The sequence below is a fragment of the Micromonospora lacuserhaii genome (genome assembly GCF_036902735.1).
Taxonomy (GTDB): domain Bacteria; phylum Actinomycetota; class Actinomycetes; order Mycobacteriales; family Micromonosporaceae; genus Micromonospora.
Genome location: NZ_JBAKHO010000010.1, coordinates 56,094 through 110,431 on the forward strand (window position 1 = coordinate 56,094; position 54,338 = coordinate 110,431).

At 73.7% G+C, this 54,338-nt stretch carries 61 protein-coding genes (2 of these 61 cut by a window edge); 36 read left to right on the forward strand and 25 right to left on the reverse strand.

Translation table 11 applies throughout. The features are described from left to right. The 3 genes from V6U81_RS09670 to V6U81_RS09680 all read right to left on the reverse strand — a co-directional run. Nucleotides 1-10, reverse strand: partial view of an amylo-alpha-1,6-glucosidase gene (locus V6U81_RS09670; protein WP_334486918.1) — the 5' end (the start) only. The gene continues 2,045 nt to the left of window position 1, outside the view; the window shows 10 of its 2,055 coding nt (coding positions 1-10); its start codon is at nt 8-10; its stop codon lies off the left edge, out of view. After that, nucleotides 7-387, reverse strand: a complete 381-nt coding sequence (locus V6U81_RS09675; RefSeq protein WP_334486919.1) for an SCP2 sterol-binding domain-containing protein — start codon at nt 385-387, stop codon at nt 7-9. Before V6U81_RS09675 ends, V6U81_RS09670 begins: the two co-directional genes overlap by 4 nt. A gap of 96 nt (nt 388-483) precedes the next feature. Further along, complete coding sequence (locus tag V6U81_RS09680; protein ID WP_334486921.1) at nt 484-858, reverse strand: DsrE family protein; 375 nt, start codon at nt 856-858, stop codon at nt 484-486. Nucleotides 859-870: 12 nt separating this feature from the next. Here V6U81_RS09680 and mtfM point away from each other — a divergent pair, with 12 nt between their 5' ends. Then, complete coding sequence (gene mtfM, locus V6U81_RS09685) at nt 871-975, forward strand: small membrane protein MtfM (RefSeq protein ID WP_036376929.1); 105 nt, start codon at nt 871-873, stop codon at nt 973-975. 64 nt (nt 976-1,039) lie between these two features. Next, on the forward strand, nt 1,040-1,642 hold the full coding sequence (locus V6U81_RS09690; protein ID WP_334486923.1) for a heme-binding beta-barrel domain-containing protein: 603 nt from the start codon (nt 1,040-1,042) through the stop codon (nt 1,640-1,642). Nucleotides 1,643-1,654: 12 nt separating this feature from the next. On the opposite strand, the gene V6U81_RS09695 is transcribed toward V6U81_RS09690, so the two are convergent. Beyond that, nucleotides 1,655-2,503: an aminotransferase class IV gene (locus V6U81_RS09695; protein WP_334486925.1), complete on the reverse strand. Its 849-nt coding sequence runs from the start codon at nt 2,501-2,503 to the stop codon at nt 1,655-1,657. Nucleotides 2,504-2,596: 93 nt separating this feature from the next. Here V6U81_RS09695 and V6U81_RS09700 point away from each other — a divergent pair, with 93 nt between their 5' ends. The 4 genes from V6U81_RS09700 (at nt 2,597) to V6U81_RS09715 (ending at nt 6,017) form a co-directional block, all read left to right on the forward strand. Continuing rightward, entirely contained in the window at nt 2,597-3,001 is a 405-nt protein-coding gene (locus V6U81_RS09700; RefSeq protein ID WP_334487157.1) for a Fur family transcriptional regulator, read from the forward strand. Continuing rightward, entirely contained in the window at nt 2,998-4,110 is a 1,113-nt protein-coding gene (gene ygfZ, locus V6U81_RS09705; protein WP_334486927.1) for a CAF17-like 4Fe-4S cluster assembly/insertion protein YgfZ, read from the forward strand. Before V6U81_RS09700 ends, ygfZ begins: the two co-directional genes overlap by 4 nt. Nucleotides 4,111-4,134: 24 nt before the next feature. Further along, the gene (locus tag V6U81_RS09710; RefSeq protein ID WP_334486930.1) at nt 4,135-4,962 is read left to right on the forward strand and encodes a beta-keto acid cleavage family enzyme; all 828 of its coding nucleotides are present in this window, start codon (nt 4,135-4,137) and stop codon (nt 4,960-4,962) included. A gap of 95 nt (nt 4,963-5,057) precedes the next feature. Then, nucleotides 5,058-6,017 carry an asparaginase gene (locus V6U81_RS09715; protein ID WP_334486933.1) on the forward strand — a complete coding sequence of 320 codons (960 nt, stop codon included), beginning with the start codon at nt 5,058-5,060 and terminating at the stop codon, nt 6,015-6,017. A gap of 89 nt (nt 6,018-6,106) precedes the next feature. On the opposite strand, the gene V6U81_RS09720 is transcribed toward V6U81_RS09715, so the two are convergent. Beyond that, entirely contained in the window at nt 6,107-6,904 is a 798-nt protein-coding gene (locus V6U81_RS09720; RefSeq protein ID WP_334486936.1) for an alpha/beta fold hydrolase, read from the reverse strand. 107 nt (nt 6,905-7,011) lie between these two features. On the opposite strand from V6U81_RS09720, the gene V6U81_RS09725 reads away from it, so the two are divergent. The 5 genes from V6U81_RS09725 to V6U81_RS09745 all read left to right on the forward strand — a co-directional run bounded on the left by V6U81_RS09725 (nt 7,012) and on the right by V6U81_RS09745 (nt 10,303). Next, nucleotides 7,012-7,617, forward strand: a complete 606-nt coding sequence (locus V6U81_RS09725) for a helix-turn-helix domain-containing protein (RefSeq protein ID WP_334486939.1) — start codon at nt 7,012-7,014, stop codon at nt 7,615-7,617. After that, nucleotides 7,614-8,285: a hypothetical protein gene (locus V6U81_RS09730; RefSeq protein WP_334486942.1), complete on the forward strand. Its 672-nt coding sequence runs from the start codon at nt 7,614-7,616 to the stop codon at nt 8,283-8,285. Before V6U81_RS09725 ends, V6U81_RS09730 begins: the two co-directional genes overlap by 4 nt. Before the next feature lie 70 nt (nt 8,286-8,355). Continuing rightward, nucleotides 8,356-8,670: a DUF2516 family protein gene (locus tag V6U81_RS09735; protein ID WP_334486945.1), complete on the forward strand. Its 315-nt coding sequence runs from the start codon at nt 8,356-8,358 to the stop codon at nt 8,668-8,670. After that, entirely contained in the window at nt 8,667-9,554 is an 888-nt protein-coding gene (locus V6U81_RS09740) for an alpha/beta fold hydrolase (protein WP_334486947.1), read from the forward strand. The genes V6U81_RS09735 and V6U81_RS09740 overlap by 4 nt, the downstream gene beginning before the upstream one ends. Nucleotides 9,555-9,565: 11 nt before the next feature. After that, the gene (locus V6U81_RS09745; RefSeq protein WP_334486949.1) at nt 9,566-10,303 is read left to right on the forward strand and encodes an alanyl-tRNA editing protein; all 738 of its coding nucleotides are present in this window, start codon (nt 9,566-9,568) and stop codon (nt 10,301-10,303) included. On the opposite strand, the gene V6U81_RS09750 is transcribed toward V6U81_RS09745, so the two are convergent. Then, nucleotides 10,300-10,995: a nucleotidyltransferase domain-containing protein gene (locus tag V6U81_RS09750; RefSeq protein WP_334486952.1), complete on the reverse strand. Its 696-nt coding sequence runs from the start codon at nt 10,993-10,995 to the stop codon at nt 10,300-10,302. The two genes, V6U81_RS09745 and V6U81_RS09750, sit on opposite strands and share 4 nt — an antisense overlap. A gap of 77 nt (nt 10,996-11,072) precedes the next feature. Here V6U81_RS09750 and V6U81_RS09755 point away from each other — a divergent pair, with 77 nt between their 5' ends. Continuing rightward, a complete protein-coding gene (locus V6U81_RS09755; RefSeq protein WP_334486954.1) occupies nt 11,073-11,990 on the forward strand; it encodes an SDR family oxidoreductase in 918 nt (305 codons plus the stop codon). Here the strand turns inward: V6U81_RS09755 and V6U81_RS09760 are convergent. Further along, a complete protein-coding gene (locus V6U81_RS09760; RefSeq protein WP_334486957.1) occupies nt 11,981-12,967 on the reverse strand; it encodes a helix-turn-helix transcriptional regulator in 987 nt (328 codons plus the stop codon). The genes V6U81_RS09755 and V6U81_RS09760 overlap by 10 nt on opposite strands. A gap of 62 nt (nt 12,968-13,029) precedes the next feature. Between V6U81_RS09760 and V6U81_RS09765 the strand changes: the two genes are divergently transcribed. After that, nucleotides 13,030-13,824 carry an EI24 domain-containing protein gene (locus V6U81_RS09765; RefSeq protein ID WP_334486960.1) on the forward strand — a complete coding sequence of 265 codons (795 nt, stop codon included), beginning with the start codon at nt 13,030-13,032 and terminating at the stop codon, nt 13,822-13,824. Nucleotide 13,825: 1 nt separating this feature from the next. Further along, on the forward strand, nt 13,826-14,341 hold the full coding sequence (locus V6U81_RS09770; RefSeq protein WP_334486962.1) for an O-acetyl-ADP-ribose deacetylase: 516 nt from the start codon (nt 13,826-13,828) through the stop codon (nt 14,339-14,341). A 6-nt stretch (nt 14,342-14,347) separates the two neighbouring features. Here the strand turns inward: V6U81_RS09770 and V6U81_RS09775 are convergent, their stop codons facing one another. The 7 genes from V6U81_RS09775 to V6U81_RS09805 form a co-directional block, all read right to left on the reverse strand. Next, the gene (locus tag V6U81_RS09775) at nt 14,348-15,244 is read right to left on the reverse strand and encodes a GNAT family N-acetyltransferase (protein WP_334487160.1); all 897 of its coding nucleotides are present in this window, start codon (nt 15,242-15,244) and stop codon (nt 14,348-14,350) included. Between the two features lie 422 nt (nt 15,245-15,666). Further along, on the reverse strand, nt 15,667-16,674 hold the full coding sequence (locus V6U81_RS09780; RefSeq protein ID WP_334486964.1) for a LacI family DNA-binding transcriptional regulator: 1,008 nt from the start codon (nt 16,672-16,674) through the stop codon (nt 15,667-15,669). Between the two features lie 19 nt (nt 16,675-16,693). Next, a complete protein-coding gene (locus tag V6U81_RS09785) occupies nt 16,694-18,076 on the reverse strand; it encodes a GH1 family beta-glucosidase (protein WP_334486966.1) in 1,383 nt (460 codons plus the stop codon). Further along, complete coding sequence (locus V6U81_RS09790) at nt 18,073-18,906, reverse strand: carbohydrate ABC transporter permease (protein WP_334486968.1); 834 nt, start codon at nt 18,904-18,906, stop codon at nt 18,073-18,075. The genes V6U81_RS09785 and V6U81_RS09790 overlap by 4 nt, the downstream gene beginning before the upstream one ends. Next, nucleotides 18,906-19,892 (reverse strand): carbohydrate ABC transporter permease, encoded by a 987-nt coding sequence (locus tag V6U81_RS09795; protein WP_334486971.1) that lies wholly within the window; start codon nt 19,890-19,892, stop codon nt 18,906-18,908. Before V6U81_RS09795 ends, V6U81_RS09790 begins: the two co-directional genes overlap by 1 nt. A gap of 70 nt (nt 19,893-19,962) precedes the next feature. Then, nucleotides 19,963-21,270, reverse strand: a complete 1,308-nt coding sequence (locus V6U81_RS09800; RefSeq protein WP_334486973.1) for an ABC transporter substrate-binding protein — start codon at nt 21,268-21,270, stop codon at nt 19,963-19,965. 276 nt (nt 21,271-21,546) lie between these two features. Beyond that, nucleotides 21,547-22,305, reverse strand: a complete 759-nt coding sequence (locus tag V6U81_RS09805) for a maleylpyruvate isomerase family mycothiol-dependent enzyme (protein ID WP_334486975.1) — start codon at nt 22,303-22,305, stop codon at nt 21,547-21,549. Between the two features lie 71 nt (nt 22,306-22,376). Between V6U81_RS09805 and V6U81_RS09810 the strand changes: the two genes are divergently transcribed. After that, nucleotides 22,377-23,468 carry a UDP-N-acetylmuramate dehydrogenase gene (locus V6U81_RS09810; RefSeq protein ID WP_334486977.1) on the forward strand — a complete coding sequence of 364 codons (1,092 nt, stop codon included), beginning with the start codon at nt 22,377-22,379 and terminating at the stop codon, nt 23,466-23,468. A gap of 7 nt (nt 23,469-23,475) precedes the next feature. On the opposite strand, the gene V6U81_RS09815 is transcribed toward V6U81_RS09810, so the two are convergent. Beyond that, the gene (locus tag V6U81_RS09815) at nt 23,476-24,258 is read right to left on the reverse strand and encodes a class I SAM-dependent methyltransferase (protein ID WP_334487163.1); all 783 of its coding nucleotides are present in this window, start codon (nt 24,256-24,258) and stop codon (nt 23,476-23,478) included. A gap of 40 nt (nt 24,259-24,298) precedes the next feature. Beyond that, entirely contained in the window at nt 24,299-25,066 is a 768-nt protein-coding gene (locus V6U81_RS09820; RefSeq protein ID WP_334486980.1) for an SDR family oxidoreductase, read from the reverse strand. Between the two features lie 181 nt (nt 25,067-25,247). Between V6U81_RS09820 and mshA the strand changes: the two genes are divergently transcribed. The 3 genes from mshA to V6U81_RS29320 all read left to right on the forward strand — a co-directional run bounded on the left by mshA (nt 25,248) and on the right by V6U81_RS29320 (nt 28,364). Then, a complete protein-coding gene (mshA, locus tag V6U81_RS09825; protein ID WP_334486983.1) occupies nt 25,248-26,612 on the forward strand; it encodes a D-inositol-3-phosphate glycosyltransferase in 1,365 nt (454 codons plus the stop codon). A 57-nt stretch (nt 26,613-26,669) separates the two neighbouring features. Continuing rightward, on the forward strand, nt 26,670-27,185 hold the full coding sequence (locus tag V6U81_RS09830; protein ID WP_334486986.1) for a type III secretion system chaperone family protein: 516 nt from the start codon (nt 26,670-26,672) through the stop codon (nt 27,183-27,185). 75 nt (nt 27,186-27,260) lie between these two features. Beyond that, entirely contained in the window at nt 27,261-28,364 is a 1,104-nt protein-coding gene (locus V6U81_RS29320) for a ribosomal eL19 family protein (RefSeq protein WP_477463158.1), read from the forward strand. Nucleotides 28,365-28,784: 420 nt separating this feature from the next. Here the strand turns inward: V6U81_RS29320 and V6U81_RS09840 are convergent, their stop codons facing one another. Beyond that, nucleotides 28,785-30,029: an MFS transporter gene (locus V6U81_RS09840; protein WP_334487166.1), complete on the reverse strand. Its 1,245-nt coding sequence runs from the start codon at nt 30,027-30,029 to the stop codon at nt 28,785-28,787. 155 nt (nt 30,030-30,184) lie between these two features. Next, nucleotides 30,185-31,516, reverse strand: a complete 1,332-nt coding sequence (locus V6U81_RS09845) for an MDR family MFS transporter (RefSeq protein ID WP_334486988.1) — start codon at nt 31,514-31,516, stop codon at nt 30,185-30,187. Nucleotides 31,517-31,669: 153 nt separating this feature from the next. Here V6U81_RS09845 and V6U81_RS09850 point away from each other — a divergent pair, with 153 nt between their 5' ends. After that, entirely contained in the window at nt 31,670-32,437 is a 768-nt protein-coding gene (locus tag V6U81_RS09850) for a phosphoglyceromutase (protein ID WP_334486990.1), read from the forward strand. Between the two features lie 51 nt (nt 32,438-32,488). Here the strand turns inward: V6U81_RS09850 and phoU are convergent, their stop codons facing one another. Beyond that, nucleotides 32,489-33,142: a phosphate signaling complex protein PhoU gene (gene phoU / locus V6U81_RS09855; RefSeq protein ID WP_334486993.1), complete on the reverse strand. Its 654-nt coding sequence runs from the start codon at nt 33,140-33,142 to the stop codon at nt 32,489-32,491. 236 nt (nt 33,143-33,378) lie between these two features. On the opposite strand from phoU, the gene V6U81_RS09860 reads away from it, so the two are divergent. Continuing rightward, nucleotides 33,379-34,650 (forward strand): sensor histidine kinase, encoded by a 1,272-nt coding sequence (locus V6U81_RS09860; RefSeq protein ID WP_420884005.1) that lies wholly within the window; start codon nt 33,379-33,381, stop codon nt 34,648-34,650. Nucleotides 34,651-34,674: 24 nt separating this feature from the next. Next, nucleotides 34,675-35,358, forward strand: coding sequence for a response regulator transcription factor (locus tag V6U81_RS09865; protein WP_154941669.1), 684 nt, complete (start codon nt 34,675-34,677; stop codon nt 35,356-35,358). A gap of 4 nt (nt 35,359-35,362) precedes the next feature. On the opposite strand, the gene V6U81_RS09870 is transcribed toward V6U81_RS09865, so the two are convergent. Together V6U81_RS09870 and V6U81_RS09875 are read right to left on the reverse strand one after the other, a co-directional pair. Further along, nucleotides 35,363-36,037: a response regulator gene (locus tag V6U81_RS09870; RefSeq protein ID WP_334487002.1), complete on the reverse strand. Its 675-nt coding sequence runs from the start codon at nt 36,035-36,037 to the stop codon at nt 35,363-35,365. Beyond that, the gene (locus tag V6U81_RS09875) at nt 36,034-37,692 is read right to left on the reverse strand and encodes a sensor histidine kinase (protein WP_334487005.1); all 1,659 of its coding nucleotides are present in this window, start codon (nt 37,690-37,692) and stop codon (nt 36,034-36,036) included. The genes V6U81_RS09870 and V6U81_RS09875 overlap by 4 nt, the downstream gene beginning before the upstream one ends. 99 nt (nt 37,693-37,791) lie before the next feature. Between V6U81_RS09875 and V6U81_RS09880 the strand changes: the two genes are divergently transcribed. From V6U81_RS09880 to rraA, 6 genes are read left to right on the forward strand one after another with little or no spacing between them, the layout of a single operon-like run. Then, nucleotides 37,792-38,802, forward strand: coding sequence for a Bug family tripartite tricarboxylate transporter substrate binding protein (locus V6U81_RS09880; protein ID WP_334487007.1), 1,011 nt, complete (start codon nt 37,792-37,794; stop codon nt 38,800-38,802). Between the two features lie 5 nt (nt 38,803-38,807). Then, nucleotides 38,808-39,509, forward strand: a complete 702-nt coding sequence (locus V6U81_RS09885) for a tripartite tricarboxylate transporter TctB family protein (protein WP_334487009.1) — start codon at nt 38,808-38,810, stop codon at nt 39,507-39,509. After that, nucleotides 39,510-41,012 (forward strand): tripartite tricarboxylate transporter permease, encoded by a 1,503-nt coding sequence (locus V6U81_RS09890; RefSeq protein WP_334487011.1) that lies wholly within the window; start codon nt 39,510-39,512, stop codon nt 41,010-41,012. It begins immediately after the preceding gene. Next, nucleotides 41,009-41,401, forward strand: a complete 393-nt coding sequence (locus V6U81_RS09895; protein ID WP_334487014.1) for a universal stress protein — start codon at nt 41,009-41,011, stop codon at nt 41,399-41,401. Before V6U81_RS09890 ends, V6U81_RS09895 begins: the two co-directional genes overlap by 4 nt. Continuing rightward, nucleotides 41,402-42,586, forward strand: coding sequence for an MFS transporter (locus V6U81_RS09900; RefSeq protein WP_334487017.1), 1,185 nt, complete (start codon nt 41,402-41,404; stop codon nt 42,584-42,586). Nucleotides 42,587-42,599: 13 nt separating this feature from the next. Further along, nucleotides 42,600-43,085: a ribonuclease E activity regulator RraA gene (rraA, locus tag V6U81_RS09905; protein WP_334487020.1), complete on the forward strand. Its 486-nt coding sequence runs from the start codon at nt 42,600-42,602 to the stop codon at nt 43,083-43,085. Nucleotides 43,086-43,097: 12 nt separating this feature from the next. On the opposite strand, the gene V6U81_RS09910 is transcribed toward rraA, so the two are convergent. Continuing rightward, nucleotides 43,098-43,907 carry a DUF3109 family protein gene (locus tag V6U81_RS09910; RefSeq protein ID WP_334487023.1) on the reverse strand — a complete coding sequence of 270 codons (810 nt, stop codon included), beginning with the start codon at nt 43,905-43,907 and terminating at the stop codon, nt 43,098-43,100. A 73-nt stretch (nt 43,908-43,980) separates the two neighbouring features. On the opposite strand from V6U81_RS09910, the gene V6U81_RS09915 reads away from it, so the two are divergent. Next, nucleotides 43,981-44,925 carry a Ppx/GppA phosphatase family protein gene (locus tag V6U81_RS09915; RefSeq protein WP_334487025.1) on the forward strand — a complete coding sequence of 315 codons (945 nt, stop codon included), beginning with the start codon at nt 43,981-43,983 and terminating at the stop codon, nt 44,923-44,925. A gap of 76 nt (nt 44,926-45,001) precedes the next feature. Further along, the gene (locus tag V6U81_RS09920) at nt 45,002-45,808 is read left to right on the forward strand and encodes a sugar phosphate isomerase/epimerase family protein (RefSeq protein ID WP_334487028.1); all 807 of its coding nucleotides are present in this window, start codon (nt 45,002-45,004) and stop codon (nt 45,806-45,808) included. Between the two features lie 143 nt (nt 45,809-45,951). Here V6U81_RS09920 and V6U81_RS09925 read toward each other — a convergent pair whose 3' ends face one another. The 3 genes from V6U81_RS09925 to V6U81_RS09935 are packed head-to-tail and all read right to left on the reverse strand — an operon-like array spanning nt 45,952 to nt 47,984. Then, nucleotides 45,952-46,518 (reverse strand): CGNR zinc finger domain-containing protein, encoded by a 567-nt coding sequence (locus V6U81_RS09925; RefSeq protein WP_334487030.1) that lies wholly within the window; start codon nt 46,516-46,518, stop codon nt 45,952-45,954. 19 nt (nt 46,519-46,537) lie between these two features. After that, the gene (locus tag V6U81_RS09930; protein ID WP_334487033.1) at nt 46,538-47,704 is read right to left on the reverse strand and encodes a glutathionylspermidine synthase family protein; all 1,167 of its coding nucleotides are present in this window, start codon (nt 47,702-47,704) and stop codon (nt 46,538-46,540) included. A gap of 1 nt (nt 47,705) precedes the next feature. Further along, a complete protein-coding gene (locus tag V6U81_RS09935; RefSeq protein WP_334487036.1) occupies nt 47,706-47,984 on the reverse strand; it encodes a hypothetical protein in 279 nt (92 codons plus the stop codon). Nucleotides 47,985-48,114: 130 nt separating this feature from the next. On the opposite strand from V6U81_RS09935, the gene V6U81_RS09940 reads away from it, so the two are divergent. The 7 genes from V6U81_RS09940 to V6U81_RS09970 all read left to right on the forward strand — a co-directional run. Beyond that, nucleotides 48,115-49,035, forward strand: a complete 921-nt coding sequence (locus V6U81_RS09940; RefSeq protein ID WP_334487039.1) for a proline dehydrogenase family protein — start codon at nt 48,115-48,117, stop codon at nt 49,033-49,035. A 135-nt stretch (nt 49,036-49,170) separates the two neighbouring features. Next, nucleotides 49,171-49,962: an alpha/beta fold hydrolase gene (locus tag V6U81_RS09945; protein ID WP_334487041.1), complete on the forward strand. Its 792-nt coding sequence runs from the start codon at nt 49,171-49,173 to the stop codon at nt 49,960-49,962. After that, nucleotides 49,955-50,536 (forward strand): TetR/AcrR family transcriptional regulator, encoded by a 582-nt coding sequence (locus V6U81_RS09950; RefSeq protein ID WP_334487044.1) that lies wholly within the window; start codon nt 49,955-49,957, stop codon nt 50,534-50,536. Before V6U81_RS09945 ends, V6U81_RS09950 begins: the two co-directional genes overlap by 8 nt. After that, nucleotides 50,533-50,868 carry a DUF2568 domain-containing protein gene (locus V6U81_RS09955; protein ID WP_334487046.1) on the forward strand — a complete coding sequence of 112 codons (336 nt, stop codon included), beginning with the start codon at nt 50,533-50,535 and terminating at the stop codon, nt 50,866-50,868. Before V6U81_RS09950 ends, V6U81_RS09955 begins: the two co-directional genes overlap by 4 nt. Before the next feature lie 136 nt (nt 50,869-51,004). Next, on the forward strand, nt 51,005-52,291 hold the full coding sequence (locus V6U81_RS09960) for a hypothetical protein (RefSeq protein ID WP_334487048.1): 1,287 nt from the start codon (nt 51,005-51,007) through the stop codon (nt 52,289-52,291). A 19-nt stretch (nt 52,292-52,310) separates the two neighbouring features. Further along, on the forward strand, nt 52,311-53,705 hold the full coding sequence (locus V6U81_RS09965; RefSeq protein ID WP_334487051.1) for an efflux RND transporter periplasmic adaptor subunit: 1,395 nt from the start codon (nt 52,311-52,313) through the stop codon (nt 53,703-53,705). Then, nucleotides 53,702-54,338 carry the 5' portion of an ABC transporter ATP-binding protein gene (locus V6U81_RS09970; RefSeq protein WP_334487052.1) on the forward strand. The gene runs 215 nt beyond the window's last position, so the window shows 637 of its 852 coding nt (coding positions 1-637); the start codon lies at nt 53,702-53,704; its stop codon lies beyond the right edge, outside the window. Before V6U81_RS09965 ends, V6U81_RS09970 begins: the two co-directional genes overlap by 4 nt.

Here is a 54,338-nt window from a genome sequence, read left to right on the forward strand (position 1 = left end):
GTTGTTTCATCCCCGCCGTCCGACCTGCTCCCGGGCGACCTCCCGGGGGTCGCGGGCACCCGGCGGGTCGGGAAAGAAGCGGCGGAAGGCGAGGAAGAGCGCCACGTTGCCGCTGAAGGTGGTCTCGTTGCGCAGCACCGCCGAGATGCCCTGGGCGCGCCCGGTGACCAGCCGTTCGAAGAGGTGCGCGCTGCTGTTCCAGATGGCGTCCGCCGGGCCGCGGGCCCGGTTCACCACGATCTCGCCGGGGCTCAGCTGGACCAGCCAATGCTCGGTGCGGTTGCCGGAGGCGAGGTCGATCTGGATCGTCCCGCTGACTGGCCCGTGCAGCACCGCCGGGGCGCGCGCCGGCAGCGATGCGAAGAACTCCTCCGTCGCCTCGTTCACATCCGAATGGTAGGCAGCGGGCCGACAAGCCGGGTCAGTATCGGCACTCCGGACAGTTCGGACGGAGCATGCCGGCCGATCGGCCGACGGCGGCGGTCAGTAGACCAGCGCCTGGGCCCCCTCGGCGATCGCCTCCTCGACGAAGACCGCCGCCCCGGCGATCCGCACGCCGGGCAGCACGTCGTCCGGGCCGATCTCCCGGCGGGCGGCGCACTGGGTGCAGGCGGTGACCTGGCCGGTGGTGAGGATGACGTGCAGCAGCTCGGCCAGCGGCGCGGAGTGCGGCAGGTCGAACTCCTCGGCCCTGCCGGGCAGCGCGAACCAGGTCGACTCGCCGGTCAGCCAGAGCGACACCTCCACCCCGGCCGCGGCGGCGGTGGCGGCGACGGTGAAGGCCTGGGCGCACCGCTCCGGAGCGTCCGCTCCGGCGGTGGCCTTGACGACGAGAGTGCGGGCCATGGCACCCAGCATAGGATGACCATGATGGTTACCGAGATCGGGTTCGTCAGCCTGCTGGTCGCGGGCCTGGGCGCGCTCGCCGGTGGCCTGGTCTACCTTGCCGTACGCATGTCGAGAGGACGTTGGTGACCGCGAGGAGCGCGCCGGGTCTGCGAGCCCCGCGGTTGCGAACGAAGAAGAGTGGAGACAACCGGTGAGCGCGAACCCGTCGGACGAGAACCCGCTGCAGCCGCCGTGGCTGAACGCGCCGCCGGTCGAGGAGTACCCGTACGAGGAGAGCCACGACCTGCGGGTCGGCCCGAAGCTGCACCCGACGCTGGACGGGCTGCTGCCGTACATCGGGGTCTGGCGCGGCCGGGGCCGCGGCGGCTTCCCCACCATCGAGGACTTCGACTTCGCCCAGGAGATCCGGATCAGCCACGACGGCCGGCCTTTCCTGCACTACGAGTCCCGGGCCTGGATCCTCGACGCAGAGAGCCGGCCGGTCCGCCCGGCCGGGCGTGAGATCGGCTGGTGGCGGCCGGTGCTGGACGGCGAGCGGGCCACCGACGAGCTGGAAGCCCTGATGATGAGCCCGACCGGGATCATGGAGCTCTACATCGGCAAGCGCACCGGCACCCAGATCGAGTTCGCCACCGACGCGGTGGTGCGCACGGCCACGGCCAAGGAGGTCACCGCCGGCGCCCGGCTCTTCGGCATCGTCGAGGGCGCCCTGCTGTACGCCCAGGAGATGGCCGGCATGGGTCACCCGCTCAGCCCGCACCTCTCCGCCCGCCTGACCCGCGTCGCCGGCTGACCGCCCGGCGGCTCAGGGCAGCGGGAAGGCCAGCAGGGTCCGCAGCTTCGGGGTCAGCGGGGACGGTGGCACTGGGCTGCCGTCGAGGGTGCGGAGCTCGGTGAGGCCGCGCAGGGACGAGGTGAGCCAGACACCGTCGGCCCGGAGCAGCTCCGCCGGGGTGACCATCCGCTCGGTCGCGGTCAGGCCGATGTCCGGGGCGTGGGCGAGGAGCCAGGCGCAGGTGGTGCCGGGGAGGATCCCGGTGGTGGTGGCCGGCACCGTGCGGAGCGTGTCTCCGGCCAGCCAGACCACGTTCGCGCTCGGCCCCTCCAGCACGTAGCCGTCGGAGGAGACCCAGAGCACGTCGTCCACCCCGGCGCGGGCGGCCCAGCGCCGGGCGGCGGTGCTCGCCCCGTACGAGGTCGACTTGATCCCGGCGGGCAGCCAGCCCAGCGCCGGGCGGGCCGCCGCGGGCAGCCCGAGGGGGAGGGTCGCCACCGTCACCCCGTCCCGGCGGGCCCGCTTCGCCGCCGCCGGTACCTCGCCGAGGGTGGCGTAGATCGTCGGCAGGCCGCCGCCCTCCGGCCCCCGGGTGCAGACCAGCCGCAGCGCCCCCTCCACTTCGATGGGCCAGTCGGCTGCCACCGTGTCCAGGAGTTCCACCAGGGCCTCGTGCGGGGGGAGCGGCAGCTCGACGGCCGCCGCGCCGGCCCGCAGCCGGGCCAGGTGCTCCTCCCGCAGCCAGGGGCGCCCGTCGCGCAGGTGCATCGTCTCGAAGAGGCCGTCGCCGTGCAGCACGCCGAGGTCGTCGCCGCGCAGCACCGGCTCTCCGGGGGGTACGACGCCCCGGCCGAGCACGGCGATCCTCGATGCCACCATGACCGCCGAGCGTAGTGGCCTGCGTCGCCGCCGGCCGGACCGGCGGGGCGACCGAACTATGATCGGACGGTGTCCGAATCCTCCCTCGCGGAAATGCTCCGCTCCCGTGGGCTCCGGCTGACGGCGCAGCGGCAGTTGGTGCTGCAGGCTGTGCTGGACCTGGGGCACGCCACGCCGGAGCAGGTGCACTGCGCGGTCCGGGAGGTCGCCGCCGGGGTCAACATCACCACCATCTACCGGACGCTGGAACTGCTGGAACGGCTCGGACTGGTGACCCACACCCACCTGTCGCACGGGTCGCCGACCTACCACGCGGCCGGGGAGCACCAGCACGTCCACCTGGTCTGCCGGGAGTGCGGCGCGATCGACGAGATCGACCCGGAGCTGCTCCGACCGCTCGCCGACCAGTTGGTGGCCGAGCGTGGGTTCCGGGTCGACATCGGGCACGTGGCGCTCTTCGGCGTCTGCGGCAACTGCGAGGACGGGGAACCGAAATGATCGACATCGCGGGAGCGGTGGCCGTCGAGGCGATCGACGAGTCCAGCCGGGACCAGCCGGAGCCGGCCCACCGGGCGGCCGGGGTGCGCGGGGTGGCCGCGCACTACGGCGACCCGCTGCGCGAGCAGCGCACCCTGGAGACCGGGGTGGGGCTGGTCGACCGCTCGCACCGGGGCGTGATCGCGGTGCCCGGCGAGGAGCGGATCGGCTGGCTGCACACGCTGACCAGCCAGCACCTGGCCGCCCTCGCGCCGTGGCAGGGCACCGAGCTGTTGGTGCTCAGCCCGCACGGGCACATCGAGCAGCACGCGATGGTGGCCGAGGACGGCGAGACCACCTGGCTGGACACCGAGCCGGGGATGACCGGCGGGCTGCTGGCGTACCTGGAGAAGATGCGGTTCTTCAGCCGGGTCGACCCGCGGGACGCCACCGCCGACCACGCACTGCTCTCGCTGGTCGGGCCGGGGGCGGTCGACGCCGTCGGGACGCTCGGCGTGACCGGGCTCGCCGCTGCGCAGGCCGTGCCGGTGCCCGGCCCGAAGTTCCGCGCGGGCGAGCTGCCGCCGCGCCCCACCGCGCTCTACGACGTCAAGCCGTTGCCGGCCGGCGGCTGGGCCCGCCGGGGCCCGCTCGGGGTGGACCTGCTGGTGCCCCGGGACGCGATGACCCAGGTGGTGCAGGAGCTGCGGGGCGCCGGGGTGCCGGTGGCCGGGCTGTGGGCGTACGAGGCGGTCCGGGTGGCCGCCCGGCGCCCCCGGGTCGGGGTGGACACCGACCACCGGACCATCCCCGCCGAGGTGAACCTGATCGGGCCGGCGGTGCACCTGGACAAGGGCTGCTACCGGGGGCAGGAGACGGTGGCCCGGGTGCACAACATGGGCAAGCCGCCGCGTCGGCTCGTACTGCTGCACCTGGACGGGGTGACCACCGACCAGCCGCCGGTGGCCGGGACCCCGGTGACCCGGGACGGCCGGGCGGTCGGGTTCGTCGGCACCGCCGTGCTCCACCACGAGCTGGGCCAGGTGGCTCTCGCGGTGGTCAAGCGCAACGTCCCCGACGACGCCGCGCTGCTGGTGGGGGAGACGGCCGCCGCCATCGACCCGGAGTAAGGGTGCCGCGTTACGATCCCCGGCATGACGACAGGGACGTTGATCACGGTTGCCCCCACCGGCGCGGAGTCGGCCAAGGCGGAGGTGCCGGCGCTGCCGGTGACCCTCGACGAGTTGCTGCTGACCGCGAAGGAGTGCGAGGCGCTCGGCGCCGCCGTGATCCACGTCCACATCCGTGACGACGAGGCGAAGCCGACCCTGGACCAGGGCCGGCTCCGGGAGACCGTCACGGCGCTGCGGGAGAGCACCGACCTGATCGTGCAGCTCTCCTCCGGTGGCGCGGTGACCGATCCGGAGGCCGCCCGGCTGGCCGTGCTCGACGCCGCGCCCGACATGGCCTCCTGCACCATGGGCACGCTCAACTTCGGCGACGACGTGTTCCTCAACCGCTGGGAGTTCATCGTCGACCTGCACACCCGGATGCAGGAGCGCGGCATCGTGCCGGAGTACGAGATCTTCGACCTCGGCCACCTCACCGCCCTCCAGCGCCTGCTCGGCAAGTACGGCCTCCCGCACGGCGGGCACGTGCACGTCGACTTCGTGATGGGCGTGCCGGGCGGGATGCCGGGCACCACGGCCACCCTGGTCGCCGCCCACCAGATGCTGCGGGACCTGCCCGAGGGGACCACCTTCTCGGCCACCGGAATCGGCCGCAGCACCATCCCGGTGATGCTGGCCTCGCTCTCCGCCGGAGGGCACCTGCGGGTCGGCATGGAGGACACCGTGTCGTACGCCAAGGGCCGGCCGGTGGAGTCCAACATGCAGCTGGTGGCCCGCGCGGTCGGCTTCGCCCAGCTCGCCCAGCGCCCGCCGCTGACCACCGCCGAGGCCCGGCAGCTGCTCGGCCTGTAAGCGACGACCCCGCCCGGCACCCCTGTACGCCGACGGCCGACGCCGCTGGTCACCCGGGTGCCGGGCCCGTCGGGCCCGTCGGTACCGTCCACTTCGTGGGAAAGACGTACGAGGGCGGCGTGCCGCTCGCCGAGGTGGTCCGGTCCGGGTTCGTGGAGGGCGTCCACCGCGGCTCGGTGGTGGTGCTGGACGCCGGCGGCGCGCCGGTCGCCGGAGCGGGTGACGTGACGTCGCCGGTCTTCCCGCGCTCGGCGAGCAAGCCGATGCAGGCGGTCGGGATGCTCGACGCCGGCCTGCCGCTGACCGACGCGGCCGACGTGGCGCTGGTCTCGGCCAGCCACTCCGGGGAGGAGTTCCACCTGGCCCGGGTCGGCGCCCTGCTGCGCGGCGCCGGGCTGGACGAGAACGCCCTGCACTGCCCGCCCGACCTGCCGTTCGCCGACGCGGCCCGGGAGGCGGTGCTGCGCGCCGGCGGCGGGCCGACCCGGGTGCAGATGAACTGCTCCGGCAAGCACACCGGCATGCTGCTGACCTGCCTCGCGGCCGGCTGGCCGCTGGACGGGTACTGGCGGCCCGAGCACCCGCTCCAGCGGCGGCTGCGGGCCGCGATCGAGGAGTACACCGGTGAGGAGGCGGCGGCCGTCGGGGTGGACGGCTGCGGCGCCCCGGTGCTCGCGGTGTCGTTGACCGGGCTGGCCGGGGCGTACCTCCGGCTGGTCTCGGCGGAGCCGGGCACGGCCGGGCGGACGGTCGCGGACGCCATGCGGTCCCACCCGGAGCTGGTCGGCGGCACCCAGGCCGACGACACCCGGCTGATGCGCGGCGTCCCCGGCACACTCGCCAAGATCGGCGCCGAGGGCGTCATCGCCGCCGCCGTGCCCGGGGTGGGCGCGGTCGCTCTCAAGATCGACGACGGCGCGTCCCGGGCCCGGATGCCGGTGCTGGTCTCGGCGCTGCGCCGGCTGGGCGTCGAGGCCCCGGTGCTCACCGAGTACGCGGAGGTTCCGCTGCTCGGTGGCGGCCTGCCGGTGGGAGCCGTCCGCGCGGTCTGGTGAGCCACCGCCCGCGGGGGTGATGCCGGCAACCGCACGCCACGCCCCGTCGCGACCGGGCGGCACGGGGGTACGCCCGGGGTGGTCGTGGCTCAGGCCAGGAAGTCGCGCAGGGCGGCGTTGACCGGCTCGGGGCGTTCCAACGGCAGCAGGTGGGCGGCGTCCGGCACGTCCGGGAGGCGTACCGCACCGGGGACCTCGGCCGCGATCCGGTCGGCGAGCCGGCGGATGTCCGGGACGTCGGCGGCGCCGGCGGTGGCCAGCACCGGCAGCCGCAGCTCGGGCAGGCGGTCGATCGCCGGGGGGTCGAGTTCCGCCACCTCCACCGCGCTGAGCGCCTGCTCGGCGGCGAGCGCCCGCCGGTCCAGCTCCTCGGCGAAGGCGATCAGCTCCGGGTCGACGTCCGCCGGCTTCCGGGTCGGGCCGATCACCCAGAAGCGCACCTCGCCCGCCACGGCGGCGGCGAAGTCCTCCGGGTCCACCTCGCCGACCAGGTCCTCCCAGAGCCGCTCGGTCTCCTCGGACCACTCGTGACCGGAGACCGCGGTGCCGAGGAGGGCCAGCGCCGAGACCCGCTCGGGGTACGCCAGGGCGGTGTCGATCGCGACCGCCCCGCCGAACGAGCAGCCGACCAGGGCGGCCCGCTCGATGTCGAGCGCGTCCAGCAGGCCCACCACGTCGTAGTGGTGGGCGAACGGCTCGGGCGGCAGCGCGGAGTCGCCGTGCCCACGTAGGTCGAGGGCGATCACCCGGTGCCGTTCGGCGAGCGTCGGCAGCTGTCCGCGCCACATCCGGCGGTCGGCGATGCCGGCGTGCAGCAGCACGACCGGGCTGCCGGTCCCCAGGTCGTCGTACCCGAGGGCGGCGCCGTTGATGTCGATCTTCGTCACGCCGAGCAAGCTACGGACCGGACATCCGGCACGCAATGGTGTTACCTCGCTAACTCTTGCTAGCGTTTTGCTTGCTGGAGTTAGCGGCGGCCGCTACCGTTGGACTCATGGCCGCACCCAAGGATCTACCCGACGTCGGCGGATTCATCCGTGACCTCCGCCGGAACGCCAAGATCTCGCTGCGCCAGCTCGCCGAGCAGGCGGGGGTGAGCAATCCGTACCTCAGTCAGATCGAGCGCGGGCTGCGCAAGCCGAGCGCCGAGGTGCTCCAGCAGCTCGCCAGCGCGCTGCGGGTCTCCACCCCGGCGATGTACCTGCGCGCCGGGCTGCTCGACGACAAGGAGGGTCAGGGAGTGCTCGCGGCGATCGCCGTCGACCCCGACCTGACGATGGCGCAGCGGCAGTCGCTGAGCCAGATCTACGAGACCTTCCGCCGGGAGAACGTCCGACTCGCCGAGGCCACCGCCGCGGCCGAGCAGGCCGCCGACGGCACGCCCGCCGCCCCGGGGACGGAGGGCGCAACGCCGACCGAGCCGACCGGCGCCGCGGCCACCGTCACCCCGGCCGCCACCGGACCCACCACGCCGGAGGGCACCCCGACCGAGGCCGTCCTCGGGTCGGTCGCCGTCACCGAGGCCGGCCCGGCGCCCGCCCCCACCACCAGCACCCCCGCCAGCAAGGCCGCCGCCGCGGCCGAGGAGGAGAAGTCATGACCCAGCCGAAGACCAACCGCATCCCGGCCCCGCTCTACGCCGCCGCAGGCGCCGGCGAGCTGGCCTACCAGCAGCTCCGCAAGCTCCCCACCGTGGTGACCGAGCTGGGCAACCGGGTCGTCAACGACGGCACCAAGGTCGTCACCGACCTCGGTGGCAAGGCCGTCGTCACCGGCTTCGAGCTGCGCCAGAAGGCCACCGAGACGCTGCGTACCGCGAACCTGACCGCGACCGGCCTGCGCGAGAAGGCCGTCCCGGCCGACCTCGACCTGGACAAGCTCCGTGACGCCGCCACCCGCAACGCCGCCGTCGTGCTGGCCGGTGCGCAGGCCGCCCAGGAGCGGGCCCTCGCCGCGTACGGTGCGCTGATCGCCCGGGGCGAGCGCGTGGTCGGCGCCGGCGTGCTTGAGGCCGCCGACACGGTGAACGCCGACATCGAGGCCACCGACGCCACCGTGCCGGTCGCGGTGAAGACCGCCGAGGTGGCGACCCCCGAGGTGAAGACCGAGGTGCCGACCCCGGCCGACGTCGCCGAGGCCGTCGAGGCCAAGCCGGCCGCCGCGAAGACCACCCGCACCCGGGCCCCCAAGGCCGCCGCAGTGACCGCCGAGACCCCGTCGGCCAAGCTGCCGAAGACCACGAAGCGGACCCGCCCGGCCGCCGAGTGACCTTTCCAATCGACGACCCCGGAAGCGTCCTGGCGGACGATTCCGGGGTCGTCGGCATATGCTGGCCGGCATGGCCATCGCCGCGCCGATCTTCGCCTTCGCCGTCGTCGACCTGATCGACCGGATCCTGCTCGTCTTCGCGCTGATCCTCCTGGCCGTCGCCCTGGTGCACGCCATCACCCAGCGGTCCGACGCCTTCGCGGCGATCGGCACCCTGCCCAAGGGCGGCTGGATCGCCATCCTGGCGGTCTGCATGGTGCTGATCCTGCTCGGGTTCGGCGCGCTGAGCATCTTCGGGCTGATCGGCATCGCGGCCGGCCTGATCTACCTGCTCGACGTCCGGGTCGGCCTGCGTGACCTGCACGACGGCAAAGGGTTCTGGTGAGGGGTTTCCGCTGGCCCCCGCCGCCCGACGGCGGGCCCCGCACCTGGGGTCCTGGGCCCGGGGGGCCCCGGACGGGCCGGCCGGCGCTGCCGGAGCCGGAGACCGAGCTGGTCGCCACCCCCCACGGCGTACGGCTGGAACGGCTGGTCACCGGCATCGGTGACCCGGTCACCGTCTTCGCCCACGGGCTGGGCAACGGCATCGCCACCACCCGCCCGTTCGGCAGCGGCGTCACCGGCCGCAAGATCTTCTTCCAGTTCCGTGGGCACGGTCGCTCGGACGCGCCACCCGGCCCGTGGAGCTACCTCGACCTCGCCCGCGACCTGCGGGCCGTCGCCGACCTGGGCGGCGCCACCCGGGCGTTCGGGGCCAGTCTCGGCGCCGGGGCGCTCTGCCGGCTGCTCGTGGAGAGCCCGGACCGCTTCGACAAGCTGGTCTTCTTCCTGCCCGCGGTGCTCGACAGGCCGCGCGGCCCGGTCGCCCGGGAACGGCTGACCGACCTGCTCGACGCGGTGGGCGACGGGGACGCCTCCGCGGTGGCGGACGTGGTCTCGCTGGAGGTGCCCCCCGCGGTGCGCAACACCCCGGCCGGCTGGGCGTACCTGCGGCAGCGGCTCGACCAGCTGCTCCGCGACGGCCTTGCCCCCGGGCTGGCCGACCTGCCGGAGCAGGCGCCGCTGCGGGACGTCGCCGCCCTCGCCACGGTCACCGCCCCGGCGCTGGTGATCGGCTGCGCCGGCGACGACCTGCACCCGGCGCACGTCGCCGAGGAGCTGGCCGCCGCGCTGCCGCAGGCCACCCTGCACGTGTACGACCGCCCCGGCGTGCTCTGGTCGGAACGCGCCGACCTGCGGGAGCGGATCTCGAGCTTCCTCAACGGGTAACGTCGCCTGTCATGGGCGTCACACACCACGGCCGTACCCACCGTCTGGACCTCGCCGACCCCACCCTGCGGGAGTGGGAGTCCACGGTGCTGGCGGCCGATCCCGACCAGGGCATCGTGCTGGACCGGTCAGCCTTCTACCCGGGGGGCGGCGGTCAGCCGCCGGACCACGGGGTGCTGCTCTGGCAGGGCGTACAGACCCGGATCGTCGGCACCCGCAAGGGCGACGACCTCTATCTGATCCCCGCCGAGGGCGATCCGGTGCCGCCGCCGGGCACCACGGTCACCGGGGCGGTGGAGGACGACCGGCGGACCATGCTGATGCGCACCCACTCCGGGCTGCACGTGCTCTGCGGGGTGGTGTTCCGCGACTTCGGCGCGCTGGTCACCGGCGGCAACATGGAGCCCGGAGAGGCCCGGATGGACTTCAACCTCCCCGAGGTGCCACCGGACTTCAAGAGCCGGATCGAGGAGCTGGTCAACGCCGAGGTGGCCGCCGACCGGTCGGTCGCCGTCCGGGTGCTGCCCCGCGACGAGGCGCTCGCCCTGCCGGACATCATCCGTACCCAGTCGAACCTGATCCCGCCCGACGAGCAGGAGGTGCGGATCGTCGACATCGTCGGGCTGGACGTCCAGGCCGACGGCGGCACCCACGTCGCCTCCACCGCGCAGATCGGCAAGGTTCAGGTGGTCAAGGTGGAGAGCAAGGGCCGGGCGAACCGTCGGGTCCGTGTCCGGTTGGCCGACTAGCCGCGCGGTCCACCGGTAAGCGCCGGTGGCAGGTGGGCCGCCCGGACGTCGAGCAGCCAGCGCTCCACCGTGGCCTCGTCCGGCCGCTCCGGAAGTGGGGTGCGGATCCGGTCGAAGTCCCGCTCCGCCGCGGCGACCAGCGCCTCCGCCTCGTCCAGCGCGCCGTGGGCGACCCGCTCGCCGAAGGCCCGGAACCACTCCGGGTCGGCCAGCTGGATCTCCAGCACGCCGGTGGCGTAGAGCAGTCGCCCCTGGTGCAGCAGCCGGGCCAGGTGCCGGGCGTGCTTCGCCGAGCGCCGTCGGCCACCCACCGAGGAGTCCCGGGTGGTCAGTTTCCGGAACTGCTGGCTGGCGTACCCGAGGTAGGCGGCGCGGACCCGGGGCGCGCTGAGGAACGCCGACCGGATGGCGATCAACCGCTCGCCGAACTCCGTCCGGGTCTCGTAGCAGTCGTCCGGCAGCCACATCAGCTCGGTCGCGGTCGGGTTGCCGCTCAGCGCCAGGGTGGCGTACTTCCCGGCCTCGTGCAGGGTGACGTCCGGGTCGGTGGTGACCACCGACCCGCGCGGCGGGTGCAGGCCGTGGAAGGCGACCGTCGGCGCGGCGAAGACGCCGATCCGGTCCACGTCGGAGCCCGGCCCGGCGAGCCCGTACGCGACCGAGCCGACGATCCCGGAGAGCAGCAGGTGCATCCGGGGAGCATGACCCACCACACCCGATCCGCGAAACCGGACTTCGGCTGTCAGGTATCGCTGACAGGCTCGACGGCATGACGACGACACCGCTGAAGGGGAAGGTCGCGCTGGTCGCCGGGGCGACCCGGGGCGCCGGCCGGCAGATCGCCATCCAGCTCGGCGCGGCCGGCGCGACGGTCTACGCCACCGGCCGCAGCACCCGCGCCGGCCGCTCCGAGATGGACCGGCCGGAGACCATCGAGGAGACCGCCGAGCTGGTCACCGCCGCCGGCGGCACCGGCATCGGGGTACGGGTCGACCACCTCGTGCCCGAACAGGTCCGCGACCTGGTGGCCCGGATCGAGGCCGAACAGGGCCGGCTCGACGTGCTGGTCAACGACGTGTGGGGCGCCGACCCGCTGATCGCCTGGGAGAAGCCGGTCTGGGAGCAGCCCCTCGACGCCGGCTTCCGCACGCTGCGGCTGGCGGTGGACACCCACATCATCACCAGCCACTTCGCCCTGCCGCTGCTGATCCGCCGCCCCGGCGGGCTGGTGGTGGAGATCGGCGACGGCACGAAGGAATTCAACGACGCCAACTACCGGCTCTCGGTCTTCTACGACCTGGCCAAGGTCTCGGTGAACCGGCTCGCGTTCACCCAGGCCCACGAGCTGAAGCCGTACGAATGCACCGCCGTCGCGCTCACTCCCGGCTGGATCCGCTCCGAGGCGATGCTGGAGCACTTCGGGGTCACCGAGGCGAACTGGCGCGACGGGGCGGCGAAGGACAAGCACTTCGTGATGTCGGAGACGCCGGCCTTCGTCGGGCGCGCGGTGGCCGCTCTGGCCGCCGACCCGGACCGGGGCCGCTGGAACGGGAAGTCCGTGGACAGCGGCGGGCTGGCCCAGGTGTACGGCTTCACCGACCTGGACGGCACCCGGCCGCACTGGTCCCGCTACTACGACGAGGTCCTGCTGGCCGGGAAGCCCGCCGACTACACCGGCTACCGCTGACCGTCCGGCCCGGGGTAGAGGGCACCGAGCCGGGCGGCCGCGTCGGCCAGGCGGGTCCGCAGCTCGGGCGGGTCGAGCACCTCCACCTCGGGACCGAGCCGGAGCATCAGGTCGTACGCCACGGCGACCGACTCGACGGGCAGCCGGGTGGTCACCCACCCCTGCCCGTCGGGCTCGCCCGCGGCGGCCACCGCCTCGTCGTACGCGAAGGGGGCCTCGGCGGTGAAGCGCAGCGCGCGCAGGCCGGCGGCGCTGACCCGGACGGTGATCTCGTCGCCGAGCATGTCGCGCAGGAACGCCTCGGCCTGCTCCCGCCAGTAGCGGCCGAGGTCGAAGCCCTCGTCCCGGGTGAAGCCCGCCTCGCCCACCTCGACCCCGACCACCCGGTCCACCCGGTAGGTGCGCGTGGCGTCGCCGACCCGGCCGACCAGGTACCAGGTCCCGCTCTTGAGCACCAGCCCGTACGGCTCGACCCGCCGGACGACCTCCCGGTCGCGGCGCCGGTAGCGCAGCTCGACCACCCGGTCCCGCCAGACCGCCCGGGCCAGCTCGGCCAGCGAAGGCGGCGGGGCCGACTCCCGGAACCAGCCCGGGACGTCCAGGTGGAACCGCTGCCCGGCCCGGGCCGGCGCGTCCCGCAGGGTGGGTGGCAGTGCGGCGAGCACCTTCAGCTCGGCGGCGGCCACCGCGTCGGCCAGCCCCATGTCGCCGGCCGGGCCGGGCAGGCCGGAGAGGAAGAGCGCCTCCGCCTCGTCCCGGCTCAGCCCGGTCAGCCGGGTCCGGTAGCCGCCGAGCAGCCGGTAGCCTCCGGCCCGGCCCCGGTCCGCGTAGACCGGCACCCCGGCAGCGGAGAGCGCCAGCACGTCCCGGTAGACGGTCCGCTCGGAGACCTCCAGCTCGCGGGCCAGCTCGGCGGCGGTCATCGCCTCCCGGGACTGCAACAGCAGCACCAGGGAGATCAACCGGGACGCCCGCACCGCTCCATCCTGCCTCGCGGCTGCCCGGCCGGGGTGGCCGCCGGCCACTAGGCTCTGCGGTCGTGGACGCACCCCGCAGCATCGCCGCGCCGGTCACCGGCGCCGTCGGCCGTTTCTTCTCCGGTGTCGGCCTGCTCCTGCGTGGCCTGGGCCTGTACGTCCGCAGCCCCGGGCTGATGCTGCTCGGCGTGGTGCCCGCGCTGATCTCCGGCGCGCTCTTCGTCGGCGCGCTCGCCGCCCTGGTGTACTTCGTGGACGATCTGGCCGCGCTCGTCACCCCGTTCGCCGACGACTGGTCGACCACCGGTCGCAGCCTGGTCCGGGTGATCGCCGGGCTGGCCTTCCTCGGGCTGGGTGGCCTGCTCGGGGTCGTCACCTTCACCGCGGTCACCCTGGCCATCGGCGACCCGTTCTACGAGCGGATCTCCGAGCGGGTGGAGGAGCGGCTGGGCGGCACCCCGGGCGCGGTGGAGGTGCCGCTCTGGGCGTCGGTGCGCCGCAGTGTCGCCGACTCGCTGCGGCTGGTCGGCCTCTCGGTGCTGATCGGCGTTCCGCTCTTCGCCGCCGGGTTCATCCCGGTCGTCGGGCAGACCGTGGTGCCGGTGATCGGCGCGGCGGTCGGTGGCTGGCTGCTCACCGTGGAGCTGGTCGGCGCGCCGTTCTCCCGGCGTGGGCTGCGGCTGCCGGACCGGCGGGCCATGCTGAAGGCGGACCGGCCGACCGCGCTCGGCTTCGGCGTGGCGGTCTTCCTCTGCTTCCTGATCCCGCTCGGCGCGGTGCTGGTCATGCCGGCCGCCGTCGCCGGGGCCACCCTGCTGACCCGCCGGTCGCTCGGACAGCACACCGAGGAGCGCTGACATGGAGATCACCCTGGTCGAGGGGGACATCACCGCCCAACGGGTCGACGCGATCGTCAACGCGGCCAACTCGTCCCTGCTCGGCGGCGGGGGCGTGGACGGCGCGATCCACCGCCGGGGCGGACCGGCGATCCTGGCGGAGTGCCGGGCGCTGCGCGCCTCCCGGTACGGCCAGGGGCTGTCCCCCGGCCAGGCGGTCGCCACCACCGCCGGTGACCTGCCGGCCCGTTGGGTGGTGCACACCGTCGGGCCGGTCCATTCGGCCACCGAGGACCGCTCGGCGCTGCTGCGGGACTGCTACGCCAACAGTCTGGCGGTCGCCGACGGGCTGGGCGCGGTCACGGTGGCCTTCCCGCTGATCTCGGCCGGCGTCTACGGCTGGCCGGTCGAGGACGCGGTCCGCCAGGCGTTGACCGTGCTGCGGGCCGCCACGCCGGTCAACGTCGTCGAGGCCCGGCTGGTGCTGTTCGGCGCCGATACGTGCGCCACCGCGGTCCGGGTCGCCGAGTCGACCTGACGCCGCTCAGTCGAGGTCGCGCAGGCAGGTCCACTGGGATCCCACCGGCCGGTAGCCGAGCCGGTTGTTCACCGCCAGCATCGGGGCGTTGGCCGCGTCGTTCGAGGTGTACGCGACCCGTGCCCCGCCGCCGGCGGCCTTGTGCAGGGCGGCCTGCTTGACCAGCCGGGCCAGGCCGCGTCCCCGGTACTCGGGCACGGTGCCGGTGTAGTCGGACCACAACCGGTCCCCGTCCCGCTTGACCAGGCTGAACGAGGCCAGCTCGCCGTCGATCTCGGCGGCGGTGCTGGCATCCCGGTCCAGCCCCGGGTTCTCCCAGATCTCGTACCGCCAGATGTCGTAGCCGACCGCGTCCGACGGGACGTCCCGGGGCTCGCTGGCGGCCGACGCGACCTCGGCCCGGTGGATCCGGCGTGGGTCCAGCTCGGCCGCCGAAAGCAGCCGTACGCCCGGCGGCGGCTCGGGCATCGCCGGCGCCGGCCGCAGGTCGAGCGCCGAGTAGCGCAGCTCGCGGCTCGGCGTGAAGCCGTGCCGGCGGGCGAACGGCAGGGACTCGTCGCGCGCCCAGGTGAGCACCCGACGGGCGCGGATCGAGCGCAGGTGCGCCAGGGCGGCGGTGAGCAGTGCCGTCCCCGCGCCCCGCCCCCGGTGCTCCGGGTGGACGTGCAGGGTGGAGATCTCGCCGAAGTCCGGCTCGGAGGTCTGACTGTTCCGGTACGCCGACGCCCAGCCGACCACCTGCCCGTCCGCCTCGGCGACCCAGGCCGTCCAGTCCTCCCCGGGCGGCGGCTCGGCGATCATCCGCCGGGTCGACTCGATCCCGCGCACCAGATACGGGTGGACCAGCGCCCGCAGCGCCACCACCCCCGGCGCGTCCTCGGGCCGGGCGGTGCGGATCAGCACGCGTCCCGTCTCGGTGCGGTGGGATGTGCTGGCGTGGCGCAGGGGGTCAGGCATGCCGGAAGGGTAGGGCGGCCCTGGGATGGCGCGCCATGCAATTGCCGGCCGGACCCCGGTCGTCACTCTCTGCCGACACGGCATCCGCGTCACCGACGGTGACGCCCCGCCGCCCGCCCAACTGTCCCCTCGGAACCTTTGCTCTGCTGCCGCCACGGCAACACCGGTTAAGAGCAGGGCATTCTCTCGCTGCGGCGTTCGCCGGGGCCGGATGGGCAGTGACAGCATGTAACTGTTGCCTGCGGGGAAGCAGAGCAAAGGGGAGCGAGGTGGTGGCGGGGCGGCGTGTCGGTAGTCACCTTCGGTGAGCAACGATTCGGCCGGTCACGGCAGCACCGGGCGCTGCGCGGGAGGGCGGGGCAAGCCGGTCAGGCGGACTGCCGGACCACCAGTTCCGTCGGCAGCACCACGGCGCGGTCGACCGGCTCGCCGGCCGCCAGCGCCAGCAGCAGCCGGGTCATCTGCCGGCCGAGTTCGACTATCGGCTGCCGGACGGTGGTCAGCGGCGGCTCGGTGTAGGCCGCCGTCTCGATGTCGTCGAAGCCGATCACCGCCACGTCGTCCGGCACCCGGCGGCCCGCCTCGCGCAGGGTGCGCAGGGCGGCGTGCGCCATCAGGTCGGAGGCCGCGAAGACCGCGTCCAGGTCCGGGTGGGCGGCGAGGAGCTGCCGCATCGCGGTCGCCCCGGACTCCCGGGTGAAGTCCCCGTACGCGACCATCTCCGGCAGTCCCGCCGCGGCGACCGTGTCCCGGTAGCCGACGTACCGCTCGATGCCGGCGACCATGTCCTGTGGGCCGGCGATGGTGGCGATCCGTCGGCGACCGTTCCGGATCAGGTGCCGCACCGCCTCGGTGACCCCGCCGACGTGGTCCACGTCGACGTACGGCACGTCGGCGCCGTCGAGTGGTCGACCGCTGCACACCACCGGGATGCCGAGCCGGGCCAGCCGGCCGGGAAGCGGGTCCTCGCCGTGCAGCGAGGCGAAGAGCACCCCGTCCACGTGCCGGCCGGTGGTGTACCGCTCGACCCGGTCGTGCCCGGCCGGCGAGCCGGCCAGCATCAGCACGAGCTGCTTGTCCGCCGCCTCCAGCTCCTGGGCCGCGCCCCGGATGATGCCCGGGAAGACCTGGTCGTCGGAGAAGACCCGGGTGGCCGCCTCCGGCATCACCAGGGCGATCGAGTCGGTCCGCTGGGTGACCAGGCTCCGGGCGGCCAGGTTGGGGATGTACCCCAGCTCCTGGACCGCCCGGCGGACCGCCTCCTGGATCGGCTCGGCAACGGTGGTGGAGCCGTTCACCACCCGCGAGACGGTCGCCCGGGACACACCGGCCCGCCGGGCGACCGCCTCCAGGGTTGGTCGCTGTGCCGTCGTCATCCCCGTAACCACCATCTCGTCACAGCCCGTTCCGGGAGATCACCTCCTGGTACCACCGGGCACTGGACTTCGGTGTGCGCCGCTGGTTCAGGTAGTCGACGTGGACGATCCCGAACCGCTTCCGGTAGCCCTCGGCCCACTCGAAGTTGTCCAGCAACGACCATACGAGATAACCGCGCAGGTCGACCCCCCGGGCGATGGCTTCGTGCGCGGCGCGCAGGTGGCCGTCCAGGTAGGCGATCCGGTCGGTGTCCAGCACCTGGCCGGGCCCGTCCGCCTCCTCCGTGCCCGCCTTGTCCGGGAATGCCGCCCCGTTCTCGGTGATCAGCAGCGGCAGCCCCGGGTAGTCCCGGCCGATCCGCTCCAGCAGCCGGGTCAGTCCGGCCGCTTCGATCATCCAACCCATGTCGGTCAGCGGGCCGGTCGGCGGGAGGAACTCCACGGCGCCCTCGGTGCCCGGGTACGCCCCGCCGCCGCCCGCCCCGTCCGGGCGGCCCGCGACGTAGGTGGGGGAGTAGAAGTTGACCCCGAGCAGGTCCAGCGGCGCCGCGATGATCTTCTCGTCGCCGTCCCGGACGAACGTTGGCTCGACCAGCCGGGCGACGTGTTCCAGCACGTCGTCCGGGTAGCCGGCGCCGGTGAGCGGGTCCAGGAAGATCCGGTTGTGCAGGCCGTCGACCAGGCGTACCGCCGCGGCGTCCGCCGCGCTGGCCGGGTCGGCCGGCTGCACGTCCGCCGGGTTGAGGGTGATCCCGACGATCTCCGCGCCGGCCGCGCGTAGCGCCCGGGCCGCCAGGCCGTGCCCCAGCAGCAGGTGGTGTACGGCGCTGAACGCCGCCCCTGCGTCCTGCCGGCCGGGGGCGTGCACCCCGTTGCCGTAGCCGAGGTAGGCCGAGCACCACGGCTCGTTGAGCGTGGTCCAGGTGCGGATCCGGTCGCCGAGCCGGGCGTGCACCGCGACCGCGTAGTCGGCGAAGTGCTCGGCGGTCTCCCGGTTGGTCCAGCCGCCCCGGTCCTCCAGGGTCTGCGGCAGGTCCCAGTGGTAGAGCGTGACGATCGGGTCGATGCCCCGGTCGAGCAGCGCGTCGGTGAGCCGGTCGTAGAAGTCCAGGCCGCGCGGGTTGACCGGGCCGGTGCCGTCCGGCTGGATCCGCGGCCAGGCCACCGAGAACCGGTACGCCTGCAGTCCCAGCTCGGCCATCAGGGCCACGTCGTCGGCGTACCGGAAATAGTGGTCGCAGGCCACGTCGCCGGTGTGCCCCTGGAAGACCTTTCCGGGCGTACGGCTGAAGGTGTCCCAGATCGACGGGCCGCGACCGTCGTCGCGGACCGCGCCCTCGATCTGGTACGCGGCGGTGGCCGCGCCCCAGACGAAGTTCTCGGGGAATCGCAGTTCGCTCACGCCTTGACCGCACCTTCCATGATGCCGCCGATGATCTGGCGGCCGAATACGACGAAGACCAGCAACAGGGGAAGAGTGGCGATGGCCGTCCCGGTGAACACCTGGGACATGTCCTGGTAGTAGCCGTCCGACAGCGCCCGCAGGGAGAGCTGCACGGTGGGGTTCTCCGGGTCGTTGAGCACAGCGTACGGCCAGAGGAAGTCGTTCCAGGTGGTCATGAAGGTGAGCAGGCCGAGCACCGCGGCGGCCGGGCGCAGCGCGGGCAGCACCACGTTCCAGTAGATCCGGGCGGTGTTGCAGCCGTCCATCCGGGCCGCCTCGATCAGCTCGGTGCTGACCGCCTGGCCGGCGTACTGGCGCATCATGAACACCCCGAATCCGGTCACCAGCGCGGGGACGATCACCGCCGGCAGCCGGTCGTTCCAGTTCAGCTTGCTCATCAGCATGTAGAGCGGGATGACCCCGAGCTGGGTCGGCACCATCATCGTCGCGATGATCACCATGAGCAGCGCGTTGCGCCCCCGGAACCGCAGCTTGGCGAAGGCGAACCCGGCCAGGGTGGAGAAGAAGACCACCGACACGGTGACGGTGACCGCCACGATCGCCGAGTTGATCAGACCGGTGAGGAAGTACGCGTCGGTGTTGGCGAAGAGCCGGGCGATGTTGGCGCCGAGGTTCCCGCCGGGGGTGACCGGCGGGGGCACCTGCCCCATCGCGTCGCTGGACCGGCTGGCCACCACGAACATCCAGTAGATCGGGAAGATCGACAGGAAGGCGGTGAGGGTCAGGGCCAGGTAGGTGAGCCGTCCGGCGGACCAGATCCGGGTCATCAGTCCTCTTCCTTCCGGGTGCCGCCGCCGAGCCGGCGGAGGACCAGCACGTTGATCGCCGCGACCACCGCGATGAGCGCGAAGAGCAGCCAGGCGACGGCGGAGCCGTAGCCGAAGTTGTAGTTCGGCGCGAAGGCGTTCTCGAACATGTACATGGTCACCGTCTGTGACTCACGCAGCGGTCCGCCGCGGATCGCGTTGGTGCCGGAGTTGAAGAGCCGGGGCTCGGTGAAGAGTTGGAGCCCGCCGATGGTGGAGATGATGACCGCGAAGATGATCGTCGGCTTGAGCAGCGGCACGGTGATCGACCAGAACTGCCTCGATCGACCCGCACCGTCGATCGAGGCCGACTCGTACAGGTCCCGCGGGATGGCCTGCATGGCGGCCAGGAAGATCAGCGCGTTGTAGCCGGTCCACCGCCAGTCGACCATGGTGGAGATGGCCACCCAGGCGGCGAAGCGGTTCGACTTCCAGTCGATGGCGTCGATCCCGACGTGGTCGAGCAGCCAGTTGATCATCCCGAACTCGCGGCCGAAGAGCACCGCGAACACGATCGCCACGGCGGCGGTCGAGGTGACGTTCGGGACCAGCACCGCCATCCGCCAGGTGGTCCGCGCCCGCAACTGCCGGTTGAGCAGGTTGGCCAGCCAGAGGGCGGCGAGCAGCTGGGGGACGGTGGAGATGACGAAGATGCCGAGCGTGTTGACGACCGCGTGCCAGAAGTCGGGGTCGGTCATCAGCTGGGTGTAGTTCTGCGCGCCGATGAACGTGGGGCTGGTGCCGAGCAGGTCCCACTCGTGCAGCGAGACCCAGAACGTGTACGCCAGCGGGTACAGCCCGAAGACCGCGAAGAGCAAAAAGAACGGTGCGATGTAGAGGTAGGGCGAGTACTTCGTGTCGAACCGGGCGAGCCGGTTGGCCCGGGACGGGCGGGCGTGGCGCGGTGCCGGTGCGACCGGCGGCCGGGCGTCGAGCTGGACGGCCATGCCGTGAACTCCTTTTCCGCCGTGCGGGCGGAACCCCGTCCCCGGGGCCCGCCCGCACGTCTGGCTCGGACTACTTGGCGGCGGCCTTCTTGGCGTTGTTCACCGCGTCGGTCCAGCCCTGTTCGGGGCTGCGCTGCCCCAGCTCGACCGTGCGGACGGCGTTCTCCACCTCGGTGCGGACGGCCTGGTTCTTCGGGCCCATGTAGACCGGCTTCAGGTTCTTCGCGCCGGTGGCGAAGATCTTGCCGACGGGGGCGCCGGAGAAGTACGCGTTGGTGGAGCCGACGATCGCCGGGTCGTCCAGCGCCTGCGGGGAGGAGGGCAGCGGGCCCTTCTCCTGGAAGGCCCCGATCTGTCCCTTCGCGCTGGTCAGGAACTTGGTCAGCTCGATCGCCTCGGCCTGGTGCTTGCTCTGCTTCGGCACCGCCAGGTACGACCCGCCCCAGTTGCCGCCGTTGCCGGGCACCTGGGCGATGTCCCACTTGCCCTTGGCGGCCGGGCCGGCGTTGCCCTCGATGACGCCGGTCATCCAGGCCGGGCAGGCGATGGTGGCGAACTTGGCCTGCTTGAAGGCCGAGACCCACTCCTCGGACCAGGCCCCGTACTTGCCGGAGAGGCCGGAGTCGATGATGTCGACGGTGGTGTCGTACGCCTGCTTCACCGCCGGGTTGCTGTCGACCACCAGGTTGTTGCTGGTGTCGTAGTAGCTGTAGCCGGAGGTGTTGCCGGCGGTCTGGAGCAGGATGGTGTTGAAGGTGTTGGTGGCGGCGTCCAGGAACGACGCCCCGGTGTTCTTCGCCTTGAACTGCTCACCGACCTTCACGTAGTCCTGCCAGGTCGGCCAGAGCTTGGAGACGGCCTCCCGGTCGGTGGGCAGGCCGGCCTTGGCGAAGAGGTCCTTGCGGTAGCAGATCGCCATGCCGCCGACGTCGGTGCCGAGGCCGATGAGCTGCTTGCCGTCGGCGGTCATGCCGCCGTTCCACTTCCACTCCAGGAAGTTGCCCTTGAGGTCGGCGGCGCCGTGGTCGAGCAGGTTGACGAAGTTCTGCGGGTTGGCCTTGTACTCGACCAGCAGCCCCTCCTCGATGGCGACCACGTCGCCGGCGCCCTTCCCGGCGGCGAGCCACTGGGTGAGCTTCGGGGAGTACTCGTCGAGGTTGCCGCCGGTGCCCCGCTCGACGATCTTCACGCCGGGGTGGGCGGCCATGTACTCCTGGTAGAGCTTCTCGTAGCCGAACTGGCCGAACACGTCGACGGTCAGCGTGATCGGCCCGCCGTCGGCGGCCTCGTCGTCGCCGCCGCAGGCGGCAGTGGTGAGCAGCATGGTGGTGGCCACGAGGGCCATCGCCGCCAGGCGGCGGCGGGGAATAACACCCATCTGTCTCGGACCCCTCTCAGGTCGTCGGTGGTGGGGCGGGTGGGTCTGCGTGGGATGGATCTGCGTGGGAAGAAGCGGCTCCCCGAGCCATCGACCGTGATCCGGTCCGCTGGAACTGAGAGCGCTCTCACGACAGGGTGGTGGGTCGCTGAATTTCTGTCAAGAGAGCGCTCTCTCGGAATCGGGGACCGCGCGTTCCGCCTAGTCGAAGTGCGGACACGCAGAAGAGCGGCCGTCCCGTCAGGGACAGCCGCTCTTCCTCGGTCGCGGGCGGGATCAGCCGGTGCGCAGCCCCGCCAGCAGCGAGCGGTCGCCGGCCACGCCGAGACTGTCGAAACTCACCCGGCCCCAGAGCGCCAGCAGCAGGTCGCTGGCCGTGCCGGTGACCTGCGCCCGGGCATGGTGGTCGTCGTGGCCGAAGACGGTGGCGGTGTCCAGCAGCGCCACCCCCTCGCCCCGCAGCCGCAGGTACCAGTCCTGGGCGGCGTCCGCGGCGGTCAGCTGCACCACCCCGTGCCACTGGCCCGGGGTGCGCCGCCGGCCGGCCGGCAGCCAGGTGTCGAGCACCTCGCTCACCCCGTCCGCGGCCAGCTTGGCCTCGATCGGCTCACCGGCGGCGATGGCGAGCTGGGCGTCCCAGCGGTGCACCGCCGTCTCGTGCGCCATCCGGCGCGGCCAGAACCCCGCCTTCTTCGGCTGCGGCGCCCAGTTCCACGCCGGCGCCTCCGGGTCCAGGGCGTCGAAGCAGGTCATCAGCTGGTCGTACCCGTGCTGCCAGAGCTGGAGCGGACTCACCCCGGCGGGGAGGTCGGCGGCGTCACGGCGGGCGGGCTGGGTGGTGTCACCGGAGCTGACGAACGAGTGCACCCAGTGGTAGATGCCGGCAAGGTGCAGGGTCAGGTCGGCGACGGTCCAGCCCGGACACGAGAGGACCGGTGTCTCCGGCGGAGCGTCGGCGACCGCGGCGGCGAATGCCGGCCCGTCGGCCCGCAGCGCCCCGATCCAGAAGTCCTTCGTGCCGTGCAGTCTGCTCATCGCAAATCCTCCCGGGGGTGACCGGGCCACCAGTGGGTGCCGCGGCTACCCCTCAGCCTAGGGTGAAAGGCGTGTCAGACGTCTACGCCAAACCGACAACCGACGCCGGACCGGCCGGTTCCGCCGCCCTCTCGCGGTACACCACACTCCGGCTCGGCGGCGCCGCCGCCCGGCTCGAGACCGCCACCAGTGCGGACGAAATGGTACAGAAGGTGCGGGAGGCGCAGCGGCGCGACGAGCCGGTCCTCGTCCTGGCGGGCGGCAGCAACGTGGTCGTGGGCGACGAGGGCTTCCCCGGCACGGTCGTGCTGGTCCGGTCCCGGGGGCTGCGGGTGGTCGCCGAGGACGCCACCACCGTCACGGTACGGGTCGAAGCCGGCGAGCCCTGGGACGACCTGGTCGCCGCCACCGTCGCCAACGGCTGGTCCGGCCTGGAGTGCCTCTCCGGGATCCCCGGCTCGGCCGGCGCCACCCCGATCCAGAACGTCGGGGCGTACGGCCAGGAGGTCGCCGAGATCATCACCGGCGTCCAGGTCTACGACCGCACTCACGGCAGCGTCGGCCGGATCGACGCCGCCGACTGCGGCTTCGCGTACCGGTCCAGCATCTTCAAGTACAGCGACCGCTGGGTGGTGCTCTCGGTCGACTTCCGGCTGGAACGCTCGCCGCTCTCCGGGCCGGTCCGCTACGCCGAACTCGCCCGGGCGCTCGGCGTCGAGGTGGGGGACCGGGTGCCGCTGGCCGACGCCCGGGCGACCGTGCTGAAGCTCCGAGCCGGCAAGGGCATGGTGCTCGACGCCGAGGACCCGGACACCTGGTCGGTGGGCTCGTTCTTCACCAACCCGGTGCTGGAACGGTCGGCGTACGAGCTGCTGCGCGAGCGCGCCGGCGACCTCGGCGAGCCGCCGAACTGGCCGGGCGCCGGCGACGTGGTGAAGGTCAGCGCGGCCTGGCTGATCGACAAGGCCGGCTTCGCCAAGGGCCACCCGGGCCCCGAGGGCGTGGCCATCTCGTCCAAGCACACCCTCGCCCTGACCAACCGCTCCGGTACGGCGAGCACCGCCGCCCTGGTCGCCCTCGCCCGCGAGATCCGCGACGGCGTCCACGACCGCTTCGGCGTCACCCTCCACCCCGAACCCGTCCTGGTCAACTGCGTCATCTGACCCAGGGTCAGCGCGGGGCGACGGCGGGCCAGGGGATGGTCAGGTGGCCCTGGCGCCAGTGGCGGGGGCGGTGCTCGATGGGCCAGCCGGCGGCGCGGACGGTGCGGACGGTCTCCACCCACCGGTGTCGGGGGCCGAACGGGGCGTAGCCGGCGGCGGCCTGCCAGGCGTCGTCGAGAGCGCGGATCAGGTCGTGCACCCGCTCGCCGGGGACGTTGCGGTGGATCAGCGCCTTGGGCAGGCGCTCGGCCAGCTGGGCCGGGCTCGTCAGGGTGGTCAGCCGGGCGGCCAGGGTGAGCGTGCGCGGCCCCTCGGCGTCGACCAGCAGCCAGCCACCCAGCCGGCCCAGCTCGTCGCAGGTCCCCTCGACCAGCACCCCGCCGGGGGCGAGCCGGCCGGTGATCGCCCGCCAGGCGTCGGCCACCTCGGCCTCGTCGTACTGGCGCAGCACGTTGAACGCCCGGACCAGGGCGGGACGCAGCCCGGCCAGCTCGAAGCCGCCCCGGGCGAAGGTCAGCCCCGGCGGGTCGGCGGCGGGCTGGGCGGCGGCGACGCGTACCGGATCGATCTCCAGCCCGACCACCCGCACGTCCGCGCGGACCCCGGCGGCCAACCGGGCGCGCAGCTCCACGGCGGTGACCGGGGTCGCGCCGTACCCGAGGTCGACCACCAGCGGATCGGCCGCCGCGCGGAGCCGGTCGCCGCAGGTCTCGACGATCCAGTTGTCGACCCGCCGCAGCCGGTTCGGGTTGGTCGTCCCCCGGGTGACCGCCCCCAACGGCTTCACCAGCCCGGCCCCCGCCCGGCACTGCCGGGCGCGCGGGCCGAGGTCACTGCCCGACCCGGTGCACCTTGTGCTGGGCGGCCTGCGCCAGCGGGCGGACCACCAGCCGGTCCACGTTGACGTGCTGCGGGCGGGTCGCGCACCAGGCGACGCAGTCGGCGACGTCCTCGGCGACCAGCGGCTCGGGCACCCCGGCGTAGGTGGCGGCGGCCTTGTCCGCGTCGCCGTCGAACCGGACCAGGCCGAACTCGTCGGTCCGCACCATGCCGGGGTCGATCTCGATCACCCGGATCGGCCGACCGCAGAGTTCCAGCCGGAGCGTCCCGGCCATCGCGGTCTGCGCGTGCTTCGCAGCGGTGTAGCCCCCGCCGCCCTCATAGACGGTGAAACCGGCGGTGGAGGAGACGATCACGATGGTGCCGGCGCCCGAGGCCTCCAGCGCCGGCAGCAGCGCCTTGGTGACCCGGAGGGTGCCCAGGACGTTCACGTCGTACATCCACTGCCAGTCGGCCACCGACCCGGCCTCGACCGGGTCCAGCCCGCGCGCGCCGCCGGCGTTGTTGACCAGCAGGGTGACCGGCCCGGGCGCCTGCGCCGCCGCGGACGCCAGCCCGGCCACCGACTCGTCGGAGGTGACGTCGCAGGTCACCGCGGTGGCGGCCCCACCGGCCGCCTCGATCTCGGCGACCAGGCCGGCCAGCCGGTCGGCCCGGCGGGCGGCGGCCAGCACGTGGAAACCCTCGGCGGCCAGCCGGCGGGCGGTCGCCGCGCCGATCCCGCTGGACGCCCCGGTGACGATTGCGACAGAGGTCATCGGGCAATTGTGACCCCCGCCCCGGCGAACCGCGCCGAGGGGCGGTCGATGAGGTCCGTCACGCCGAAGCCCCGCAGGAACGCATTTCCGAACCCCGATGGGGAAGATGACATCCGGCGTGGAGGTTGACCGAGAAGCGCCGGTAGTGCGGACGGCAACAACCGTGACAGAGGGAGCGGACGTGGCGGAATTGCACACCGGCGTCGGGCGGCAGCGTGGAGCGCGACCGTGGCCCCGGCCCCGGCGGATCGCGACCCTTTCCGTGCACACCTCGCCGCTGCACCAGCCGGGCACCGGGGACGCGGGCGGCATGAACGTCTACATCCTGGAGGTCGCCCGGCGGCTGGCCGAGGCCGACGTCGAGGTGGAGATCTTCACCCGGGCCACCTCCGGTGACCTGCCCCCGGTGGTGGAGATGGCGCCCGGCGTGCACGTCCGGCACATCACCTCCGGCCCGCTCGAAGGGTTGACCAAGGAGGAGCTCCCCGGTCAGCTCTGCGCCTTCACCGCCGGCGTGCTGCGCGCCGAGGCGGCCCGCCCGCCGGGCCACTACGACCTGATCCACTCGCACTACTGGCTCTCCGGGCAGGTGGGCTGGCTGGCCAAGGAGCGCTGGGGGGTGCCGCTGGTGCACACCGCGCACACCCTGGCCAAGGTGAAGAACGCGCAGCTCGCCGCCGGGGACCGGCCGGAGCCCAAGGCCCGGGTGATCGGCGAGGAGCAGGTGGTCGCCGAGGCCGACCGGCTGGTGGCCAACACCCGGGTGGAGGCGCACGACCTGATCGGCCGCTACGACGCCGATCCGGCCCGGGTCGCCGTGGTCGAGCCGGGCGTCGACCTGGACCGGTTCCGCCCCGCCGCCGGGGACCGGGCGGCGGCGGCGCTCGCCGCCCGCCGCCGGCTGGGGCTGCCCACCCGGGGGTACGTGGTGGCCTTCGTCGGCCGCATCCAGCCGCTGAAGGCCCCGGACGTGCTGATCCGGGCGATCGCCGCGCTGCGCGAGCGCGACCCCGCCCTCGCCGCGGAGCTGACCGTGGTGATCTGCGGCGGCCCCAGCGGCAGCGGGCTGGACCGGCCCACCGCGCTGATCGAGCTGGCCGCCTCGCTCGGCGTCGCCGACCGGGTGCACTTCCTGCCGCCGCGCACCGGCGACGATCTGCCCGCCCTGTACCAGGCCGCCGACCTGGTCGCGGTGCCGTCGTACAACGAGTCGTTCGGGCTGGTCGCCCTGGAGGCCCAGGCCTGCGGTACGCCGGTGGTGGCGGCGGCCGTCGGCGGCCTGGTCACCGCGGTCCGCGACCAGGTCAGCGGGGTGCTCGTGGACGGCCACGACCCGGTCGACTGGGCCCGTACCCTCGGTGCCCTGCTGCCGGCCCGGCGGCGTCGCGACGAGCTGTCCCGGGGTGCGGCCCGACACGCCCGCCACTTCTCCTGGGAGCGCACCGTCTCGGGGCTGCTCGCGGTCTACGGGGAGGCGATCGCCGAGCACCGGAGCCGGTTGGCGACCCAGCTCGCCGGTGACCCGGCGATGTCCTGCTCCTGGTGACCCGGGCCACCTTTCGTCGTCCAGTGGCCGTCGACGTACGCCCGTAGAGTGGGTGCGATGAGCGCGAAGAGCGACCTGGCCGCCCTGATCGAGTCCGTCTGCACCGAGCGGGAGCTGGACTGGGAGTCGACCGGTGACGGCTCCTACGCGGTCACCCTGCCCGGCACGCACAAGCTCAAGACGACCTGCAACCTGATCGTCGGCGAGCACGCGCTGCGGGTCGAGGCGTTCGTGATGCGCCAGCCCGACGAGCGGCGCGAGGAACTCTGGGCCTGGCTGCTCCAGCGCAACGCCCGGATGTACGGCGTCGCGTTCTCCATCGACGCCGTCGGCGACGTCTACCTGACCGGCCGGGTCAACCTGGCGGGCGTCGACGCCGACGAGCTGGACCGGCTGCTCGGCGCGGTGCTCACCTACTCCGACGAATCCTTCGACACCATGCTGGAGATCGGCTTCGGCAGTTCGATCCGGCGGGAATGGGAGTGGCGGGTCAAGCGCGGCGAGTCCACCGCCAACCTCGCCGCCTTCGCTCACCTCTTCGAACCGTCCGCCGGAGGTTCGGACCGCTCCTGACGGGTATGCCGCACCGCTGCGGTGCGGCAGTTTGGGACCCGCCGCAGGCCGAGACGGACTGTCGAGGAGCGTGTCATGGCTCAGCGGAGCAGCTCAGGTCGCGGCGCAACTGCGACCAGGACCAAGCAGGGCAACCAGACCCCGAACACCCCGGGCATCTCCGAGTCGGAGATCTCCCGGATGAAGGTGGACGACATCCGTGGGCAGCTGCGCCGGCGGGGTATCTCCGGAATCTCCGCGCTTCGCAAGCCGGAGCTGGTGAAGACGCTGGCGCGGACGATGCGCGGGGAGGGTCGCGGCGGTGCGGCGCGGCGCAGCACCGGGCCGGCCGGGCGAGCCGCCGCCACGAAGAAGACCACGGCCGCCAAGGCCGGTGCCCGCAAGGCTGCCACCGCGCGGGCGAAGGCCGCCCCAGCGCCGGCGCGCAAGGCCGCGCCGTCCCGGGCGAAGGCGGCCCCGTCTCGCGCGAAGGCGGCCCCGTCTCGCGCGAAGGCGGCCCCGTCTCGCGCGAAGGCGGCCCCGTCCAAGGCCGCGCCCTCCCGCGCCAAGGCGGCGCCGTCCCGGGCGAAGGCGGCGCCGTCCCGGGCGAAGGCGGCACCGTCCCGCGCGAAGGCCGCGCCGTCCCGGGCGAAGGCCGCGCCGACCCGCGCGAAGGCGGCACCGTCCCGGGCGAAGGCCGCGCCGTCCCCGGCGAAGGCACCGGCCCGGGCCAAGGCGGCGCCGAGCCGGGCGAAGATCGCGCCGGCGAAGGCGCCCCGGGCCGGGACCGGCCCGACGTCCCGGATCACGGCCGCACCCGCCGCCACCGGCGCGCGGACCGGCCGCACGACCGCCCGTTCGGTACGGTCGTCGCAGCTGATCACCTCGCCCGCGGACCGACCCGAGCGCCCCGGGCGCAGCCTGGTCACCACCAACCACGAGGTGATCCAGAACTGGGCCGCGGCCCGCGGCGCGAAGCCGGCCACCATCGCCGGTACCGAGCGCGAGGGCCGGCCGGGCGTGCTGACGTTCGACCTCCCCGGTTACCGGGAGAGCAGCCGGATCCGGGCGGTCAGCTGGGACGACTGGTTCCGGACATTCGACTCACGCGGGGTGAACCTGATCTACCAGGAGCAGCTGCGCGACGGCCGGCAGAGCAACTTCTTCCGTACGGAGTCGCCTGATCGGGAGGACGCCTGAGGGTTTACGGGAATGCGTGCCGGGTAGCCGCGTGTTGGCACCACCGAGGCCCGGAGCAGGGACGCTGGACTTTCCGGACAGCCGCGTTGTGACCGGCGAGACAGAGGATCCGGGTTGAATCCGGAATCCGGGCGAACTAACTTTATTGCACTGCGCCACGCTCGGAAACGTTCGGGGGAGCGGCGGATCGATCAGATCCGTGCACCGAGCGAGGCGCACGAAACGGGTGGAACACGCCGTTGGGGGACGGTGCCACCCGTGGAACCGGCGGCGCGAGCGGGCGACGCTTACGGGGGTGAGGGTCGCCCGCCGCCGCCGGGCAAGCGGTGCGAGCGCCCACCACGACCACGGTCGGGGTGGGCGCTTCGCCGTTTCTCCGGCGTCCCGCCTGGCCCGGTGGCCGGTCTCAGCCGTGGCCGCTCAGCCCGCCGGCGCGGGTTCCGGTTCCCGCTTTCGCTCGGCCGCGCGCAGGGCGGCCACCCAACGTTCACGGGGTGGTCCGGCCAGCAGGTGACCGACCGCGGCGAACAACCCGAGGCCGCAGACGACCAGCCAGTGCCCGCTGCCCAGGTGCTGCAGGCTCACCCCGCCGAGCGTCGGCGCGACGAAGGACGCCGCGGGGAAGGTCAGGTAGAAGACGGACTGGTAGCGGGCCCGCAGGTCGGGCGGGGCCAGGTCGGCGTTGATCTGCGCGTTCGGCGGCGCGGCCAGCATCGAGCCGGCCGTCCAGACCACCGCGGCGGCCAGGTAGACCCAGAGCTGGTCGGCGAGGGCCAGCGCACCGAGGCCCACCGCGAGCAGACCGGTGGAGGCCGCCAGCACCCGGTCCTTGCGGTGCCGGTCGATCAACCGGGGTACGAAGAGCTGGCCCAGCACGATCAGCGCCCCGCCCAGCGCCACCACCACCCCGTACGCGGACGGACCGAGACCGTCCGCCCGCATCGCCAGCGGCATGATCGTCGAGGTCTGCATGGTGAGCACGGCCAGCACGAAGGTGAGCCCGACGAAGACCAGGAAGGTCCGGTCGGTCAGTGCCGTGGCGAGCCCGGCCGGTCGCCGTGCCGGCACGGGCGCGGCCCGACGCGCGGGCAGGGTCTCCGGAACCTTGACGGCGATCAGGGCGGCGGCGGTGAGCGTGGCGGCGGCGTCGACCAGGAAGAGCGCGACGAAGCTCGCCTCGGCCAGCAGGCCGGCCAGCAGCGAGGCTACCGCCATGCCCAGGTTGAACGCCCAGAACTGAAGGTTGAACGCCCGGGACCGACGCGGCGCGGGCACTACGTCGACGATCGCCGCGACGAAGGCCGGACTCGGCATCGAGTGCGCCACCCCGACCAGCGCGGCGAGCACGGCGACCAGCGCGAGGTCTCGGCTGAGGGCCAGCGCGACCATCAGCGCGGCCGCGCTCAGGTGTGCCGCGAGCAGGGTGGCGCGCCGTCCCCAACGGTCCGCCAGCACCCCGCCGAGCAGCACCCCGACCGCCCCGCCCGCCCCGTACGCCCCGACCACCGCGCCGGCGAGCGCCTCGGAGGCGCCGCGTTCGGCGGTGAGGTAGAGCGACAGGAAGAGCACGGCGAACGCGCCGGCCCGGTTGACCAGGAGTCCGGCCCAGAGGTACCAGAAGGTGGCGGGAAGACCGCCGGCCGTCTCCCGCCACCAGCGCCGCACCACCCGTACCCGCCCCTCCAGGAAGGTTTGTTAACTGCTTCTTCCCGACCGTAGGGAGCGGGGCGCCGTCGCGCCAGCGTGTTCATGCTCACCGGCCCGGCTCCAGCACCCGGGCGGCTCTCCGTGAGGGGGCCGGGGGCGGGCGGTCCGCGTACTCAGGCGGGGGTGCGGGCCGGGACGGGCTCGGCCGGCGCGGTCGCCGCCGCCTCGGCCACCGCGGGCGCCGGGGGCTGGACGACGGCGGCCGGTGTGACCGGCTGGCGGGGCACCCGGAGCTGGGCGGCCCGCCGCTCCCGCGCCGGTCCGGAGACCAGGTGGGCCACCGCCATCAGGCCGCCGATCGCGGCGCAGGCCAGCCAGAGCGTGGCATTGCCGCGCTGCTCGCGGACCAGGCCGCCGAGGACCGGGCCGACCGCGGCGGCGACCTGCCAGGAGAGCGAGAAGACACCCTGGTAGCGGCCGCGCAGCGCGGCGGGGGAGAGCTCGGCGATCAGGGTGGAGTTGGAGGGCGAGTTGAGCATCTCGCCGAGCGTCCAGATCAGCACGGTGAGGCCGTAGAACCAGGCGGCGTCGGCGAACGCGGTCAGGCCGAAGCCGACGCCCATCACGACCGACGCCAGCGCCAGCACGTGCGACCGGCTCCGGCCCCGGATCAGCCGGGGAACGAAGAGCTGGCCGACCACGATCAGCACGCCGTTGAGCGCGATCACCGAGCCGTAGGTGGCCGGACTCAGCCCGGAGTCGCCCATTGCGATCGGCAGCATCGAGATGTGCTGGAGGAAGACCAGCGCGCCGAACAGGTTGAGCACCACGAAGCCCAGGTAGACCCGGTCGGTGAGGATGGTCCGCAGCGCGCCGCGCGGGGCCCCGGCGCCCTGCTGGGCGGTGGGCGCGGCGGCCACCCGGGTCTCCCGGACCCGGGTGAAGATGATCAGCGCGGTGATCACCGTGGTGGCCGCGTCGACCACGAAGAGCAGCAGGTAGCCGGCCTGGGCGGCGAACCCGGCGAGCACCGCGGCGCAGGCGAAGCCCAGGTTGATCGCCCAGTAGTTCAGCGAGAAGGCGCGCAGCCGGTCCTTCTCCGGCACCACGTCGATCATCATCGCGCCGAACGCGGGCCGCGCCGCCTCGGCGAACAGGCCCAGCAGCAACGCGCCCGCGGCCACCGTCGGCAGTTCCCGGGCGAAGCCGAGCGCCAGCATCATGGTGGCCGCGCCGAGGTGCGCGGTGAGCAGGGTGGGCCGGCGGCCCCAGCGGTCGGCGAGGGTGCCGCCGATCGTGGTGCCGACCGCGCCGCCGACGCCCCAGAGGCCGAGCACCAGGCCCGCCTGGGAGGCGGAGAAGCCGCGCTCCCGGGTCAGGTAGATGGCGAGGAAGACCAGGACGAACGAGCCGAGCCGGTTGATCAGGGTGCCGGTCCAGAGGTACCAGAAGGTCCTCGGCAGCCCGCCCGTGGTGTCCCGGAACCAACCCCGCATTGTCCGCACTCCGGCGCCCCCGCTCCCTGTAATGACCGCTTTCGGTCCAAGCGCCTTACAACCTAGTGCCGGCCCGGAGCGCGGGTCATCGGTTTTTCCACGTGGTGGTCGTCACGACCACTGCCCGCGTGTCCTCCGGCGCCGTGCGGCAGGATGATCCGTATGACTGCGAGCGAGGGGCCCACCGTCGGGACGCTGGTCCTGTTGCGGCACGGCGAGAGCGACTGGAACGCGAAGAACCTCTTCACCGGCTGGGTCGACGTCGACCTGACCGCCAAGGGGGAGGCGGAGGCGCGCCGCGGCGGCGAGCTGATGCGCGAGCACAGCCTGCTGCCCGACGTGGTGCACACCAGCGTGATGCGCCGGGCGATCCGCACCGCCGAGCTGGCGCTGAACGCCGCCGACCGGCACTGGATCGCGGTGCGCCGATCGTGGCGGCTCAACGAGCGGCACTACGGCGCCCTGCAGGGCAAGAACAAGAAGCAGACCCTGGAGGAGTACGGCGAGGAGCAGTTCATGCTCTGGCGCCGGTCGTACGACACCCCGCCGCCGCCGATCGCCGACGACGACGAGTTCTCGCAGGTCGGTGACGCGCGCTACGCGCTGCTGCCGACCGAGCTGATGCCGCGCACCGAGTGCCTCAAGGACGTCGTCGAGCGGATGCTGCCCTACTGGTACGACTCGATCGTGCCGGACATCCTGGCCGGCCGGACGGTGCTGGTGGCCGCGCACGGCAACTCGCTGCGTGCGCTGGTCAAGCACCTCGACCAGATCTCCGACGAGGCGATCGCCAAGCTGAACATCCCCACCGGGATCCCGCTGCGCTACGACCTCGACCCGCAGCTGCGCCCGCAGATCCTCGGCGGGACGTACCTCGACCCGGACGCCGCCAAGGCCGCCGCCGCCGCGGTGGCCAACCAGGGCCGCTGACCCAGCACGCACGAAGGCCCCGGGATCCCCGGGGCCTTCGTCGTGCCCGGCTCAGTTCGGCGAGGCCGTCGTCTGCCCGGTGATCAGGTAGACGACGTGCTCGCCGGCGTTCACCGCGTGGTCGGCGAACCGCTCGTAGAAGCGGCCGAGCAGGGTGGCGTCGATCGCGGTCTCCACCCCGTACGGCCAGTCCTCGCCGAGGAGCACCCCGAAGAGGCTCTTGTGCAGGTCGTCCATGGTGTCGTCGTCGCGGTCGAGCTCGGCGGCGAGGTCGGCGTCGGGCTTCGCCAGCACCTGGGCGATCTTCTCGGCCATCCGGTCGGCGATCGCCGCCATGTCGGTGAAGACCGGCCGCAGCTCGGCCGGCACGGCCGGGGACGGGTGCCGGCGCAACGCCGTCTTCGCCACGTGGTCGGCCAGGTCGCCCATCCGCTCCAGATCGGCGGCGACGTGCAGCGCGGTGATCATCGCGCGCAGGTCGGAGGCGACCGGCGCCTGGCGGGCCAGCAGGTCGCAGACCCGCTCCTCGACGTGCCGGTAGAGGTCGTCGATCTCGGCGTCCCGCGCGATCACGGCCTCGGACGCCTCACGGTCGGCGGTGAGCAGGCCGCGGGTGGCCTGGCGCATCGCGGCGCGCACCCCCTCCGCCATGTCCACCAGCAGCTGGCTGACAATCTGCAGGTCGGCCCGGAACTCGTCGCGCATCGTCACTTCCTGGGGTCGGTGGCCATCGGGGGCCGGAGGGCCGGTCCCGAGGGCACGTCTGGGCAGGTGCGCGACCAACCGTAGGCGCAGCGGTGCGGACCGGGGGTGAACCCGGGTGAACGACGCGGGGCCCGGAAGTGAACATTGCCGTAAGTGAGAGTGGTTCGTCCCGTTCTGTGCGGTCGCCAGGTTAACAATGACCCTACGATCGCCGGGTGGAGTGGGCGGTGGCGATCGTGGTGGCCGTGGCGCTGGTGACCGGCCTGGTCACCGGCCTGCTGCTGTCCCGGTTCGCCGGATCGCGGTGGCGCCGGAGGGCGTCCCCGGGCAGCGACGGCTCCCGCACGAGCATGGGGAGGCTCGCGATTCCCGACGACCAGCAGGGCGGGCCCCCCGGGCTCGGCCGCAAGACGATCGACTCGCTGCGCGCCGGCGTGGTGGTCCTGGACCCGGACGACGTGCCGGTCCTGGTCAACCCGGCCGCCCGCGCGATGGGTCTGCTCCGCACCGGCGCCACCCCGGGCTCGATCGCCGCGCACCCGCTCATCCGTACCCTCGCCGGCCAGGTCCGGCGCACGGGGGTACGCCGCGAGATCGAGCTGGACCTGCCCCGCGGTCGCGACAACGCCGGGGAGAACCCGCTCGGCGTGCACCTGCGGGCGATGGGGCTCGGCGCCGGGTTCATCTCCGTCGAGGCGGCCGACGTCACCGAGTCGCACCGGCTGGCCCGGGTCCGCCGCGACTTCGTGGCCAACGTCAGCCACGAGCTGAAGACCCCGATCGGCGCGCTGCAACTGCTCGCCGAGGCCCTGCTGGACGCCACCGAGCCGGCCGGCGAGGGCGCACCCGACCTCTCCGAGGACCTGGTCGCCGCCCGCCGCTTCGCCGAGCGGATCCAGCACGAGTCGACCCGGTTGGGGCGGCTGGTGCAGGAGCTGCTGGAGCTGACCCGGCTCCAGGGCGCCGAGCCGCAGCCGGCCCCCGAGCCGGTCGCGGTGGACTGGGTGATCGCCGAGGTGCTGGATCGGACCCGGACGACCGCCGCCGCCCAGCGGATCCAGGTGGTCACCGAGGGGCAGAAGGGGCTGACGGTCTACGGCAGCGACAGCCAGCTCGCCACGGCCGTGGCCAACCTGGTGGAGAACGCCGTCAACTACTCCGGGGAGGGCACCACCGTCCGGGTCGCCACCCGGGCCGACGACGAGCACGTGGAGATCTCTGTCGCCGACCAGGGCATCGGGATCGCCCCCACCGACGTCGACCGGATCTTCGAACGGTTCTACCGGGCCGACCAGGCCCGCTCCCGCGCCACCGGTGGCACCGGCCTCGGCCTGGCTATCGTCAAACACATCGCCAGCAACCATGGCGGACGGGTGGAGGTGTCGAGCACTCTGGGCGGGGGCTCGACGTTCACCCTCCGGCTACCCGCCCGCCCCCCGGACGACCTGGAGACGATACTGCCGTCCGCTGGTATCGAGGCCGGCCCGGCCGAGCTCCGGCAGGTCTGACCGCGTAAGGAAAGGAAACACCCCTTGAGCCGCGTTCTGGTGGTCGAGGACGAGGAGTCGTTCTCCGACGCCTTGTCCTACATGCTCCGCAAGGAGGGTTTCGAGGTGTCCGTCGCCGCGACGGGCCCCTCCGCCCTCACCGAGTTCGACCGGACCGGCGCGGACATCGTGCTGCTCGACCTGATGCTCCCGGAGATGTCCGGGACGGAGGTCTGCCGGCAGCTGCGGCAGCGGTCGCACGTCCCGATCATCATGGTCACCGCCCGGGACAGCGAGATCGACAAGGTGGTCGGCCTGGAGATCGGGGCCGACGACTACGTCACCAAGCCGTACTCGCCCCGGGAGCTGGTGGCCCGGATCCGCGCGGTGCTGCGCCGGCAGAGCCCCGAGGTCACCGAGTCGGGCGCCCCGACCCTCGCCGCCGGCCCGGTCCGGATGGACATCGAGCGGCACGTGGTGACCGTCGACGGCGCCGCCGTGCAGCTCCCGCTCAAGGAGTTCGAGCTGCTCGAACTGCTGTTGCGCAACGCCGGCCGGGTGCTCACCCGGGGCCAGTTGATCGACCGGGTCTGGGGCGCCGACTACGTCGGTGACACCAAGACGCTGGACGTGCACGTCAAGCGGCTGCGCTCCAAGGTCGAGCCGGAGCCGTCCGCGCCCCGGTTCATCGTCACGGTGCGTGGCCTCGGGTACAAGTTCGAGCCGTAGGCCGTCAGCCCACCCAGCTGTACCGGCGCTCCGGGCGGCCCGCCGAGCCGTACCGGAGGGCGACCTCGGCGCGCCCGCTGTCGGCGAAGTGCTCCAGGTAGCGGCGGGCGCTGACCCGGGAGATGCCGACCCGGTTGGCGCACTCGGCCGCCGAGAGCGTCCCGCTCTGCTCCCGCAGGGCGCGTTCCACCAGCTCGGCGGTCTCCGCGCTGAGCCCACGGGGCAGCGCCGAGGTGGCGATGTGCGCCGCGCTGCGGGACAGCACCCGGTCCACGTCGGCCTGGTCGGCCACCGTGGTCGTGCGCGGCGCGTTGCGGCGGGCGGCGTACTGCTCCAGCCGGGTGCGCAGCTCGTCGAAGCCGAACGGCTTGAGCAGGTAGTTGACCGCGCCGTAGCGGACCGCGCGACGGACCGCCTCCGCTTCCCGGGCCGCGCTGATCACCAGCACGTCGCAGTCGTGTCGGGCGGCCCGCAGCCGGGCCACCACGTCCAGGCCGAACATGTCCGGCAGGTAGAGGTCGAGCAGCACCAGGTCGGGGCGGAGCTCGTCGACCGCGGCGATGGCCTGCTCGCCGGTGCTGGCCGTGCCGACCACCCGGAAACCGTCGATCCGCTCCACGAACCCACGGTGGATCCGGGCCACCATGAAGTCGTCGTCGACCACCAGTACGTCGATCACCGGACCCCCTCCAGGGTGCCGGCCACCGACATCCGGGCTGTGAACATCGCGCCCTCCTCGGTGTTCGTCACCGCCACCTCGCCGCCGCGACGGTGACAGACCAGCCGGGTCAGCGCCAACCCGATGCCCCGCTCGCCGCCCCGGGCCGCCTTGGTGGTGAAGCCGTGGGTGAAGACCTCCTTGGCCAGTTCCGGTGCGATTCCCGGACCGCAGTCGCGGACCACGATCTCCACCGACGAGGCGTCCCGGCGCAGCTCCACCTCCACCCAGGCGGGGGGCTCCGGGTCACCTCCGGTCGCGCCCTCGCGGCCGGCGGCCACCGCCTCCACCGCGTTGTCGACCAGGTTGCCCAGCACCGTCGCCACGTCCGCCGCGACCTCCGGCGCGAGCCGGTCCAGGCCGGTCCGCTCGGAGATCCGCAGCTCCACCCGGCGCTCCGCGGCCAGCGCGGACTTCGCCATCAGCAGCGCCGCCACCGCCGTGTCGTGGATCCGGCTGGTCACGGTGAGGTCCAGCGACGCCCGGTGTCGGCTGAGCGCGTCGACGTAGCGGACCACCTCGTCGTGCTCGCCGATCTGGATCAGCCCGGAGATGGTGTGCAGCTGGTTGGCGAACTCGTGGGTCTGCGCCCGGAGCAGCTCGGTGGTGCTGCGGAACGAGCCGATCTCCTGCTCCAGCCGGGCCAGCTCGGTGCGGTCCCGCAGGGTGGTCACCGAGCCGAGCCGGCGGCCGTCCTTGGCGACCGTCATCCGGTTCATCACCAGCACCCGACCGCCCCGGACCACCACCTCGTCGCGGGCCTCCGGGCCGCCGTCGGCACCGGCCAGCACGTCCCGCAGCCGACCGGAGATCCCCAGGTCGGCGAGGCTGCGGCCGAGGCAGTGCTCGGGCAGGTCGAGCAGCCGGCGGCCGACCGCGTTCACCAGGGTGATCCGTTGCTGCGGGTCCAGGGCGATCACCCCCTCGGCGATGCCGTGCAGCAGCGCCTCCCGGTGCTCGGCCAGGCCGGCGATCTCCCGCGGCTCCAGGCCCAGGGTCTGCCGCTTGATCCGCCGGGCCAGCAGCCACGACCCGGCCACGCCGAGCAGGCTGGCGATGCCGAGGTAGGTGAAGAGGTAGGACGAGGCGCCGACCAGCCGTTCCGACCAGGTCGGCGCGGCCTCGCCGATCATCACCACCCCGAGGTGCTTGCCGATGTTCTTCTTCAGCGGGTCGCTGCCGATCACCGGTACCTGGGCCACCAGCTCGCGCGAGTCGCCGACCGCCAGCTCGCCGAACCAGCTCTGGCCTCCGGCCACCTCCGGCTTCCCGAGCCGGAGCGGGCCGCCGACCAGGGTCGGGTCGGTGGAGCTGACCACCCGGCCCCGGGCGTCCGCGACCGTGACCGAGGTCACCCCGGACTGGGTCAGCGCGGTCTGCACCAGCGGGGCGACCAGCTCCGCCGGCGCCGGCTCGTCGAGCCGGTCGCGCAGCAGCGGGTTCACGGCGAGCTGCTCGCCGAGGGCGGCCACCCGGCGACCCTCGACCCGGTTGAAGGTGGCGGCCGACTGGGCGAGGGAGACCGCGGCGACGGCCACCAGCACGACCACGATGATCGCGAGCTGGAGGACGAGCAACTGCCCGGCGAGAGTACGGCGGGGCGTGACCGCGACCACAAAGACCTCAATTTCCGCTGGTGACAGAAGGCAGACGCGGAGTCCGCCCGCGGGCCATCATCTTGCCGCCGGACTCCTTCGAAACGGAAGAGAAACATAATGGCAACTCGCAGGAACCTGCTGGTCGTGGGCGTCGCCGCCGCCACGGCGCTGGCACTGGGCGCGTGCGGCGCCACCGCGGAGAAGAACGAGGGCTCGTCCGGCGGCGGGGACGGCAAGCCGGCCACCGGGCTGCGGCTGATGGTGCCGAACACCCCCGGCGGCGGCTACGACACCACCGCCCGCACCGCGGCCAAGGTGATGGAGGACGCCAAGATCGCCACCGGGGTGCAGGTCTTCAACCTGCCCGGCGCGGGCGGCACGGTCGGCCTCCAGCGCACCGTCAACGAGAAGGGCAACGGCAAGCTCGCCATGCAGATGGGGCTGGGCGTGGTCGGTGCCTCGTACACCTCCAAGTCCAAGGCGACGCTGACCCAGACCACCCCGCTGGCGAAGCTGATCGAGGAGGCCGGCGCCATCGTGGTGCCGAAGGACTCCCCGTACAAGACGATCCAGGACCTGGTCACCGCCTGGAAGGCCAACCCGAAGGGGTTCGCGGTCGGTGGCGGCTCCTCGCCGGGCGGCCCCGACCACCTGCTGCCGATGCAGCTCGCCAAGACCGTCGGCATCGACCCGCGCCAGGTCAACTTCGTCTCGTACGACGGCGGCGGCGAGCTGCTGCCGGCCGTGCTCGGCGGCAAGGTGGCCTTCGGCGCCAGCGGCTTCGGCGAGTTCCTCGACCAGGTCGAGGCCGGCCAGATCCGGGTCCTCGCGGTGACCAGCGAGGCGCCGATCGACGCGCTCAAGGACGTGCCGACGCTCAAGTCCGCCGGCATCGACCTGGTCTTCACCAACTGGCGGGGCATCGTCGCGCCGCCCGGCATCAGCGACGCCGACAAGAAGGTCTGGATCGACGCGCTGACGAAGATGCACGAGTCGGACGAGTGGAAGGCCGAGCTGACCAAGCGCGGCTGGACCGACGCCTTCATCACCGGCGACGAGTTCGGCACCTTCCTCACCGAGCAGGACAAGGCAGTGGCCGACGTGCTCAAGCAGCTCGGGTTGGCATGAGCGGCATGACCACCCGACCGGACCGGGGCGGCGACCCGCCGCCCCGGTCGGCGACCGGCACCGGGTCGGGCGTGACCCCGGTGCCGGCCCAGCCGGCCGGCCCGGAGGAGACCACCCCGGTCGGCGACCCGACGGCGGCGGGCGCGGAGCGTACTCCCGCAGTGCCCGCACCGCCGGCGGCCGGGACGGGCCCGGCCACCCCGGCCGACGCGGACCCGGCACGTCGGCCGGACCGCGCCCAGTACGGGGTCTGCGCGTTTCTCGTCCTGGTCGGCGGGCTGGTCATCGCCGACGCCAGCCGGATCGGGCACGCGGTCAACAGCGCCGACCCGATCGGCCCGAAGCCGGTGCCGATCCTGCTCGGCGTGCTGCTGCTCATCGTCGCGGCGATCTACGCCGTCGACGTGGCGCGGGGCGGCGCCGGTGAGCCGGAGGCCGGCGAGGACGTCGACCTGAGCAGCCCGATCGACTGGCGCACCGTGCTGCTGCTGATCGGCGCTTTCCTGGTCAACGCGGTCCTGATCGACCGGCTCGGCTGGGTGATCAGCGGGACGTTGCTCTTCTGGGGCTCGGCCTACGCGCTCGGCAACCGCCACTACGTCCGGAACCTGCTGATCGCCGTCGCGCTCTCGCTGATCACGTTCTACACCTTCGCCATCGGGCTCGGTGTCAACCTGCCCGCCGGCGTGCTGCAAGGGATCCTGTAGATGGACAACTTCGCCAACCTGCTCGACGGGTTCGCCAATGTGCTGACCCCGATGAACCTGCTGATCGCGCTGCTCGGCGTGACCATCGGCACCGCCGTCGGGGTGCTGCCCGGCATCGGCCCGGCGATGACGGTGGCGCTGCTGCTGCCGGTCACCTACGGGATGGAGCCCACCCAGGCGTTCATCATGTTCGCCGGCATCTTCTACGGCGGCATGTACGGCGGCTCGACCACCTCGATCCTGCTCAACACTCCCGGCGAGTCGTCCTCGGTGGTGACCGCGATCGAGGGCAACAAGATGGCCAAGGCGGGCCGGGCCGCGCAGGCGCTGGCCACGGCGGCGATCGGCTCCTTCGTCGCCGGCACCATCGCCACCGTGCTGCTGGTGCTGGTCATCTCGCCGATGGTGTCGTTCGCGGTCAGCCTCGGCGCGCCGGACTACTTCGCGGTGATGCTGCTGGCGTTCGTGGCGGTCACGGCGGTGCTCGGTGCGTCCCGGGTCCGCGGCTTCGCCGCGCTGCTGCTCGGCCTGACCATCGGCGTGGTGGGCATCGACCAGACCGGCCAGCAGCGGCTCACCCTGGGCATTCCCCAGCTCGCCGACGGCATCGACGTGGTCGTGGTGGCGGTCGGCATCTTCGCCGTGGGCGAGGCGCTCTGGATCGCCGCGCACCTGCGCCGCAAGTCCGGTGAGGTGATTCCGGTCGGCCAGCCGTGGCTGGGCCGGGAGGACTGGAAGCGGTCCTGGAAGCCCTGGCTGCGCGGCACCGCGTTCGGGTTCCCGTTCGGCGCCGTGCCGGCCGGCGGGGCGGAGATCCCGACCTTCCTGTCGTACGTCACCGAGAAGAGGCTGTCCAAGCATCCGGAGGAGTTCGGCCGGGGCGCCATCGAGGGTGTCGCCGGGCCGGAGGCCGCCAACAACGCCTCGGCCGCCGGCACGCTGGTGCCGCTGCTGGCGATCGGCCTGCCCACCAACGCCACCGCCGCGGTGATGCTGGCCGCCTTCCGGCAGTACGGCATCCAGCCCGGCCCGTTGCTCTTCGAGCGGGAGTCCGCGCTGGTCTGGACGCTGATCGCCAGCCTCTTCGTGGGCAATCTGCTGCTGCTGGTGCTCAACCTGCCGCTCGCGCCGGCCTGGGCCCGGCTGCTGCGGATCCCGCGCCCGTACCTCTACGCCGGCATCCTCTTCTTCGCCTCGATGGGCGCGTACGCCGTCAACGCCCAGCCGTTCGACCTGTTCCTGCTCCTCGTCCTCGGCCTGCTCGGCTTCGGTATGCGCCGCTTCGGGCTGCCGATCCTCCCGCTGATCGTCGGGGTCATCCTCGGCCCGCTCGCCGAGCTGCAGGGCCGCCGGGCGTTGCAGCTCTCCGGCGGCGAGCTGCACGGCCTGATCGGCGGCTGGGTGTCCTGGCTGATCTACGCCACGGTCGCCGTGGTGCTGCTCTGGCCGCTGATCGGCCGGTTCGTGGTCCGTCCGCTGCGCGGAAGGTTGGTGACGGGATGACGATCCTGGTGGGGTACGTGCCCTCGCCGCTGGGCGAGGCGGCGCTGCGCGCCGCGGTGGAGCAGGCCCGGTTCCGCGACGAGCCGGTGCTGGTGGTGAACACCTCACGCGGCGACGCGTACGTCGACCCGCGGCTGGCCCAGGAGGGCGACCTGGAACGGGTGGTCCGCGAGCTGACCGCCGACGGGGTGCCGCACACCGTCCGGCAGCTCGTCCGGGGCAGGGACGCGGCCGAGGAGATCGTCGAGATCGTCGAGGCGGAGAACGTGTCCCTGGTGGTGATCGGGATTCGGCACCGTACCCCGGTGGGCAAGCTGATCATGGGATCGACCGCGCAGGAGATCCTGCTCCGGGTGCCCTGCCCGGTGCTCGCGGTGAAGGCCGACTGAGTGCCGCCCGGGGACTCGGGGATCCCCGGGCGGGCCCAGGTCGGTCTGCTACTCACGCACACCGTCGTGGTGCAGGCGGTCACCTTCATGCTCCGCCCCGCGTCGACCTACCGGGCGCTCGACCTGGACGTGCCGGCGGCCTGGCTGGGCGTGCTCGGGGCGAGCTTCGCCGTGGTTCCGCTGGTGCTCGCGGTGCCCTCCGGTCACGCCGTCGACCGGTTCGGCGAGCGCCGGATCGTGCTGGCCGGCTCGGCCCTGCTCACCGTGGCCGCCGGCTGCTTCCTGCTGCTCGCCGACTCGGTCGTCGGGCTGGTCGTCGCCAGCATGGTGCTCGGCACCGGTCACCTCTGCGCGGTGGTCGGCCAGCAGGCCCTGGTGGCCAACCGCACCCCGGCGGACCGCTACGACACGGCGTTCGGCTACTACACCTTCGCCGCCTCGCTCGGCCAGGCGCTGGGCCCCGGGCTGATCGTGGTCTTCGGCGGCGACCGCACGATCCCGGACACCGGCGCGATCTTCCTCGGTGCCGCCGCGCTCACCGTGCCGCTGCTGGCTGCCGCCGCCTTCCTCCGCCCGTCGCCCCACCACCGGCAGCCCGCCGGCTCGACCGCCGGGGGAGTGGCCGGCCTGCTCCGCCAACCCGGACTGGTCCGCGCCCTCGCGGTCAGCTGCGTCGTCCTCGCGGCGGTCGACATCACCCTGGTCTACCTGCCCGCACTCGGTGCGGAGCGGGGCATCGCGGCCGGCTCGGTCGGCCTCCTGCTGGGTCTGCGGGCGGTCGCCTCGATGGCCTCGCGGCTGCTGCTCGGCCGGCTGGTCGCCGCCGTCGGCCGCCGGGCGGTGCTGATCGGCACCGTCGCGCTCTCCGCGGCCGGCCTCGGGCTGCTGCTGCCGCCCCTGCCGCTCTGGGCGATGGCCGTGGTGGTCACGGTCGCCGGGTGGGGCCTGGGCGCCGGCCAACCGTTGACCATGTCGTTCCTGGCCGAGACGGCCCCGCCGGGGCTGCGCGGCCGGGCGATGTCGCTGCGGCTCACCGGCAACCGGCTCGGCCAGGTGGTGATCCCGAGCGCGGCCGGCGTGCTCGCCGCCGGCGCCGGGGCGGCCGGCGTGCTCGCCTGCACCGCCGCCGGACTGGCCGGCGCGGCCGTCGCCGCGACCGGCCTGCACCAGACACCATCCGACTGAGAGAGGGACCACCATGCCGACCCCCACCGCCGACCTCTACGACCGGTACGGCGACGAGCTGGGCTCCTGCGACACCCAGCTGCGTCAGTTCGGTGCCGTCCGTGCCTTCGCCGGGCCGGCCGTCACGGTCCGCTGCTTCGAGGACAACGCCCTGGTCAAGTCGATCGTCGCCGAACCGGGCGAGGGACGGGTGCTGGTCGTCGACGGCGGCGGGTCGGTGCACACCGCGCTGATGGGCGACCTGATCGCCGGGACCGCGGCCGGCAACGGCTGGGCCGGCGTGGTGATCAACGGCGCGGTCCGGGACGTCACCGCCCTGGCCGGGCTGCCGATCGGCATCAAGGCGCTCGGCGTCAACCCGCGCAAGAGCGGCAAGACCGGCGCCGGAGAGCGGGACGTGCCGGTCTCCTTCGGCAACTGCGACTTCGCGCCGGGGGCGGAGGTGCACAGCGACGAGGACGGCGTGGTCGTCCTGCCGGTCGGCACCCGGGCGGGATAGCCCGGGGCGGGGTCAGACCCCGCTGGCCGGGTGGGGGGCGATCTGGCCCTGGCGGAGCCGGGCCGCGCAGAGCTCGGCGAGCTTCGCGTACGCGGGGGTGCCGATCAGCGCGGTCAGCTCCGGGCCGTACGAGACGTACATCGGGTCGGTGCCGACGTGCGCGTCGGTGGAGGAGGTGCACCACCAGTCGAGGTCGTGCCCGCCGGCGCCCCAGCCCCGCCGGTCGAACTCCGACAGGGTGGAGACCAGCACCTTGGTGTTGTCCGGCCGCTTGCTCCACTCCTGGTCCCGGCGGATCGGCAGCTGCCAGCAGACGTCCGGCTTGTACTCCAGCGGGTGCACCCCGTCCCGGAGCGCCTGGGCGTGCAGCGCGCAGCCGCCGCCACCGGCGAAGTCGGCGTCGTTGAGGAAGACGCAGGGCGCGTCGGGGCCCTGGGTGGCGGTGCGCCGGGCCGGGTTCTTGCCGTCGATGGTGTCGTTCTCGGTCCAGTTCTTGAAGCCGCGGCGGAAGTGCTGCCAGGTCTGCGGCGTGAGCCGCCTGACCGCCGCCCGGACCCGCTTCTCGTCGTCCGAGTCGGTGAAGAACGCCCCGTGCGAGCAGCATCCGTCGGCGGCCCGGCCGGCGACGATGCCGTGGCAGCCCTTGCCGAAGACGCAGGTCCAGCGGGAGAGCAGCCAGGTCAGGTCGGCGCGGACCAGGTGCTTCTCGTCGGCCGGGTCGGCGAACTCGATCCACTCGCGGGGGAAGTCCAGCCCCACCTCGCGGCTGCGCGGGTCGTCGGGGTCGTCGACCAGCACCCGCAGTTCCACCTCGCTCGTCACCCGGACCAGCGTACGCGGAGTGACCGTCGCGGGCCGGCGAGCCGCGCAAACGTGTTGGCCCTAGGGTCGAAGGATGCGACTGGGTGTCCTCGACGTCGGTTCCAACACGGTGCACCTGCTGGTGGTCGACGCCCACCACGGCGCCCACCCCTGGCCGGCGCACTCCGAGAAGGTGGTGCTCCGGCTGGCCGAGCAGATCGGCCCAGACGGCGCGCTGACCGAGGCGGGCGCCGACGGCCTGGTCAAGGCGGTCGGGATGGCCCGCGCGGCGGCGGTCGGGCTGGCCGCCGACGACCTGCTCGCCTTCGCCACCTCCGCGGTGCGCGACGCCACCAACGCGGCCGAGGTGCTGGCCCGGGTCCGCGAGGAGACCGGCGTACGCCTGGAGGTGCTCTCCGGCGCGGACGAGGCGCGGATGACGTTCCTCGCGGTGCGGCGATGGTTCGGCTGGTCGGCGGGACGGCTGCTGGTGATGGACATCGGCGGCGGCTCGCTGGAGCTGGCCGCCGGCATCGACGAAGACCCGGACGTGGCCGAGTCGCTGCCGCTGGGTGCCGGCCGGCTGAGCCGGGAGCGGCTGCGGGTCGACCCGGCCGGCACCGCCCCACCCTCCGCCGATGCCGTGGAGGAGCTGCGGGAGTACGTCGACGCGCAGCTCGACCGGGTGGTGGAGAAGCTGACCGGGGTGGGCTGGGAGCGCCCGGTCGCCACCTCGAAGACGTTCCGGATGCTGGCCCGGCTGGCCGGCGCCGCGCCGTCGAGCGCCGGTCTCTGGGCCCGGCGCAGCCTCAGCCGGGCCGGGCTGCGGCAGGTCATCGGCTTCATCCGGCACATCCCGCCGGCCCAGCTCGTGGAGCTGGAGGGGGTCAGCGCGGGGCGCGCCCACCAGCTGCTCGCCGGGGCGGTGGTGGCCGAGGCGGTGATGCGCCGCCTCGGCGTGCCGTCGCTGGACATCTGCCCCTGGGCGCTGCGGGAGGGCGTCATCCTCCGGCGGCTGGATCAGCTGGAGCCGATGTGATCCGCGCCGGCCGTTCCGAGCGGTTTGGGGAAGCTCGTCCTGAAGTGGTGCGGGAAACCCGGCTACCCTGAGGGGCGTGACTTCCCGCGTCCCGGTGCTCCTCTCCAGTTCCTCGGTCTTCCCTGAGCGGACCGCGGCGGCGTTCCAGCTGGCCGCGGCGCTCGGCTACGACGGCGTCGAGGTGATGGTCTGGACCGACGCCGTCAGCCAGGACGCCGGCGCGCTGCGCGGCCTCTCCGAGCACTACGGCGTGCCGGTGCTGTCCGTGCACGCGCCCTGTCTGCTGGTCACCCAGCGGGTGTGGAGCCCCGATCCGTGGGAGCGGCTGCGCAAGGCGGGCGAGCTGGCCGAGACCCTGGAAGCGCCGACCGTCGTGGTGCACCCGCCGTTCACCTGGCAGCGCGACTACGCTCGGAACTTCACCGAAGGGCTGGACGAGGTCGCCGGGCGGTTCACCGGGCTCCGCTTCGCGGTGGAGAACATGTACCCGGTGCGGATGGCCGGCCGGCAGTTCGTGCCGTACGTGCCCGGCTGGGACCCGACCGAGACGGGGTACGCCTCGTACACCCTCGACCTGTCGCACTGCGCGGCGTCGCACACCGACTCGCTGGCGATGGCGGACCGGATGGGCGCCGGGCTGGCACACGTGCACCTGGGCGACGGCACCGGCGAGGGGCGCGACGAGCACCTGGTGCCCGGGCGGGGCGGCCAGCCCTGCGCCGAGCTGCTCCGTTCGCTGGCCGGGCGCGGCTTCACCGGCTCGGTGGCCGTCGAGGTGACCACCCGCGGCGCGAAGAGCCGCGCCGTCCGCGAGGCCGACCTCCGCGAGGCCCTGGAATTCGCCCGCGCCAACCTGACCGCTCCCTCCCCAGTCGACGCCTGACCCCCTTCGCGGGCCCCCCAGCGAGCCCTCCGCCCCCGTTGATCAAGGAGTTTGCGGAAAATTCGGGCCCGATTCGTGCGCAAACTTCCTGATCAACTCTGTCCGGGCGGGGGTGGCGCGGGTCGCGCGGGCGCCGGTGGGGGTCAGGCTGGGGTCAGGGAGTCGGCGGGGGTGGAGAGTTGCTCGCCGATGGCGGCGCGCTTGCGGGCGCGGTGGGCGGCGACGTGGGAGCGGGTGGCGCAGCGCTCCGAGCAGAACCGGCGGCAGCAGTTGGACGAGGTGTCCAGGTAGACGTTGCCGCACCGCTCGTCGGCGCAGACGCCGAACCGGGCGCTGCCGTACTCGCAGAGCCAGACCGACAGCCCCCAGGCGGCGCCGGCCAGGTATTCCGCGCTCACCGAGGCGCCCCGGCTGGTGACGTGCATGTGCCAGTCACTGGAGTCGTGGCCGGAGATCCGCGGCTGGACCGGGAACGCCTCCAGCATGGCGTTCAGCTCGGCGACCGCCTGGCCGTCCCGCCCGGAGGTGCCGTACTCGAACACGTCGCGGAGGCGCTTCTGCGCCCGCCGGAAGATGACCAGGTCCCGTTCGGCGACCTCGTCGCGCATCCACGCGTTGTCGTCGGGGAAGAGGGCGCGCAGGTCGTCGAGGTCGTCCAGGCGGGAGTTGACGAGGTCAACGCCGGTCCGGGCGTACGCGTCGAAGTTCACGACACCAACGGTAGACGACTCACGGGGTGCGCGGCGCGTCGATGTAGTGCGGCACGAATCGCGCGTAACCGTCGGTGATCAGGCTCTCGCTCTCCCGTACCCCCACGCCGGCCGACTCGCCGTCGACGATCCAGCTGCCGAGCACCGTCCGGTTGCCGGCGAACTCGGGCAGCGCCCGGAACTCCTGGTAGCAGAACCCCTCGTCGCCGTAGATGCCCGGATTGGTGATCTCGGTGTCGCCGGTGACGATCCGCACCGATCCGCCCTCCCGGCCGAGCAGCGGCTTGGCCACGTATTCCGACATGCCGCGCGGTGAGTCCAGGTACGCCGGGAGCAGCAGCTCGTGGCCCGGGTAGAGCTCCCAGAGCACCGCGAGCAGCGCCTTGTTCGACAGCAGCAACTTCCAGGCCGGCTCGATCCAGGTGGTCGGGGTGCCCGGGTCCAGCGCCGGCGGCCCGTACGGCTCGGCCAGCATCCACTCCCAGGGGTAGAGCTTGAAGCAGGTGGTCACCGGGCGGTCGTCGGCGTCGACGAAGCGCCGGCCGTCCCAGCCGACGTGCTGGATCGGCAGCAGCGTGACGTCCAGCCCGGCCTGCCGGGCGGTCTCGGCCAGGTAGCCGGCGGTGATCTGGTCCTCGCCCGACTCCTCCTCGTTCGACCAGGCCACGTGCACCCGGCGGTCGTGCAGCCCGGCGCCGATCTTGGCCCAGGCGCCGACCAGCCGCTCGTGCAGGCTGTTCCACTGGTCGGCCTCGGGCCGGGTCTGCTCCAGCCAGAACCACTGGATGATGCTCGCCTCGACCAGCGCGGTGGGGGTGTCCGCGTTGTACTCCAGCAGCTTCGGCGGCCAGCTGCCGTCGTAGGCGAGATCGAAGCGGCCGTAGAGGGTGGGCGGCGCCTCGCGCAGCGACCGGGCGACCGCCTCAGCGGCCCAGGCCGGGATGCCGAACTCGGCGTAGCGGCCGCGGGCCACCACGTGCGCGGCGGCGGCCACCGACATCCGGTGCAGCTCCTCGGTCGCCTCCTCCAGCCGGAGCACCTCGTCCAGCTCGAAGGCGTACGCCGCGGTCTCGTCCCAGTACGACATGATCCCGCCGTCGGGCAGCTCGGTGTCGACGTACACCAGGCCCTGTGACCGGATGGTGGCGTCCCAGTCCGGCCGGGGGGTGGCCGCCTCGCGCCGCACCTCAGCCGCCGCAGGAGGCGAGGTGGGTGCCGAAGCCGCCCCGCTCGGGCAGCGCGCCGGCCACCGGCCGGGGCTCGGCGGCGCGGCTGCCGCTGGTGACCGCCGGGACCCGCATGGCCAGGGCGACCGTGTCGCCGCCCCCGCCGGCCGGGCCGAGGGCGCAGTCGTCATCGTCGTCGTCGGACGTCATGTTGCAGCCGGAGAGGGCGAGCGCCAGGGCGGTGAGCGCGCCGAGCTGCACGGAGGCCGACCGGAGCCGGCGGCGAGGGTGTGGTTGCACGTCATCGTTGTAACCGATGAACGCCAGCGTGGTGACCCCCGGGTGCGGCCTGTGATGCGGTTGGGACCTGCCGGCCGGCGCTCCGGCCGCCCCCCGGCGCGGGGCCGGCGACGGGCGTTACGCTCGGCTCATGCTCCGTTCCGTCATCCTCGCCGCCTCCCGGTCATCCCAGGTCGAGCGGCTCGTTGCGACGGCCCCGTTCACCCGGGACGTCGTCCGCCGGTTCGTCGCCGGCGCCGGTACCGACGACGCGTTGCGCGCGACCCGCGAACTCGTCGCCGACGGCCTCGCGGTCACCCTCGACAACCTCGGCGAGGACACCGTCACCCCCGAGCAGGCCAACGCCACCCGGGACGAATACCTCAAGCTGCTGAAGCTGCTCTCCGGCGCGGGGCTTACCCCGGCCGCCGAGGTCAGCGTGAAGCTCTCCGCACTCGGCCAGAAGTTCGACGAGCAGCTCGCCTACGACAATGCCCGGGCGATCTGCGCGGCGGCCGATGAGGCGGGCACCACGGTCACCCTGGACATGGAGGACCACACCACCACCGACTCGACGCTGGACCTGCTGGCGAAGCTGCGCAAGGACTACCCGTCGACCGGCGCGGTGCTCCAGGCGTACCTGCGGCGTACCGAGTCGGACTGCCGGGAGCTGTCCGGCGTCGGATCCCGGGTACGGCTCTGCAAGGGCGCGTACAAGGAGCCGGAGTCGGTGGCGTACCAGTCCGCCCGGGAGGTGGACAAGTCGTACGTGCGCTGCCTGAACGCGCTGATGGCCGGCGACGGCTACCCGATGCTGGCCACCCACGACCCGCGGCTGATCGCCATCGGCGAGGACCGGGCCCGCTGGTTCGACCGGGGCCCGGACCGCTTCGAGTTCCAGATGCTCTACGGCATCCGTCCCGAGGAGCAGGCCCGGCTGGTCGGCGAGGGCTACACGGTGCGCACCTACCTGCCGTACGGCGAGGACTGGTACGGCTACCTGATGCGCCGGCTCGCCGAGCGCCCCGCGAACCTGATGTTCTTCGGCCGGGCGCTGGTCTCGAAGAAGTAGCCACCGGCTCAGCGTCTGAACCCCCCAGCGGTCCCGGTACGGGCCGGCGGAGACCCTCGTGTCCCGCCGGCCCGTTCCCGTTTCACGACCGGTTCGCGCTTGACGAGCGAAGCTAATGACATTAGCTTTATGGCTATGACGATTAGCCAGATGGAGCGGGACGGCGGCACGATCGCGTACGAGGTGCACGGGGAGGGCCCGCTCGTGGTCCTCTCGCACGGGATGGGGGAGAACCGGCGGGCCTTCCGCCACCTGATCCCCCTGCTGGTCGAGGCCGGTTACCGGGTGGCCTCGGTGGACGTCCGCGGGCACGGCGACTCCAGCCCGCACTGGCCGACGTACGCCCCGGCCGAGGTCGGCGCCGACCTGCTCGCCGTGGTCCGTACCCTCGGCGGGCCGGCCACCCTGGTCGGCAGCTCGTCCAGCGCGGCGGCCGTGGTCTTCGCCGCCGGGGACGCGCCCGACCTGGTCAACGGCATCGTCCAGGTCAGCCCGTTCGTCGCCCAGCCCAAGCCGAACCCGATCATGCGGGTCGCCCAGGCGGCGGTGCTGCGCAGCCCCCGGCTCTTCGGGATGTTCCACCGGACGCTCTTCCCCGGCCCCCGGCCGGCCGACGACGCCGCGTACCGCCGGGAGCTGGTGGCCGGGCTGCGCGGCCGGATGGACGCGGTGCGTGGGGTGATCGCCCCGGTCGCGCCGCACTGGACCGACCGGGCCCGCGACGTGCGGCTGCCCGTGCTGATCCTGATGGGCACGAAGGACCCCGACTTCCCGGACCCGGGCGCGGAGGCGCGGGCGGCCCGGCGGCTCTTCGCCACCGCCGAGGCCCGCATGGTCGACGACTCCGGCCACTACCCGCACGCCGACCAGCCGGCGGCCACCGCCGCCCAGCTGGTGGAGTTCCTGGCGGTGACGTCCCGTGCCTAGGGCCGGGCTCACCCCGCAGGCCGTCGTCCGGGAGGCGGCCCGGCTCGCCGACGAGGTCGGCTACGAGAAGCTGACCCTCGCCGCCGTCGCCGGCCGGCTCGGCGTCGCGCTACCCAGCCTCTACAAGCACGTCCGCGGCGCCGACGCGCTGGGCCAGCAGCTGGCCGCCCTGGCCGTCGCCGAACTGGCCGCCGAGATGACCTCGGCGGCCGCCGGGCGGGCCGGCCGGGACGCGCTGCGCGCCGTCGCCGACGCCTGGCGGGGATACGCCGGCCGGCACCCCGGCCGCTACCCGGCCGCCCAGCAGGTGCCCGACCCCGACGACCCCGCCCACGTCGAGGCCGGCCGGCTGGCGCTCGACGCGGTCTACGCGATCCTGCGGGGGTACGGCCTGACCGGCGACGACGCGGTCGACGCGGCGCGGACCTTCCGCAGCGCGGTGCACGGCTTCGTCACCCTGGAGGCGAGCGGCGGGTTCGGCCTGCCCCGGGGGATGGACCGCTCCTTCGACCAGCTGGTGGCCGCCCTGGACACCGCGTTCCGCAACTGGCCGGACCCTGTGGGTGCGCGGTGAAGGCGCTGCTGCTCACCCTCACGTTCCTGCTGGAGCTGGCGATGCTCGCCGCCGCCGGCTGGTGGGGGTTCCACCTCGACGCGGGGCTCGCCGTGCGGCTGCTCGCCGGGCTCGGCGCGCCGCTGCTGATCGCGGCCGTCTGGGGCGTCCTCTGCTCGCCGAAGGCCGCCGTGCCGCTGCCCCCGGCCGCGAAGTACGCCGCCCAGGCCGCCTGCTTCGTGACCGCCGGGCTGCTGCTCGCGCTGGCCGGCCAGCCGCTGCTCGGGACGCTCCTGGTCGTCGTCTGGGCGGCCGACCGGGCGACGCTGACCCGCGCCGGCCACCCGGCCTGAGCCGCGCCGGCCACCCGGCCTGAGCCGCGCCGGCCACCCGGCCTGGGCCGGGCTGGCCCACCGGGCCCGCGGGGGCGGCACGCCCGACGCGCGGGTGGGTCTGGCCCGACGGTCCGGCTGGTCGTACCCTTCGCCGGTGACCGACGGGGTGGACGAGCCGCGACCGCGCCGACGTTGGCCGCTCTGGACGGCGCTCGCGGTGGTCGTGGTGCTGCTCGGCTGCGGCCTGCCGGCCGCGGTGCTGACCGTCGTGGTCGACCGCGCCACCAGCGACGGCCCAACCTGGAGCCCGCCCTCCGCCGCATCCGACGACCCTGCCAGCCTGGCCGCCCGCCGGCTCGGCGAACGGCTGACCGCGCGACTCGACCGGCAGGCCACCGCGCTGCTCGGCGGGGACCGGGCCGGCTTCCTCGCCGTCGCCGACCGGTCCGCCCAGCCCGTCCTGGCCCGCCGGTACGCGGCCCTGCGGGCGCTGCGGGTCACCGTCTGGCGGGCCGAGCGGGACGGCCCGCCCACCCCCGTCCCGGGCCGGCCGGGCCAGTGGCGCCAACCGGTCACCTTCCGCTACTGCTTCGTGGTGCCGAACTGCTCCCCGAGCCCGGTGTCGGTCAGCACCCGCTGGCGGGAGGCGGGCGACGCCCCGGTGCTGCTCGCCGTCGAGGAATCCCAGTCGGGGCAGACCGCCGCCCGACCCTGGGAGGTCAGCGAGCTGGTCGCCGCCGTCGGCCCGCGCACCGTGGTGGCCACCACCCCCGCGCTGCGCGGAAAGCTGCCCGCCCTGCTCGCCGAGGCCGAGTCGGCCGCCCGGGTGGCCGACCTGTACGCGGTGGCCGGCCCGCCGCCGGACCGGTACCGGGTGTTCTACGCCGGCCCGGCCGAGTGGCGGCGCTGGTACGGCGGCGGCCGCCCGAAGTGGACGGCCGGCTACGCGGTCGGGATCGGCGGCGGGCAGCACGAGGTGGTGCTGAACGCCCAGACGCTCCCCACCGGCGGTGCCGGCGCGCTGCTGCGGCACGAGCTGACGCACGCCGCCTCGCTGCCCGACCAGAGCTCATCCGGGCGGGCTCTCTGGTGGCTGAAGGAGGGGCTGGCCGAGTACGCCGGCGCGAGCGGGGCACCCGTGGTCCGCTACGAGGGGCTCGACGAGGTGCGCGCGCTGCTGCGCGGCTGGGACGGCCGGCTGGACAGCCTGGCGCCGGCGGCCGACGACCCGGCGGACCGGGCCGGTGGCGCCTATGGCGTCGGCTACCTCGCCGTGCACCACCTCGTCGACCGCTACGGCGAGCAGCGGACGCTGGAGTTCTTCCGGGCCGTCGTGCACGACCGCCGGTCCCTGGACGACGCCGCCGAGCAGGTGTTCGGCGACCCCTGGGGGCCGCTGCACGACGAGTGCGTCGGGTACGTCCGCGCCACCGCCCGGTGACATCGACCCAGCTCGTAGCATGGACGACGTGCGCCGCACCCACTCGCCGCGGCCGCCCGTAGCCCCGCGGCCCCGCCTGCTCACCGCCCTGCTCGCCGTCGTCGTCCTCACCGGTACCACCGCCGCCTCCTGCGGCGACGAGAAGTCCACCGTCGCGCTGGCCCCGGCCGGCCGGTCGGCGGTCGCCGAGGTGATCGACGCCCCGGCCACCGTCACCGCCCGGGCCGCCGCCACCCTGACCGCGCCCGCCGACGGCACCCTGGCCAGCCTGCGGGTCCAGCCCGGCCAGCGGGTGACCCGCGGTCAGGTGCTCGCCGTGGTCGCCTCCCCCGAGGCCCAGCAGCGGCTCCGGCAGGCCCGTGACGCCCTCCGGGCCGCCGACCGGGCCGGCCGGGGCGTCGGCACGGGCGACCTCACCGGCCGCCGGCGCGGCACCGACAAGGCCGCCGACGAGGCGTTCGACACCGCCCGGGACGCCGCCGGGAAGATCGCCGATCCGAAGGTCCGCGACGCCCTGCTGGCCCAGGTCACCTCCGCCCAGCAGCAGTACGCCGCCGCGGCGCGCACCGCCGACCAGGCGGTCCGGTCGGTGCAGCGCGGCGTGGCCGGGCTGAACTCCGCCGTCGGCGCGCTCTCGGCCGCGCAGCGCCTCCAGGCCCGCCAGGCGTACGACCTGGCCCGGGCGACCGTCGACGCGCTGACCCTGCGCGCCCCGATCGGCGGCGTGGTGCAGCCCGGCGGCACCCCCGCCGGCGGCGGGACGGATCTCGCCGGGCTGCTCGGCGCCTCCGGCGGGCAGCTGCCCGCCGGGCTCGGCCCGTCGGCGCTCACCCCGTCCCGGTCCGGTCCGCCAGCCGGCGTGGACGACGCGATCCCGGTCGGCGGTCGGGTCACCGCCGGCACCCCCGTCCTGACCATCGTGGACACCGGGGCGTTGGGGCTGTTCGCCGAGGTGGACGAGACCGACGTGCTGCTGGTCCGCGCCGGCCTGACCGGCACCGTCGAGCTGGACGCGGTCACCGGGGCCAGCTACGCCGCCACGGTCCGCTCGGTCGACGTGCTCCCCACCAGCTCGGCCCGGGGCGGCGTCAGCTACCGGGTACGGCTCGCCCTGGGCGCCGGTCGACTCGGCGAGGGGGAGCCGGCCCCGGCCCCCCGCCCCGGCATGAACGCCGTGGTCCACCTGCGGGTACGCGAGGCGGCCGACGCGGTCGCCGTACCGGCGTCGGCGGTCTTCTCCGCCGACGGCCGGGACGCCGTCTGGCTGGTCCGGGACGGCAAGGCCGACCAGGTGCCGGTCACCGTGGGCGTCCAGGGGCAGGACCTGGTGCAGATCCTCGACGGGGTGTCGGCCGGTGACCGGGTGGTGGTACGCGGCGCCGACCAGGTCCGCGACGGCCAGGAGGTCGGGTGACGCCGGCGATCGAGGCGGTGGACGTCTCCCGGACGTACCAGCTCGACGGCGTCTCGGTGCCCGCGCTGCGCGGGGTGTCGCTGACCGTCCAGCCCGGCGACTACGTGGCGCTGGTCGGGCCCTCGGGCTCGGGCAAGTCCACCCTGATGCACCTGCTGGGCGGGCTGGACCGGCCGACCGGCGGCCGGCTGGTCATCGGCGGGCGGGACGTCGCCAGCCTCTCCCCGCCGGAGATGGCCACCCTGCGCAACGAGACCATCGGCTTCGTCTTCCAGGCGTTCCACCTGCTACCGCGTACCTCGGCGGTGGAGAACGTGGCGTTGCCCCTGGTCTACCGGGGGGTGGCCGCCCGGCAGCGCCGGGAGCGGGCGGCGGCGGTGCTGGGCCGGGTCGGCCTGGGGCACCGGCTGGGCCACCGTCCGAACCAGATGTCCGGCGGCGAGCAGCAGCGGGTGGCGATCGCCCGCGCGCTGGTCACCGACCCGACGGTGCTCCTCGCCGACGAGCCGACCGGCAACCTGGACACCGCGACCGGCCAGGCGGTGCTGGCCCTGCTGGAGCGGCTGAACGCCGAGTCGGGGGTGGCGCTGGTGATGGTGACCCACGACAACGAGGTGGCGGCCCGGGCCCGGC

Bases quoted from the DNA above. Each gene is read 5' to 3' on its own strand.
- V6U81_RS09965 (WP_334487051.1), top strand. From the start codon at position 52,311: ATGGACGACGTGCGCCGCACCCACTCGCCGCGGCCGCCCGTAGCCCCG.
- V6U81_RS09805 (WP_334486975.1), bottom strand. From the start codon at position 22,305: ATGAGCAGACTGCACGGCACGAAGGACTTCTGGATCGGGGCGCTGCGG.
- V6U81_RS29320 (WP_477463158.1), top strand. From the start codon at position 27,261: ATGGCTCAGCGGAGCAGCTCAGGTCGCGGCGCAACTGCGACCAGGACC.
- V6U81_RS09695 (WP_334486925.1), bottom strand. From the start codon at position 2,503: ATGGTGGCATCGAGGATCGCCGTGCTCGGCCGGGGCGTCGTACCCCCC.
- ygfZ (WP_334486927.1), top strand. From the start codon at position 2,998: ATGATCGACATCGCGGGAGCGGTGGCCGTCGAGGCGATCGACGAGTCC.
- V6U81_RS09700 (WP_334487157.1), top strand. From the start codon at position 2,597: ATGCTCCGCTCCCGTGGGCTCCGGCTGACGGCGCAGCGGCAGTTGGTG.
- V6U81_RS09880 (WP_334487007.1), top strand. From the start codon at position 37,792: ATGGCAACTCGCAGGAACCTGCTGGTCGTGGGCGTCGCCGCCGCCACG.
- V6U81_RS09770 (WP_334486962.1), top strand. From the start codon at position 13,826: ATGGAGATCACCCTGGTCGAGGGGGACATCACCGCCCAACGGGTCGAC.
- V6U81_RS09800 (WP_334486973.1), bottom strand. From the start codon at position 21,270: ATGGGTGTTATTCCCCGCCGCCGCCTGGCGGCGATGGCCCTCGTGGCC.
- V6U81_RS09730 (WP_334486942.1), top strand. From the start codon at position 7,614: ATGACCCAGCCGAAGACCAACCGCATCCCGGCCCCGCTCTACGCCGCC.
- V6U81_RS09725 (WP_334486939.1), top strand. From the start codon at position 7,012: ATGGCCGCACCCAAGGATCTACCCGACGTCGGCGGATTCATCCGTGAC.
- V6U81_RS09780 (WP_334486964.1), bottom strand. From the start codon at position 16,674: ATGACGACGGCACAGCGACCAACCCTGGAGGCGGTCGCCCGGCGGGCC.
- V6U81_RS09940 (WP_334487039.1), top strand. From the start codon at position 48,115: ATGCTCCGTTCCGTCATCCTCGCCGCCTCCCGGTCATCCCAGGTCGAG.
- rraA (WP_334487020.1), top strand. From the start codon at position 42,600: ATGCCGACCCCCACCGCCGACCTCTACGACCGGTACGGCGACGAGCTG.
- V6U81_RS09735 (WP_334486945.1), top strand. From the start codon at position 8,356: ATGGCCATCGCCGCGCCGATCTTCGCCTTCGCCGTCGTCGACCTGATC.
- V6U81_RS09820 (WP_334486980.1), bottom strand. From the start codon at position 25,066: ATGACCTCTGTCGCAATCGTCACCGGGGCGTCCAGCGGGATCGGCGCG.
- V6U81_RS09850 (WP_334486990.1), top strand. From the start codon at position 31,670: ATGACTGCGAGCGAGGGGCCCACCGTCGGGACGCTGGTCCTGTTGCGG.
- V6U81_RS09750 (WP_334486952.1), bottom strand. From the start codon at position 10,995: ATGCACCTGCTGCTCTCCGGGATCGTCGGCTCGGTCGCGTACGGGCTC.
- V6U81_RS09895 (WP_334487014.1), top strand. From the start codon at position 41,009: ATGACGATCCTGGTGGGGTACGTGCCCTCGCCGCTGGGCGAGGCGGCG.
- V6U81_RS09795 (WP_334486971.1), bottom strand. From the start codon at position 19,892: ATGGCCGTCCAGCTCGACGCCCGGCCGCCGGTCGCACCGGCACCGCGC.
- mtfM (WP_036376929.1), top strand. From the start codon at position 871: ATGGTTACCGAGATCGGGTTCGTCAGCCTGCTGGTCGCGGGCCTGGGC.
- V6U81_RS09680 (WP_334486921.1), bottom strand. From the start codon at position 858: ATGCTGGGTGCCATGGCCCGCACTCTCGTCGTCAAGGCCACCGCCGGA.
- V6U81_RS09755 (WP_334486954.1), top strand. From the start codon at position 11,073: ATGACGACGACACCGCTGAAGGGGAAGGTCGCGCTGGTCGCCGGGGCG.
- V6U81_RS09915 (WP_334487025.1), top strand. From the start codon at position 43,981: ATGCGACTGGGTGTCCTCGACGTCGGTTCCAACACGGTGCACCTGCTG.
- V6U81_RS09945 (WP_334487041.1), top strand. From the start codon at position 49,171: ATGACGATTAGCCAGATGGAGCGGGACGGCGGCACGATCGCGTACGAG.
- V6U81_RS09790 (WP_334486968.1), bottom strand. From the start codon at position 18,906: ATGACCCGGATCTGGTCCGCCGGACGGCTCACCTACCTGGCCCTGACC.
- V6U81_RS09890 (WP_334487011.1), top strand. From the start codon at position 39,510: ATGGACAACTTCGCCAACCTGCTCGACGGGTTCGCCAATGTGCTGACC.
- V6U81_RS09830 (WP_334486986.1), top strand. From the start codon at position 26,670: ATGAGCGCGAAGAGCGACCTGGCCGCCCTGATCGAGTCCGTCTGCACC.
- phoU (WP_334486993.1), bottom strand. From the start codon at position 33,142: ATGCGCGACGAGTTCCGGGCCGACCTGCAGATTGTCAGCCAGCTGCTG.
- V6U81_RS09885 (WP_334487009.1), top strand. From the start codon at position 38,808: ATGACCACCCGACCGGACCGGGGCGGCGACCCGCCGCCCCGGTCGGCG.
- V6U81_RS09745 (WP_334486949.1), top strand. From the start codon at position 9,566: ATGGGCGTCACACACCACGGCCGTACCCACCGTCTGGACCTCGCCGAC.
- V6U81_RS09710 (WP_334486930.1), top strand. From the start codon at position 4,135: ATGACGACAGGGACGTTGATCACGGTTGCCCCCACCGGCGCGGAGTCG.